General features: G+C 70.2%; 52 protein-coding genes (1 of these 52 only partly in view). 28 read left to right on the top strand and 24 right to left on the bottom strand.

The window, feature by feature from the left end; genetic code table 11:
- On the bottom strand, positions 1–223 hold the 5' portion of the coding sequence (locus AB0E14_RS17595) for a S8 family serine peptidase (protein WP_362418095.1). Its footprint begins 1,349 nt before the window's first position; 223 of the gene's 1,572 nt are visible here — the first part of the coding sequence; it begins with the start codon at positions 221–223; its stop codon lies beyond the left edge, outside the window.
- Positions 224–413: 190 nt separating this feature from the next.
- Between AB0E14_RS17595 and AB0E14_RS17590 the strand changes: the two genes are divergently transcribed.
- From AB0E14_RS17590 to AB0E14_RS17580, 3 genes are all read left to right on the top strand, one after another.
- On the top strand, positions 414–1,523 hold the full coding sequence (locus tag AB0E14_RS17590; RefSeq protein ID WP_362418092.1) for a pyridoxal-phosphate dependent enzyme: 1,110 nt from the start codon (positions 414–416) through the stop codon (positions 1,521–1,523).
- Positions 1,524–1,629: 106 nt separating this feature from the next.
- Entirely contained in the window at positions 1,630–1,776 is a 147-nt protein-coding gene (locus tag AB0E14_RS17585; protein ID WP_362418089.1) for a hypothetical protein, read from the top strand.
- 28 nt (positions 1,777–1,804) lie between these two features.
- Positions 1,805–2,188, top strand: coding sequence for a DUF4913 domain-containing protein (locus AB0E14_RS17580; protein WP_362418086.1), 384 nt, complete (start codon positions 1,805–1,807; stop codon positions 2,186–2,188).
- An 18-nt stretch (positions 2,189–2,206) separates the two neighbouring features.
- Here AB0E14_RS17580 and AB0E14_RS17575 read toward each other — a convergent pair whose 3' ends face one another.
- From AB0E14_RS17575 to AB0E14_RS17525, 11 genes are all read right to left on the bottom strand, one after another.
- Complete coding sequence (locus tag AB0E14_RS17575) at positions 2,207–3,280, bottom strand: zeta toxin family protein (protein WP_362418083.1); 1,074 nt, start codon at positions 3,278–3,280, stop codon at positions 2,207–2,209.
- A gap of 53 nt (positions 3,281–3,333) precedes the next feature.
- Positions 3,334–3,579, bottom strand: coding sequence for a hypothetical protein (locus tag AB0E14_RS17570; RefSeq protein WP_362418080.1), 246 nt, complete (start codon positions 3,577–3,579; stop codon positions 3,334–3,336).
- Between the two features lie 53 nt (positions 3,580–3,632).
- Positions 3,633–3,872 carry a hypothetical protein gene (locus tag AB0E14_RS17565; RefSeq protein ID WP_315891379.1) on the bottom strand — a complete coding sequence of 80 codons (240 nt, stop codon included), beginning with the start codon at positions 3,870–3,872 and terminating at the stop codon, positions 3,633–3,635.
- Positions 3,873–3,909: 37 nt separating this feature from the next.
- Positions 3,910–5,277 carry a WhiB family transcriptional regulator gene (locus tag AB0E14_RS17560; protein ID WP_362418077.1) on the bottom strand — a complete coding sequence of 456 codons (1,368 nt, stop codon included), beginning with the start codon at positions 5,275–5,277 and terminating at the stop codon, positions 3,910–3,912.
- Positions 5,278–5,392: 115 nt separating this feature from the next.
- On the bottom strand, positions 5,393–5,935 hold the full coding sequence (locus AB0E14_RS17555; RefSeq protein WP_362418074.1) for a hypothetical protein: 543 nt from the start codon (positions 5,933–5,935) through the stop codon (positions 5,393–5,395).
- Between the two features lie 95 nt (positions 5,936–6,030).
- Positions 6,031–8,301 (bottom strand): hypothetical protein, encoded by a 2,271-nt coding sequence (locus AB0E14_RS17550; RefSeq protein ID WP_362418071.1) that lies wholly within the window; start codon positions 8,299–8,301, stop codon positions 6,031–6,033.
- 62 nt (positions 8,302–8,363) lie between these two features.
- Positions 8,364–8,927, bottom strand: coding sequence for a hypothetical protein (locus AB0E14_RS17545; RefSeq protein ID WP_362418068.1), 564 nt, complete (start codon positions 8,925–8,927; stop codon positions 8,364–8,366).
- A gap of 39 nt (positions 8,928–8,966) precedes the next feature.
- Positions 8,967–11,978, bottom strand: coding sequence for an ATP-binding protein (locus tag AB0E14_RS17540; RefSeq protein ID WP_362418065.1), 3,012 nt, complete (start codon positions 11,976–11,978; stop codon positions 8,967–8,969).
- A 7-nt stretch (positions 11,979–11,985) separates the two neighbouring features.
- Positions 11,986–12,543, bottom strand: coding sequence for a hypothetical protein (locus AB0E14_RS17535; protein ID WP_362418062.1), 558 nt, complete (start codon positions 12,541–12,543; stop codon positions 11,986–11,988).
- Between the two features lie 73 nt (positions 12,544–12,616).
- Positions 12,617–12,880, bottom strand: a complete 264-nt coding sequence (locus AB0E14_RS17530) for a TrbC/VirB2 family protein (RefSeq protein WP_362010995.1) — start codon at positions 12,878–12,880, stop codon at positions 12,617–12,619.
- 114 nt (positions 12,881–12,994) lie between these two features.
- The gene (locus AB0E14_RS17525; RefSeq protein WP_362418059.1) at positions 12,995–14,719 is read right to left on the bottom strand and encodes a conjugal transfer protein; all 1,725 of its coding nucleotides are present in this window, start codon (positions 14,717–14,719) and stop codon (positions 12,995–12,997) included.
- Positions 14,720–15,008: 289 nt separating this feature from the next.
- Here AB0E14_RS17525 and AB0E14_RS17520 point away from each other — a divergent pair, with 289 nt between their 5' ends.
- From AB0E14_RS17520 to AB0E14_RS17505, 4 genes are all read left to right on the top strand, one after another.
- On the top strand, positions 15,009–15,524 hold the full coding sequence (locus AB0E14_RS17520; protein ID WP_362418056.1) for a hypothetical protein: 516 nt from the start codon (positions 15,009–15,011) through the stop codon (positions 15,522–15,524).
- Positions 15,525–15,985: 461 nt separating this feature from the next.
- Complete coding sequence (locus AB0E14_RS17515; RefSeq protein WP_362418053.1) at positions 15,986–16,666, top strand: hypothetical protein; 681 nt, start codon at positions 15,986–15,988, stop codon at positions 16,664–16,666.
- A 6-nt stretch (positions 16,667–16,672) separates the two neighbouring features.
- Entirely contained in the window at positions 16,673–18,790 is a 2,118-nt protein-coding gene (locus AB0E14_RS17510; RefSeq protein ID WP_362418050.1) for a peptidoglycan DD-metalloendopeptidase family protein, read from the top strand.
- Between the two features lie 14 nt (positions 18,791–18,804).
- Positions 18,805–20,541 (top strand): TraM recognition domain-containing protein, encoded by a 1,737-nt coding sequence (locus AB0E14_RS17505; RefSeq protein ID WP_362418046.1) that lies wholly within the window; start codon positions 18,805–18,807, stop codon positions 20,539–20,541.
- A gap of 56 nt (positions 20,542–20,597) precedes the next feature.
- Here the strand turns inward: AB0E14_RS17505 and AB0E14_RS17500 are convergent, their stop codons facing one another.
- The 3 genes from AB0E14_RS17500 to AB0E14_RS17490 form a co-directional block, all read right to left on the bottom strand.
- Positions 20,598–21,164, bottom strand: coding sequence for a hypothetical protein (locus tag AB0E14_RS17500; RefSeq protein WP_362418043.1), 567 nt, complete (start codon positions 21,162–21,164; stop codon positions 20,598–20,600).
- A gap of 9 nt (positions 21,165–21,173) precedes the next feature.
- Positions 21,174–21,725: a hypothetical protein gene (locus AB0E14_RS17495; RefSeq protein WP_362418040.1), complete on the bottom strand. Its 552-nt coding sequence runs from the start codon at positions 21,723–21,725 to the stop codon at positions 21,174–21,176.
- Between the two features lie 401 nt (positions 21,726–22,126).
- A complete protein-coding gene (locus AB0E14_RS17490) occupies positions 22,127–22,690 on the bottom strand; it encodes a hypothetical protein (RefSeq protein WP_362418037.1) in 564 nt (187 codons plus the stop codon).
- Between the two features lie 57 nt (positions 22,691–22,747).
- Between AB0E14_RS17490 and AB0E14_RS17485 the strand changes: the two genes are divergently transcribed.
- Complete coding sequence (locus tag AB0E14_RS17485) at positions 22,748–25,684, top strand: hypothetical protein (RefSeq protein ID WP_362418034.1); 2,937 nt, start codon at positions 22,748–22,750, stop codon at positions 25,682–25,684.
- Between the two features lie 15 nt (positions 25,685–25,699).
- Here AB0E14_RS17485 and AB0E14_RS17480 read toward each other — a convergent pair whose 3' ends face one another.
- Together AB0E14_RS17480 and pucD are read right to left on the bottom strand one after the other, a co-directional pair.
- Positions 25,700–27,433, bottom strand: coding sequence for an AAA family ATPase (locus AB0E14_RS17480; RefSeq protein WP_362418030.1), 1,734 nt, complete (start codon positions 27,431–27,433; stop codon positions 25,700–25,702).
- A gap of 108 nt (positions 27,434–27,541) precedes the next feature.
- Positions 27,542–29,935, bottom strand: a complete 2,394-nt coding sequence (pucD, locus tag AB0E14_RS17475; RefSeq protein ID WP_362418027.1) for a xanthine dehydrogenase subunit D — start codon at positions 29,933–29,935, stop codon at positions 27,542–27,544.
- 207 nt (positions 29,936–30,142) lie between these two features.
- On the opposite strand from pucD, the gene AB0E14_RS17470 reads away from it, so the two are divergent.
- From AB0E14_RS17470 to AB0E14_RS17440, 7 genes are all read left to right on the top strand, one after another.
- Positions 30,143–32,071 (top strand): PucR family transcriptional regulator ligand-binding domain-containing protein, encoded by a 1,929-nt coding sequence (locus tag AB0E14_RS17470; protein WP_362418024.1) that lies wholly within the window; start codon positions 30,143–30,145, stop codon positions 32,069–32,071.
- 74 nt (positions 32,072–32,145) lie between these two features.
- Positions 32,146–32,802: a hypothetical protein gene (locus tag AB0E14_RS17465; RefSeq protein ID WP_362418021.1), complete on the top strand. Its 657-nt coding sequence runs from the start codon at positions 32,146–32,148 to the stop codon at positions 32,800–32,802.
- Positions 32,799–33,380: a Uma2 family endonuclease gene (locus AB0E14_RS17460; RefSeq protein ID WP_362418018.1), complete on the top strand. Its 582-nt coding sequence runs from the start codon at positions 32,799–32,801 to the stop codon at positions 33,378–33,380. Before AB0E14_RS17465 ends, AB0E14_RS17460 begins: the two co-directional genes overlap by 4 nt.
- A gap of 408 nt (positions 33,381–33,788) precedes the next feature.
- Positions 33,789–34,580: a HEAT repeat domain-containing protein gene (locus AB0E14_RS17455; RefSeq protein ID WP_362418016.1), complete on the top strand. Its 792-nt coding sequence runs from the start codon at positions 33,789–33,791 to the stop codon at positions 34,578–34,580.
- Positions 34,581–34,710: 130 nt separating this feature from the next.
- Complete coding sequence (locus AB0E14_RS17450) at positions 34,711–35,151, top strand: DUF6000 family protein (RefSeq protein ID WP_362418200.1); 441 nt, start codon at positions 34,711–34,713, stop codon at positions 35,149–35,151.
- Positions 35,152–35,290: 139 nt separating this feature from the next.
- Positions 35,291–35,650, top strand: coding sequence for a hypothetical protein (locus AB0E14_RS17445; RefSeq protein WP_362418013.1), 360 nt, complete (start codon positions 35,291–35,293; stop codon positions 35,648–35,650).
- Entirely contained in the window at positions 35,647–36,825 is a 1,179-nt protein-coding gene (locus tag AB0E14_RS17440) for a caspase family protein (protein ID WP_362418010.1), read from the top strand. Before AB0E14_RS17445 ends, AB0E14_RS17440 begins: the two co-directional genes overlap by 4 nt.
- A gap of 443 nt (positions 36,826–37,268) precedes the next feature.
- Here AB0E14_RS17440 and ychF read toward each other — a convergent pair whose 3' ends face one another.
- On the bottom strand, positions 37,269–38,357 hold the full coding sequence (ychF, locus tag AB0E14_RS17435; protein ID WP_362418007.1) for a redox-regulated ATPase YchF: 1,089 nt from the start codon (positions 38,355–38,357) through the stop codon (positions 37,269–37,271).
- A gap of 400 nt (positions 38,358–38,757) precedes the next feature.
- Between ychF and AB0E14_RS17430 the strand changes: the two genes are divergently transcribed.
- Positions 38,758–39,285, top strand: coding sequence for a DUF6542 domain-containing protein (locus AB0E14_RS17430; protein WP_362418197.1), 528 nt, complete (start codon positions 38,758–38,760; stop codon positions 39,283–39,285).
- 86 nt (positions 39,286–39,371) lie between these two features.
- Here the strand turns inward: AB0E14_RS17430 and ppgK are convergent, their stop codons facing one another.
- Together ppgK and AB0E14_RS17420 are read right to left on the bottom strand one after the other, a co-directional pair.
- Entirely contained in the window at positions 39,372–40,115 is a 744-nt protein-coding gene (gene ppgK / locus AB0E14_RS17425) for a polyphosphate--glucose phosphotransferase (protein ID WP_362418004.1), read from the bottom strand.
- 55 nt (positions 40,116–40,170) lie between these two features.
- Entirely contained in the window at positions 40,171–41,175 is a 1,005-nt protein-coding gene (locus AB0E14_RS17420; RefSeq protein WP_362418001.1) for a 4-hydroxy-3-methylbut-2-enyl diphosphate reductase, read from the bottom strand.
- 139 nt (positions 41,176–41,314) lie between these two features.
- On the opposite strand from AB0E14_RS17420, the gene AB0E14_RS17415 reads away from it, so the two are divergent.
- The 4 genes from AB0E14_RS17415 (at position 41,315) to AB0E14_RS17400 (ending at position 45,195) form a co-directional block, all read left to right on the top strand.
- Positions 41,315–42,679: an APC family permease gene (locus tag AB0E14_RS17415; RefSeq protein ID WP_362417998.1), complete on the top strand. Its 1,365-nt coding sequence runs from the start codon at positions 41,315–41,317 to the stop codon at positions 42,677–42,679.
- Positions 42,680–42,776: 97 nt separating this feature from the next.
- Complete coding sequence (gene xseA, locus AB0E14_RS17410) at positions 42,777–43,997, top strand: exodeoxyribonuclease VII large subunit (RefSeq protein ID WP_362417995.1); 1,221 nt, start codon at positions 42,777–42,779, stop codon at positions 43,995–43,997.
- A gap of 10 nt (positions 43,998–44,007) precedes the next feature.
- Positions 44,008–44,253 carry an exodeoxyribonuclease VII small subunit gene (locus AB0E14_RS17405; protein WP_362417992.1) on the top strand — a complete coding sequence of 82 codons (246 nt, stop codon included), beginning with the start codon at positions 44,008–44,010 and terminating at the stop codon, positions 44,251–44,253.
- A 351-nt stretch (positions 44,254–44,604) separates the two neighbouring features.
- A complete protein-coding gene (locus AB0E14_RS17400; RefSeq protein ID WP_362417989.1) occupies positions 44,605–45,195 on the top strand; it encodes a malonic semialdehyde reductase in 591 nt (196 codons plus the stop codon).
- Between the two features lie 97 nt (positions 45,196–45,292).
- On the opposite strand, the gene AB0E14_RS17395 is transcribed toward AB0E14_RS17400, so the two are convergent.
- Positions 45,293–45,826 carry a DUF4245 domain-containing protein gene (locus AB0E14_RS17395; protein WP_362417986.1) on the bottom strand — a complete coding sequence of 178 codons (534 nt, stop codon included), beginning with the start codon at positions 45,824–45,826 and terminating at the stop codon, positions 45,293–45,295.
- A gap of 118 nt (positions 45,827–45,944) precedes the next feature.
- Between AB0E14_RS17395 and glpX the strand changes: the two genes are divergently transcribed.
- Entirely contained in the window at positions 45,945–46,976 is a 1,032-nt protein-coding gene (gene glpX, locus AB0E14_RS17390) for a class II fructose-bisphosphatase (protein ID WP_362417982.1), read from the top strand.
- Between the two features lie 134 nt (positions 46,977–47,110).
- Here glpX and AB0E14_RS17385 read toward each other — a convergent pair whose 3' ends face one another.
- Complete coding sequence (locus AB0E14_RS17385; RefSeq protein ID WP_362417979.1) at positions 47,111–47,482, bottom strand: WhiB family transcriptional regulator; 372 nt, start codon at positions 47,480–47,482, stop codon at positions 47,111–47,113.
- A gap of 134 nt (positions 47,483–47,616) precedes the next feature.
- Complete coding sequence (locus AB0E14_RS17380; RefSeq protein WP_362417976.1) at positions 47,617–48,330, bottom strand: DUF1707 domain-containing protein; 714 nt, start codon at positions 48,328–48,330, stop codon at positions 47,617–47,619.
- 101 nt (positions 48,331–48,431) lie between these two features.
- Here AB0E14_RS17380 and AB0E14_RS17375 point away from each other — a divergent pair, with 101 nt between their 5' ends.
- The 5 genes from AB0E14_RS17375 to AB0E14_RS17355 all read left to right on the top strand — a co-directional run bounded on the left by AB0E14_RS17375 (position 48,432) and on the right by AB0E14_RS17355 (position 52,845).
- Complete coding sequence (locus tag AB0E14_RS17375) at positions 48,432–48,797, top strand: DUF1304 domain-containing protein (RefSeq protein ID WP_362417973.1); 366 nt, start codon at positions 48,432–48,434, stop codon at positions 48,795–48,797.
- 92 nt (positions 48,798–48,889) lie between these two features.
- Positions 48,890–49,408 (top strand): TetR family transcriptional regulator, encoded by a 519-nt coding sequence (locus tag AB0E14_RS17370; protein WP_362418194.1) that lies wholly within the window; start codon positions 48,890–48,892, stop codon positions 49,406–49,408.
- Between the two features lie 270 nt (positions 49,409–49,678).
- Positions 49,679–51,349, top strand: a complete 1,671-nt coding sequence (locus tag AB0E14_RS17365; RefSeq protein ID WP_362417970.1) for a fumarate hydratase — start codon at positions 49,679–49,681, stop codon at positions 51,347–51,349.
- A gap of 172 nt (positions 51,350–51,521) precedes the next feature.
- Positions 51,522–52,163 (top strand): HAD family acid phosphatase, encoded by a 642-nt coding sequence (locus AB0E14_RS17360; protein ID WP_362417967.1) that lies wholly within the window; start codon positions 51,522–51,524, stop codon positions 52,161–52,163.
- 43 nt (positions 52,164–52,206) lie between these two features.
- Entirely contained in the window at positions 52,207–52,845 is a 639-nt protein-coding gene (locus AB0E14_RS17355) for a lipoprotein (protein ID WP_362417964.1), read from the top strand.
- 87 nt (positions 52,846–52,932) lie between these two features.
- Here AB0E14_RS17355 and AB0E14_RS17350 read toward each other — a convergent pair whose 3' ends face one another.
- Positions 52,933–54,459: a ricin-type beta-trefoil lectin domain protein gene (locus AB0E14_RS17350; RefSeq protein WP_362417961.1), complete on the bottom strand. Its 1,527-nt coding sequence runs from the start codon at positions 54,457–54,459 to the stop codon at positions 52,933–52,935.
- A gap of 105 nt (positions 54,460–54,564) precedes the next feature.
- Here AB0E14_RS17350 and AB0E14_RS17345 point away from each other — a divergent pair, with 105 nt between their 5' ends.
- Positions 54,565–55,968 (top strand): class II fumarate hydratase, encoded by a 1,404-nt coding sequence (locus AB0E14_RS17345; protein WP_362417958.1) that lies wholly within the window; start codon positions 54,565–54,567, stop codon positions 55,966–55,968.
- A 44-nt stretch (positions 55,969–56,012) separates the two neighbouring features.
- Positions 56,013–56,678 carry a DUF402 domain-containing protein gene (locus tag AB0E14_RS17340; RefSeq protein WP_362417955.1) on the top strand — a complete coding sequence of 222 codons (666 nt, stop codon included), beginning with the start codon at positions 56,013–56,015 and terminating at the stop codon, positions 56,676–56,678.
- Positions 56,679–57,120 lie beyond the last annotated feature (442 nt).

Genomic DNA, 57,120 nt, shown 5'->3' with positions numbered 1-57,120 from the left:
CGACCGCCCGGCCCTTGGAGGTCTCCGCCGGGGCGGAGTCCTTCAGGGTGACGATGTAGCTGTCCGCGATCGTCCCGGGGGCCCCGGCGTTCTGGATGACGCCTTCGGGGGCGGCCTCGGCCGCGGTGGCCGGGAAGGTGGCGGCGGTGCCGAGAGCCAGAGCGGCGACGGCTATGGCGCTGGCCGCGGCGAGTCTGCGCCGCGAATCACGCATCACTGACATGTGAGGGATCCTCCTCATAGGTGGTGCGTTGCTGTGGGGGTATGACAGGCGCATGACAAGACGACGTGAGATGTCCACGCCGTTTCGTACATCCGGCTGCCGAGCGAAAGATTGACGGATCCATAGGAATCACACAAGAGTCCCGAGCGCCCCGTAACACGTGTGCCACACACCTGCCATGCTCGCGCTCATGGCCGCCTACGTATGTCCACGATGCCGGGTCAACTCCCCCGCAGACGCCCTCACCTGGTGCTGTCCGCGATGCCGTGGCCCGTGGGATCTCGATTTCACGAGCGCCCCGGTTTCCCTCACGTCCCTTGCGTCACGCGTGAATTCACTGTGGCGTTACAAGGAAGCACTGCCACTGGCGACGGAATCGCCGCGCATGTCGCTGGGGGAAGGCCGCACTCCGCTCGTCCCCCTGACGGAGGGCGTCTCGGCCAAACTGGACTTCCTCATGCCGACGCTGTCCTTCAAGGACCGGGGCGCGGTCATGCTGGCCGAACTGGCCCGCCGGCTCGAACCGCGCCGGGTCCTCGCCGACAGCAGCGGCAACGCGGGCACGGCCATCGCCGCGTACTGCGCGCGGGCGGGCCTCGACTGCGAGGTGTACGTACCGGACGCCACGTCCGCGAAGAAGCTGGAACAGATCCGGGCCCAAGGAGCCCGCCTGACCCTCGTCCCCGGCGACCGGGAGGCCACGGCGCGGGCGGCCCGCGAGGCCGCCGACGAGCCGGGCGTCTTCTACGCCTCGCACGCATACAACCCGCACTTCCTGCACGGTACGAAGACGTACGTGTACGAGCTCTGGGAGGACCTCGGCGGCCGCCTCCCGGACACCCTCGTCGTCCCGGTCGGCAACGGCACGCTCCTGCTGGGCGCGGCCCTGGCGATCGAGGAACTCCACGGCCACGGCCTCATCGACACCCGCCCGACCCTGGTCGCCGTACAGGCGGCCGCGGTCGCGCCCCTGGCCCACGCCTTCGAGGCGGGCGCGGAGGACCTCCTGGAGCCTGAGCCGGCCCGCCCGACCCTCGCGGAGGGCATCGCCATCCCGAACCCACCCCGAGCGGCCCAGATCCTCCACGCGGTCCGCGCGACGGGCGGCACGTTCCTGACCGTCACGGAGGACCAACTCCACACCGCCCAACTGGACCTGGCCCGCCGCGGCCTGTTCGTCGAGTCCACGGGCGTCGCCTGCTGGGCAGCGGTCCGCGCGACCCCGACGCGTCCGGGCCTGACGGTGGTGCCCCTGTGCGGGGCGGGGGCGAAGACGGGGGTGGGCCGTCCGATGGCCTGAGCCCGGTCCTGGCCCGCCTTGTCCTCGCGCTTGTCCTCTCGCATGTCCTCGTCCGGGCGTGCCCTGCCCGAACAGGTACGGTCGATCCACCACGTACGAAGTGGAAGTGCAGGCGGCCGACGCCTTCGTGCCTGGTGCGACGATCCCGAAGGTCCTCGGCGTCCCGGACCGCCGCACCCCGACAGCCAGTACGCACGGCACGTTCAACCCGACACTCGAAGTCGCTCCCAAGTCCACCGACATGGAGCGGTGACCGACCACCTCCCCAGGAAGGGCAGCCCATGAGCACAAGCCCCGAGGACGGGCAGCAGACCACCGAGGAAGTGGAGTTCTACTTCCCGGACGTCTTCGCCTTCGTCACCGAGTACATCGCCCCGACGATCCGTCGCCGAGTGAACGGCTCCTCCGCCACCTGGTGCCCCCGCTGGTGGGAACACCCCGAGGCCGGGGCACGGCTCTCCGCGCTCTGGCTGGCCTGGGAGCATCTGCGCCACGACCCGGCCCTGGGCATGTCGACGTGGTGGCTGCACCACGCCGATCCGCACCTGCGGGTGCTCATGGACACGGACATGGGCCCGTTCGCGGCCTGCTCACCCAAGGTCGGCGGGCACACCGCCTACCCCTTCGAGCCGCTCCCCCTGGAGAAGTACGACCCGCAGGGATAGCGTCGTGCCGGCTTCGGGTCAGAGGCCGAAGCCGGGGCCACGCCGGGGCGCCGGTCCTGGTGGTGGCGGGGTGGTCGGGGTCGAGACATCGCGCGGGGGCGGTACGCGGGTCGGGCCGATGGTCACGCCGGGCATGAACTGGGCTCCCCTGGCGACCCGCACCGTGGTATCGCCCTGCTCGAAGGACCGGCCCGTGGTCGGCGCGGCGACCTCGGCTGCGGGCTTCGGCGCGAAGTCGCCGCGGTCGGTGGTGATCAGCCCGGTGGCCAACCCCTGCTCGGCGAGCTTCTCGGCGTTCTCCCGGCCGACCGAGTAGCCCCGGCCCGTGCCGCTGGCCTCGTAGAGGCTCTTGATGAACCCCTCGGGCGCCATGCGGCCGCCGTACCAGTCGTCCCCGGCGTCGAACTCCTTGCGACCGGTCAGCCAGCGGTCGGCGTTCTGCTCCAGGCACTGCTCCTCGGGGACCTCGACGGACAGCACCACACGCTGGTCGTAGCCCTCCCTCTGCAGGTCCGTGAGCAGGTTCGAGGTCCAGTCGAAGGCCCGCAGGGACTGGTCGTAGAGCAGGTTGTAGCCCTCGCCACGGGCCCACCGCTCGATCAGGTCCTGGACATGGCCCGACTCCCTGTGGACCAGAGAAGCCTTCTCCGACGGAGACAGCGGGCGGCCGTCGGACAGTCGGTCGAGCCCGGCGGGAAGCTCCGGTGCGCCTCCCAGTTCGAACAGTGCCACCTTGAAGTCATCCGGATCGAGCACGACGTAGTCGTCGAGGCTCATGCCGTGCACGCGCCGCAATTCGTCACCCAGCGCCGAATCCTGCGCCTCCCACCCCGACATGTTGCGCCGTGCCCTGCCCTTGCCCGACCCGGGCGCACCGCCCGTGAAGAGCACGGCGTGGCCGTTCCTCGGCTTCCCCTGGCACTGCTCCTTGAACCGCTCCATCAGCGCGACGTGCAGACCCTTGCGCTCGGGGGTCCAGACTCCCGCGTCCATGTGGCGGTTCTTGGTGTCGTACGCGCCTGCCACCGCGAGGTCCCCACCGGGGCCCATCCGCCCTTGCAGTTCCTCGTAGAACTGTGCGTTCTCCCCCACCAAGCGCACGTCGCTCCCTTTCCGCCTTCTGCCCGAGACCGGAGTTCCTACGGTCAGAACCCACGTCGCTTGAGGATCGGCCGGATCACCTCGATGTCCGCATCGGTCAGCCGACCGAGCCCCCAGGCCTGGTTGACGACAGCGAGCGTGTTGTCCTGGTGCGTCGGTGCGGTGTGGGCCGGGTCGAACCACTCCTCCTCGAAGTCCCAGGCGGCGATGGTCGCCAGGGCCTCGTCACGGGGAATCTCGCCCGCCGCATAGCGGTCGATGTAGTCACGCAGCGAAGGTTTGTCGGTCATGGCTGCCGCTCTCTGTTCCTGGTCGGTGCGGAAACAGCTCGTGATCGGGCTGCTCAGTCCAATGCTTCCGTCGTCCCGTCCGGGTGGATGAGGAGACGGATCGCGCCGCCGTAGCGGTCGTCGGTGATGGAGGCCGGGGCCGGGGCGCCGAACTGCTGGGCTCGCTGCTGGAGGATCGAGATGACGACCTCCTGGATGTCGCCGTACGGCGGCGCGGTGACGGGAACTCCGTCGATCAGGCCCGCGTTGGGAGAGAAGATGCGGACTTCGGCCGCCGGGGGCGTGGGCTGCACGACAGGGGTCCTTTCATGAGTGTGCTCAGCGGTGCGCTCAGGAGTGCGCGGCGAGGGGGTGTTCGGGGTCCATGGTGTACGTACCCCGGGACACGCGCCGCAGCCGCCCTGATTTGACCATGGCGGACAGGACGTTGCTGATCGACTTCGCCGACTCCTGGAAGACCTCGGGGGGCAGCGCGAGCAGGACGTCGCGGGCGGTGAACGGACCGGGGAACGACGCGACGGCGCGGTCCACGGCCTGGCGCAGGCTCGTGGTCGCCGGGAAGGGACGGACCACCGCGTCGGAGGTGTGCACGGCGCGCAGGCGTGGCCGGGCGGCGGGGGTGGTCGTGACGGAGGCAGCGGCGGCGGCCACCGCACCCTCGTACGCCTCGATGCGCGCGCCGAGTTCACGCAGGGCGACCCGGAGATCGGCCAGATTCGCGCTCGTGCGCGTACCCGCACTCGTACCCGCAACTGCGCTCGTGCTCGTACCACCGACCGTGTCCACCGCGCCCTGACCGGTGTCGAGGACCGACATGACCGCCTCGATGCGGACGATCGACTCCGACACCCGTCGCAGCAGGGGCTCGAAGAGGTCCTGGCGCAGGGCGGCTATGGGGTCGCTCGTCGCCAGGGAGACGCTGACCGAGCCGACGAGCCCGGTGTCCGCCGGCAGGCGGGGCGCGTCGTCGCCGCATTCGGCGCGCCAGGCCTCCAGGCAGCGCCGCACGCGGCGGCACGCCTCCGCCAGCTCGGGCGTCAGTCCGGCGGACGGGGCGTGCGCCAGCATCCCGGCGAGTTGCTCGGTGGCCTCGACGGCGGGAAGGGCGGCGTGCAGCAGGGGCGTGAGGACGGCCTTCTGCACGGCGAGAACGGGATCGTCGAGAGCGAAGGTGATCCGTTCGTCTGCCGGATCCGCCATGGATACCTCTGCTACGTGGTGGGTCTTCTGGGGTGGGATCAGGGACCGGGAGCCCGGCCGGGCGGGCCTGCGCACGGGCTGGTGACCGCGCGGTGCGAAAGCGTCGAGTACGGCGGCGAGTTCGGCTGCCCGGTGGCGCAGGTCGACGGGCGCGGTCAGGTCACCGTGCGGCGTACCGATGCCGAGCTGCCTGCGGATGAGCCGCCGGTCCTGCTCGGTGGTCCCGGCGAAGTACCCGCCCGGATCGGGGCGGAGTACGACGTCGCGCAGGCACTCCTGACGGAGCGGGCAGGAGGCGCAGAGCTGCCGTGCCGCGTGCGCGAGCGCCTGGACGCGTCGGCCCTGCAGGGGCAGCTCGGCGGCGGCGACGGGCGGGTTCTCCAGAAGAGGGTGGCGGAAAATGTCCGGTCGGCGCCGGCAGGGCAGGGATGCGGATGCGGTGCCGGCCCCGCTGGATATGGGTGGTGAGGGAAGGGTCCTGCGAGCGGTTGTGACCATGAAAGTGCCCCCCGTGGCAATTTTTGATACCTGGGGACTCTAGAGCAGTGCAAATGGCGACCGCAAAGCTGTTCCAAACTGTAACCGAGTTGCACCACAACTTCTTGACGTGGCATCAGGCACGCTTGCTCTCGGCCTCGGTGTCCGGCGCGGCCCGCCGCAGCACGCGCCGTACGAACCGCCCCGCGGCGGCGCCCCCGCCGCCCCTGAGCATGAGCACGGCCACGATCCCGGCGAACCCGAGTGGCACGGCGGCCGCGGGCAGGACCGTGCCCACCCCGGCCGCCACCAGCAGCACGACATCGGCCATCACGACGGTGATGCCACGCCGCCCGGGATGCTCCTTCACGATCCAGGCCCCGAGCAGCGCCATCCCGGCGAGCGCCCAGTGCCCGAACACGGCCTGCCCGCTCAGCAGCCCGGACGCCGTTCCCCTCGCGATGTCCCCCACGGCCGCCAGGTACCCGGCGAACGCCGCGGTCACGACCGTCGACCCGAGCGCCAGCAGCAACTGACCGCGCCTGCGGAGCAGGAACAGGAGCAGCCCGAGCGCGAGCAGCCCGCAGATGGTGATGAACGAACTCGCGCTGGACGAGGCCAGGATGAAGAGCGTGTACGCCCCCGCGAGTCCGAGGACGACGCGGGGCAGCAGCTTCACTGCCCACGCGTCACTCTTGTCCTGCCGGAGAAACCGCTTCAGATGATCGGCGACAGTCGCGGATCGGGATCGGGATCGTGACATGAGCGGAACTCCTACTCGGGCATCCGGTTGCTTCTACGCTGCTCCGGCGGCAGCTGGGGCGGCTGCGTCTGAGCGGGCGGCTGCACCACGGGCTGCTGCGGCGGCTGGGTCCGGGGCCGCTGCTGCGGCACGGGCTGCTGCGCAGCCTGAGGCGCGGGCTGCTGCGGCGCGGGCGCCGGTGCCGGTTGCGGCGTGGCCGGCTGCGGCGGAGTGGTACCGCTCTGGCTCACGCGGCCGCGACGGGAGGTCTTCTCCGTGCCCCCGGAATCGTCGCCGCCGTTCTGCCCGTTCACGACCTTCTGGTACGAGTCCTCTTGGATCGTCGCCGCCTTGTGGGCGTTCTTCCGCTGCTGGCGCTTGGAGTTGTTCGCCGCGATCCAGCCACCCTTCTGGAGGCGGCCCTGGTTCCACTTGCTGTCCGCACCGCGGGCGATGGCCCCCGCCCCCTTCGAGGCCGCCTTCCCCGCGACCCGACCCGAGGCCTTGGTGGCACCGACGCCCATGCGGCCGGCCGCTCCCAGCACGGGCACGGCCTTCCCCGCGACGGCCCCAGGCATGTCGCCCACACCGAGATCTGCCGCGCCGGCGATCTGCGGGCTGAAGTTCCCCGCGATGAGCTTCTTCAGCATCATCACCACGGCGACGGTGACCAGGAGGAGCATGAGGAGCTGCATGCCCAGCGGAATCCGGGCGGGCAGGATCATCTGGTACAGCACGAGCAGGATGGTCAGGATGACGCCGAAGCCCGCCCGCAGCACGAAACTGTGGATGAACGTCTGCAGCCAGCCCTTGAGCAACTTCTGCTGAGACGGGTGGATGCCGAGCGTGGCCACCAGCGGCAGCAGGATGATCAGGATCAGTGTCACGGCGTGCCAGAGCAAGGTGAGGGCGCTGAGCACGATGACCATGATGCCGACGATGAGTCCGGCCACCAACGAATAGAAGGCGAGGCCCACCCGTCCGCCGGCGTTGTGGCCCGCCCACTCATTGAAGGCGACCGGGTACACCTCCTGGTCGGGAACGGAGTTGGACCGACCCGGGTAGCCTCTCCCCTCACCGCCGGCGATGTCCTTGCGGATGGGCACCCACTGCGCGGTCTCCTTGTCGATGTCCTGCGGCTTCTTCCCGTCAGCCGGATACCGATCGAAGTTGGTCGTCGACTGGGACACGGCTTGCTTGACCCGAAGGTCCACGCACCGTGCCCCCTTGCCGAACTCGCAGTCACCGGCGCCCGGCACCACGCAGGCACCGTTGTCGATCTTGCCGCCGCTGTCCTTCCGGAATATGCAGTTCGTGCCGCCCTCGCCGAACTGCCCCAGAGCCCAGGGCCGGAAGACCAGGGTGTCGTACATGGCGCAGCTCGACGCGCGAAGCCCACGGTTTCGGTTGTTGCCACCTTCCATGTCGCAGGGCGGCTGCGGCTTTCCGGACACACCCGCCAGGGCGACCTCGGCCACCGCCGCGTTGAACTCGGCGATGCCTGCGTCGGCTGTTTCGATGACCTTGTGGTAGTTGCTGTTCTGACCGCCGCCGGCGAGGAGGGCGATGACGGCGATGGTCGTCAGCGAGGCCCACGCGACACCGGACCAGACCTCGCGCATCTGCTGCTGACGCCACCTCGTGAACACCCAGAGGCCGGTCAGCGCGATCATGACGGGCACAGCCGGAGTGAGGACGTGGTCCTTCAATGTCGTCACGGCATTGTCGCGGCCGGTGTACAGGCCCCGGAGAGGGCTCGGGTTGGAGGCGAGCTCCTTGATGGAGATCGCCGTACGCGAGAGGATCTTCGTCCCGTTGAAGACCATGTTGGCCACGCCGTTGTTGACGAAGTCCATCACCGAGCAGCTGTCGGCGCCCGTACCGGAAGGACCGTTGTTGCGCGAGGCGTCACCCCGCCCCTTGAACGTCCCCGTCCAGTTCAGCCCCCGCATGCCGTTGATCTCGTAGAACGTGTACTCGGCGGGGCCGCCGGGCATGTCGACGGCGCCGGTGATCAGCCCCCGGGTGTCGTTGACGTCCTCACCCTTCTGACCCGTGTCCTCCCACTGGTTGACCGCGGGGATGATGGACTCGCCGTTCGCGCCCGGGTTGTCATGGCTGTACATGTCGTCGCCGGTGACCTTGCAGCTGAGATTCAGGTCGATGGCTTGCGCCGTGTTCGGGACGGACAACGTCAGCGCGACCAGCGCGAGAACCAGGAACAGGCCTGCTCTGACGATCCGCCCGGCACCGCGCACCAGGTTGCCCGGCGAACGGGGAACTGTACGGGTTCCGCGTGACATGGCCCTAGGGCGCACGGGTATCGATTTCCTTCCGGGGTCCGGGGTGCCGGGACGGGGCGTGACTACGCCTTGTGGTTCGTGGTGAAGCAGCCCTTGACCAGACCCTCGTGGGTCTCGAAGCCGCTGGGCACGCTGTCACGGATGCTCTGGTCGCAGGACAGGACGAGCAGACCGTTCTGCACCAGGCTCTGGTCCGTGGAGTCACTCTCGGCGGCGACGGCGAAGTTCTGGCCGATCGTGAAGGTGTCGCTGGTGTTGGCCAGCGACGTCTGGAACTTGGCCATGTCACCGATGAGGAGCAGGGTGACGGGACTGCCGCCGCCGTCATGGCAGGCTGCGCGCTCCTTGATGCCCCAGGCGGGGTCCTTGGCCTCGCTCGCCATGTAGGTCATTCCCTCGCGGCTCGAGCTGAGTTCGTTGCACTCGATGCCGCGCTCCACGAGGGCCTTCTGCACGTCGGCCATCGTGTTCGCCTGGGGAAGCTTGCTCAGCGGACCTTCCGCGCCCGCCGAGCTGCCGCTGCCGCCGCCACTCCCGCCGCCGCTCTCGTCGCTCCCGCACCCCGTCAGCGTCACGAGAGCGGCCAGCGCGACCGCGCCGGTGGCAAGAGTCCTGGTCAGGCGCATGGGTTTCTCCTTGGTCGGTTCGGGGTGGGCCGGGGCGGGTCAGACCGCGGCCGCGGTTTCCTGCGGGGACGTGGGTGTCGGGTCCAGGTCGTTGGTCTCCTGGAGGAACGTCCAGTCCCAGACGCTCAGCGGAGGGTTCACGCCCTGGCGCGACGGGCGGGTCGTGCCGTTCGTGTCCGTGGCCGCGAGGATCTCCCTGAAGACCAGGTCCACCGCCACCGTCCCGACCCGCTTGTCCGCGTCCCGCTGGAGGCAGACACCCGTGCGGAGTTCCTGCAGGGCGGAGACGACCTTCGCGTCCGTCTCCGGGCGGCCGAGCAGCGGCGCCACCAGCGAGGCCTCCTGTGCGGACTTCTGCTTGAACGCGAACACCGTGTGGATCTGGTTCGCGCCGCCGCTGCGCGCCTCGGAGTCCTCGATCTGGACCAGGTCGATCGCCTGCTGGGTGATCAGTACCGTCACCGCCAGGTACGAACGGCCCTGCTTCAGCGCCCGCCGCATCAGGTCACGGCCGCTCTCCGTCGCCGTGACGACGTACGCCTCGTCGACGAACAGCGCCTTCGGGCGCAGGCCGATCTCGCCCGTCACCGGGTTCTTCTCGTAGCCGACGTCGAGCATCTGGCTGCCGAGCTCGACGACCGCCATCAGCGCGGTCGCCGCGAGCCGCTCGGCCGGGTTCCAGTTGCGCGGGTCGGAGGCCGCCGGCGACTGGAAGCCGCGGAGCGTGATCACCGTACGGCGCTTGCGCATCGCCGACAGGGTCTGCGGCTTCTCCGCGAACGCCAGTCGCGCGTACGGCAGCGTCCGCAGCTCCGTGAGCAGCATCTGCGCGAGCTTCAGGTCCTTCGCCGCCTCGCGGTCGTTCGTCGCGAGGGCGTGCTCGTACGCCCGTACCACCTCGTCGACGACACTCCACAGCGTCGGCCTCGGCACCTGCTGCTCCGCGTCGCGGGCGCTCAGGCCCTGCTCGGTCGCCTGCCGGATCGCCGAGTTGTACCAGCCGACGACCGTCGCCATGGCCTCGATGACGGGGAGGCGTACGCGCTGGTAGTCCTCGTCGCCGAGGAAGCCCCGCAGCATCGACTCGGCGAGCAGTCGGCCCGACGGGACGTCGCGCGCGATCACCCACGGGTCCAGCACGCCCGCCTGGCCCTTGAGGAGGTCGACGACCTCCGTCTCGGCCCAGAACTCCGGGTTCACCGGCTGGAACCGGCTCTCCGGCGTGCCGAGCACACCGCGCTCCGCGTCCGCCGCGAACTCCGGGTCGTTCACCTGGGCGCCGTAGCCCAGGTAGTAGCAGAGCTGCGCGAAGTCGGTCTTCGGGTCGATGACCAGGCAGCGGACGCCCGCCTCCGACTCCTCGTAGAACTTCTGCAGCGCCAGCGAGGACTTTCCACCACCGGACGCGCCGACGATGGCGAGGCCACCGCCGTCGTTACGGGCGGGGCCGACGTGGAGGGAGTAGTGGACGGGCATCTTGCCGGCCCAGCCGACCAGGTTGCCCACCCAGCCGAGCTTCTTCCCCGACCGATGCTCCGGGTTGTCGCCCAGCTCGGTGCCGGCCGTCGGCAGCCCGGCGCCGAGCTGCTCCACCTCCTGCAGCCGCAGGTACGGCGCGATCGGCAGCTTCGGCGCGTTGCCCGGCAGCTGCGACTGGAGCAGCCGCCACTGCTGACGCGTCGGACGCAGCAGCGTCACCTTCAGGTCCTGCTTGAACTGCATCTCCAGGATGCGGCGGCGCCGCTCCAGCTCCGCCGGGTCGGCCGCGGAGATCGTGAAGCGGATCTGCGCCTCCATCCCCGGCATCTTGTGCTCCTCGATGTCGTCGACGAGGTGCTGCGCGCGGGTGACCTGGTTGGCGAGCTTGGTGTCCGGCGAACGGCCCGAGTTGGCCATGTCGTTCATCTCGTCGACGAGGTTGCCGCTGATCTTTCCGGCGCGGTCCTTGAACCTCATGTACGGGATGAGGGTGAAGCGCATGTCGATCTCGACGGGGAACTCGACGTTCTGGGCCGCGTACCGCGCCCACGCCGTCGACTGCCGGAACCGCGTCTCCGTCGGCCAGTTGGCGGCGACCAGCGTCGTCGTGTAGCTGGTGTGCTGCTCGCCGGTGACCTCGTCGTACTGGTGCAGCACGATGTGCGTCTTGCGGTTCTCGCCGGAGAAGTCGACCACCAGGTCGAACTGGTCCGGACCCCAGGAGCGCGAACCGAGCACCGGCTCGGGCGGCACCGGAAGGTCGCCGTGGAGCGGCTTGCGGATCAGCCAGACCAGCTCCTCGCGGGCCAGCGGCGTACCGCCGAGGCTCTCCAGGCTCTCGTGCACCTCGCGCGCGACCTGCGTCCACTGGGCCAGCAGCGCCGGCGACAGGTACTCGCCGTGCACACCGGTGGCGGCGGCCGTCGCCTTGTCGGCGGCGCCGGTCAGGGCCCGGGTCAGGGCCAGGTCCTCGACCGGGTCGTCGCCGCCGGGCAGCACACCGCTGCCGTCACCGGAGCCGCGCTTCAGCGAACCCAGCTTGACCAGCAGGATGTTCCGCTCGCGCATCGCCCCGATGCGCTCCTGGTACTCCGCCTTGCGGAAGTTGTACGCCTTGTAGTTCTCGGTCGGGTCCCAGGCGACGGCGTTGAGTTCCTCGGCCCAGCCCATGGCGGTGATCGGCCGGTAGACCTTGCGGTAGTGGCACTCGACGTTCCGGTCACCGCGCGCGAGGTTGAGCAGCGCGCGGGCCGGGGCCTCTGCCATGGCCTGCAGCTCGGTGGCGTTGAGGTACTCGTCGATCGAGGTGGGCAGGACGATGCCGGTCCACACCGAGTCGCCGTGCACGAAGATCATGTCGTCGGCGTAACGGTACGGCAGCCGCATCTCCTCGCGCCGGGCCTGCGCCCGGTCGCCCTGCGACTTTCCGCGGTTGCCGGAGCCGCCCTGGTTCCCGGACTTTCCGTTGCCCTGACCGCCGTTGGCGCCCTTGGTCTTGGAGGAGGAGGCGGCCATGATCATGGCGATCACGAAGAAGGCGACCGCCCCGCCCAGAAGGATCATCATGAACATGGAGGAGTCATCCTGCGGTCTCGGAGGAGGAGGGTGCGGCGGAACGGGCTGACGCGCCGGGAGCCGGAATCGGAGGTTCGGTACCCCCGTACGACGAACCGTGGCGCGCGGCCTCGCCGAGCGCCTGCTCGTAACTCTGCTGCCAGCGACTCGAACCCGGCTGCCACAGGATCACCTGCCAGTGCAGCTCCTGCGGCTCACGGTCGGCGGCCAGGCCCTGCAGCCGCTTCGGCTGCCACCAGTAGTCGGCCCAGACCACCAGCTGCTGGCTGAGGGTGAGGGCGGAGGGGAGCGGCCGGCCCCAGATGAAGTAGACGCCGAAGGGCGGACCGAAGTAGAGCACCGACGTCAGCATCGACATGCCCAGGAAGGGCACGAAAGCCGAGAGGGAGAACAGGGCGATCATCCACACCACCCCGAAGCCGAACGCCGCGCCCAGCGCGGGCAGCAGCAGGCCGGGGAGCGGGATGTTGCCCCAGTTCCAGATGCGCTTGGGCCGGTTGAGCAGATCCGTGTGGTCGTACGCGACCATCGGCTCCGGCTCTCCGGACACTTCCTGCGCCATCGGTCAATCCCCCTCTCTCTCGACGGCCGGTGCTCCTCCGAGGGCCGGGACCCCGCGGTCCCGGCCGGGTGACTCAGTTGCCTTCGCCGCCGACCTGCTTGCCGAGGTCGATCAGCACACCGGCGAGACCGGTCGCGCCACCGATGATCAGGGCGGCAATTGCGATCATGCCGAAGCCCTGGAAGGCCTCACGCATGCCGTCGCCGCGCTTCATGGACATCAGCATGCGGATACCGAGGATGAGCAGGGCGATCACGGCGACCATCGTTCCGATGGTCGTGAGGATCTCCTGGATCTCGCCGAACATGCCCTCCAGCGAGGTCGCTGCCAGGTACATGATGTGTCCTTTCGGGTCTGGGGATCGTGAGTGAAGAGCGGAAAGCGATGAGAAGGGATCGGGGAAAGGCGCGCCGGCGCCGAGAGGACGGACCGTCCGGCGAGCGGTGCCCCGTCAGGGCTTGGGCGGCTTGGGCTGGCCGGTGGCCGGCTTCGTGGCCGGCGGCTTGGCCGCGCCGGTCGCGGGAGGCGGAGTGGCGGTACCGCCGGCCGGCGGGGTCTGCTGTCCGGGCGAAGGCGTGGCGCTCGGAGCCTCGGGATCGGCATCCCCCTGTCCGCCCGCCGGGTCGAGAAGGGCGCCGCGGATGTCCTTGATGAACCAGCCCTGCGCCGTGTTCACGACCGTCAGTCGGTAGGAGCGCTTGACCTGCGGGGTGGTCACCTGGCCAGGCGCGTCCTCCGCACCGGCCCCGCCCCAGACGACCGTCACCCGCACCGGCACGGACTGCCCGTACTTGTAGGTGACGGCACCGCTGTCGCCCGTACCGGCCGGGGCCAGCGCCACGACCTCCTGGACCAGGGGGGCCGCCAGCGCTCCGGCAAGCCCGGACGTCGCGGCGACGCTGGCGTCGGGCGACGTGAAGCGGGACATCGCGGTCGTGTCGGAGGAGCCCCAGGCGGTGAAGTAGCCGGGCAGCACCTGCGCCTTGAGCTGGTCGGAGAGCTTGCTGTCCACGACCTCGGAGTCGCGGTCGATCTCCGGCGCGGTGCCCCGGCCGGGGAGCGGCATCTCACCGACGTCACCGACGACTCGCAGCCCCGAGCCGGACGCCGGATTCGCGACGTACACGGGTACGGAGACGGCGGTGACGCGGCCCGTCGACAGCGTGACCTGGACGCCGAGGTACCGGCCGTTCTTCCCGTACTCGGGCAGGTCCTCGATGGTGCCGTCCCAGACGGCACTCGTGACGCTCTGCGTGCCCTGGCCGTTCCAGCCGCAGTCGCGGTCCACGCCGGAGGTCGCGTAGCGGGCGAGCTCGTCCCGCCGCTGCTCGGCGGCCTTGGCGTCGTACGTCAGGCAGAGCGTCGCGTACTTCTCGGCGAAGGTCGCTGCGGCGCGGGTCGGGAAGTCGGTGAGCCGGTACTTCTGGAGGTCCTTCTTGTTGAGCGCTGCCGTCGGCGCGGAGGAGGACTTCCCGATGGCCAGGCCGACGACCCCGCACGAACCGAGCGCGAAGGCACAGGCGGTGAAGAGCAGGGTGGCGCGGAGGGCGACGTGCGTGCCACGGCCCGTGGCCGGCAGGCGCCCACCGGGGCGCGGGACGACGAAGGAGGCACCGGCCGAGGTGCTCGCGGCGGCACCTGCCGGGGTAGGCGCGGTGGAGGCGCCGACCGGCGTGGCGGTGCCCGCAGGGACGCCGACGGGCGTTGCGGCGGGTGCCGGAGCGCCACCGCGCTTGCGGCTCTCCCGCTCGGCCTTCTTCGCCTCGTAGGCGGCCTTCCGCTCGGCCCGCGCCTGCTCGCGGCGGTCCTTCTTGCTCGGTGCGGCAGGGCCCGGGGCCGGGTTCTGACGCGGGGGCAGGGTCGGAACGGCGGCCTCGCCCGGCGGCACGGCGGCCTGCGGGGCGCGCCGCGTCCAGGCGGCGGCCACCTGGGCACGCGCGGCGTCGGAGGCCATCGGCGGCTGGGGCTGCGGCTGCTGCTGGGCGGGGGCGGGGTAGCCGTAGGGCGCGGGGGCCTGCTGCGGCACCTGCTGGGCTTGCTGAGGCTGCTGGGGGGCAGGCTGCTGCTGATGCGGCTGCTGCTGTCCGGCAGCCGTGCTCGGCGGCCCGAACTGCCCAGGCTGTGCGGGCGGTTGAGTCCCGCCAGTACCGCCGGCAGGGCTGTTGTGGTCCGTCATCGGCTCGATCTCCCCCCGCGTCTGATCCCGGCCGCCGATCGGGCGCGGCGGGCCCTGGTGAGGCCAGGTGCGGAGGGCAGTGTGGCAAACGGAGGCAGCAGGGACGCCTCGAATTCCCCAGCGAGGAAACCGAGGAGCGGGAGCGAGGAAAGTCGAGGAAAGCGGATGTGGCCGTGATACCCCTCCGGGACTCGAGAACGCCCCCTCCCCCGGGCGGGCTCGGCACAATGCGGGTGCCCACGCGCCGCAGGGCGCGCCGAAGCGTCCCCGACCTTCCCAAGGACGAGAGTTGAGCGACCAGACCGCAGGACCTGAGTACGCCGCATCTGCCGCCCCTCCGGCAGTGGCGCTGCCCCAGCAGCCCGCAGCGGAGGCCGCTTCGGCCGAGCAGCCGGTGCCCGCGGCGGTTCCGGCGGCACCGAGGTACGACGCCAAGCACGCCTGGATCGACGGTTACGAGCCCGGCAACCCCTGGCAGTCGAGCCTCGTCCTCCAGACGGAGTTCGGCACGGTCGCGTACCCCCTCACGCCGAACACGATGCCCGAACTCCTGGAAGGCCTGGTGATCGTGGCCCAGGAGCAACAGGGCATCACGGGCGACCTGACCGCGGAGGAACCGGACGACGACGGCGAGGACCAGGCCGCATCGCTCTCCGACTCCACCGGCCGCCACGACGGTCGCGCCGCCCGCCTGACAGGCTGGGCGGTCGTCCACGACCTCTGGGAACGTGAGGACTCTAGGGCCCGGTACATCATGGGCGGAGTGGTGGCGGTACTGCTGATTCTCGGGATCTTCCTGGCCTGAGTCCGTGGTGGGCGGACGAGCCGAAGACGCCGTCGACTTCCCTGAATCCCCGCATCGTTCGTACCGGCCCGGTCGTGCGGCGCGGCTCGAGTGCCGCCGGCCGTACCGGTTCGCTTCCGGGTGTCGGTCGGTGCCAGGGAAGGACGCCCTCACGTCGTGTTCCTGGAGGCTCGCGGCTGACGGTGCCAGTCCCCGCCGCCCTGAGATCGGCGGGCCTCCGTTCCACGGATCGACTGTCCGGCGACGCGAACCGGGCCCCGCGCACCTGAGCCATCGGGAGGCGTCCCCACCTCGCCCGTGAGGATCCGTCACCGTCGCCTCCACGAATTCCCCACACGCCGGCACTTTCCCTCCTTTCCTCACCCCGTCCCCCGATTTCCCCGGCGGGGAAAACATGCCGTCCCCGCCCCGTCTCTCCCCCTACCGTGGCTCGGCAACCTGACTGAGGGAGGCCCGGGACGGTGGAGTCACCCGCCGACAACAAGCGAACTGCGGCACTCGCCCTGGCGGTACTGGGGCTCCTGATGGTCGGCGCCCTCGTGGTGCTGACCCTCTTCAACGGAGCCGAGGACACCTCCGGCGAGAAGTCCGAGGGCTCGTCCGCGCCCTCCGCGCCCGCTGAGGGGAGTTCCGGGTCCGGATCCTCCGACAACAAGGGCGGTGCGTCCGACGCGGGCGCCGTCAAGCCGATCCTCGCGCCGGCCGAGGCCGCCGCCGCGCACAAGGTGATGTCCGACTACATGGTCGGTCTCAACACCTACGCGCACACCGACAAGAACGCCTCCTGGGCGGCGCCGCTCCTCGTGTTGACCACCGAGGACCGGCAGTTGCGGCAGGACACCGCGCTCCCCACCGGCAAGGCCTGGGACACCTGTGTGGCCGCCAAATGCGCCTCACGCGGGAAGGCGACCGTTCTCCGGGACGCGATGGTCGCCGACGACCTCGTCAACGGCAGTGGCATCACGCTCTCCAGCCTGGTCGAAGTGACCGCGACCCGAAGCGAGGACGGCCGCAACACCGGTACGGAGACCAACTCCTGGCTCGTGACCGTCCAGGGCACTCGCGGTGGATCGTGGCTGGTGTCCAACGTGTCGATCTACGGCCTCGGCAACGTCGGCGCGTCCGACCAGGCAGGAGGGTAAGCGCCGATGGTGGCTCCTGCCGTTCTCGCGGCCGCCGCCAAGGCGGCGAAGGTCGCCAAGGCGGCGAAGGCCGCCAAGGACGTCGCCCAGACCGCACGCGGAGGCGGCGGAGGGGGACAAGGCGGCCCCGATGGCCAGAAGAAGGGCAACCTCAAACTCTGGCTGCTTCTGGGCGCGGGCGGTCTGCTGCCGATCGGCGGCATCGGCTTCGTCATCCTCATCATGATCGCCGGCCTTGTGGGTGGCATCGGCGGCGGTACGGCGGCGGCAGCCTGCGGCGACTACGGCGAGAACGCCGAGGCCGGCAACACCGGTGACGCGGCCGCCACCTCCCCCATCGTGCCCGCGGGGAAGATGTACCTGCCGAGCGCGACCGCCCGGAACGAGATACCCCCGAAGATGATCCTCGCCGCCATGCGCGCGGCCGCCCGCTACGACGGGCTCGACTGGACGCTCATCGCGGGGCAGATGTACCAGGAGACCAAGTACGGGCAGGACCCGTCGGCGGCGCCCGGCGGCAAGAACAGCGCCGGGTACATGGGCATCCTCCAGTTCGGCACGCCCGCGTGGACCGACTACGGCGCCGACGGCAACGGCGACGGCAAGAAGGACCTCTACAACATCGACGACGCGGCCTTCGCCGCCGCCAACTTCCTGCACGCGATGAAGGCGGAGACCAACGCCTGGAACGCGCTGATGCGGTACTCGGGCTCCCGCCCCAGCAACACCATCTACATGCGCGTCGTGCTGACCCAGGCCGCCCGCTACCGCGGCAACCTGACCGGCGAGAAGGACCTCATCACCGACTGGTACGCGCACCTGAAGCGCACCGTCGAGAAGAACCCGAACTTCCCCACGCTCGGTCAGCAGTCGGACATCCCGGAGCCGGTCGGCAACAACGCCGACCCGACGACCGCACTGAGCATCGCGTCCTCGCCGCCCCGCTCCTGGTCCACGCCGCCCCTGGACGGGGACGGCTCCACGACCACGCAGGCCATGGCACTCGCGCCCCAGGGCGGCATCACCGAGGCCCTGCCCATGTCCCTCGCGGCCTTCCCCGCGGCCCCCGCCCCCGACCCGGACGCGACCGCGAGCGGCAAGGACTGGCAGTGGCCGCTGAAGCAGGGCACGTACCAGATCGGCTCCAAGTACAAGCAGCGCGGCGGCATGTGGAGCCTCGGCTACCACACCGGCCTCGACCTGATCGCTCCCGTCGGCACCGCCATCTACGCGCCGGCCGACGGCAAGATCGTCAAGGCCGGATCCGGCGGCGCGTACGGCAACGAGACGCACATCGAGCACGCGAACGGCGTCATCACGCAGTACGCGCACCAGTCCACGCGGAACGTCAAGGTCGGCGACCAGGTCAAGCGCGGCGACCAGATCGGCGCCGTCGGCATGACCGGCAACACCAGCGGACCGCACCTGCACTGGGAGGTCCGCGTCCCCGGCGTCGACAACCCGTTCGTCGGCGGCCAGGACAACGGCCCCGGCATGGTCGACCCCGAGGACTGGCTGAACGGCAAGATCACCGCCAACCCCGACTACGGCACCGCGCCCGGCGGCGGCGACGGCCGTGATGCCGAGTACGCCAACTGCGCCGAGGGCGGCGGCGGCACCCCGGTCGCCCCCGACGGCGCCGGAATCACGGGCGTCCTGCCCGACTCCGACGACCCGGTGGTCCGGGCGGCGCTCGGCTGGGCGCAGCGCGGCATCGGCCGGCCGTACGTGTGGGGCGCGCCGCGCCTCCAGGGCGACAACCCGACGTCGTTCGACTGCTCCAGCTTCACGCAGTGGGCGTACTACCAGGCCAGCGGCGGCAAGATCAACATCGGGGCGGTGACGTACGACCAGGAGGACAAGCTCGCGGCGTACAAGGTCGATCTCGACAAGGCACAGCCCGGCGACGTGATCTTCTGGCGTCCCGGCCCCAGGGGCCCGGAGCATGTCGGGCTCGTCTGGGACCCGAAGGGCAAGAAGATCCTGCACGCGCCGCGCGCCGGCAAGAACGTCGAGTTCAGCACCTGGGACGTGCAGGGCCAGATCTACGGCGTCTACCGGGTCCCGATCCCGGCCGGCACCAACCCGGCCGAGGCCGGCGGCAACGGCGACGAGCATGCGTAAGAAAGGTCCAAGACATGTCCGCTGAGCAGAAGAAGAGACCACGTGCGGAGGACGACTGGACGTACGAGATCGTCGGTCTCGTCGCCGTCGTCCTGGTGGTGCTCTGCGGCGCTTGGGGCGCCGCGTACCTCGGCGCGTCCTTCGACGACGCGCCTTCCCCGGCCGGCAACCCCTTCTCGTTCGCGGTGGAGCTCGCGAAGGGCGACTACGCCTGGCCGGGCAGCGCGGCGAGCGCGGTGGCGGCGGGCGAGGCGGTCCTGCTCCTCGTCCTCGTCCTCTGGGCGTACCGCCTGCGCCAGCGCTCGAAGCGCAAGCCCGGGGTCGACTCGGCAGCCCAGCACCTGGCGAAGGGCGAGCAGCTCGGCAAGCTGACGATGAAGGGCGCGGCGGCGACCGCGGAGCGGCTCGGCGTGATGAGCCGGGTCCCGGGCGTGTTCATCGGCCGCTCCGTCAAGGGCAAGCAGCCGCTGTTCGGCTCCTTCGAGGACATGCACGTCGACATCTGGGGCCCGCGTACCGGTAAGACCACGCGGCGCGCCATCCCGGCGATCCTCGACGGCCCCGGCGCGGTGCTCGTGACGTCCAACAAGCGGGACATCGTCGACGCCACGCGCGGTCCGCGCCAGGCGGTCGGCCCGGTCTGGGTGTTCGACCCGCAGCAGGTGGCAACGGAGCCGCCGGCGTGGTGGTGGAACCCGCTCTCGTACGTCACCGATGTCGCCAAGGCCCGTAAGCTGGCCGACCACTTCGCGTCCGGCTCGCGCGACCCGAACGCCTCCACGGACGCCTACTTCGACCCGGCCGGTCAGGACCTCCTGGCCAACCTGCTCCTCTCGGCGGCCACCGCGAACGCCCCGATCACCCAGGTCTACACCTGGCTGGCCAACCCCAAGGACGACACCCCGGAGCGCATCCTGCGCGGCGCCGGTCACACCATGCCGGCGGACGCGCTGAACGGTGTCCTCACGGCGCCCGACAAGCAGCGCAGCGGTATCTACGGTGTGGCCCAGCAGATGGCGTCGTGCCTGATCAACCCCGAGATCAACAAGTGGGTCACGCCTCTCGACCAGGAGGACACCCGCCCGCAGTTCAACCCCCACGAGTTCGTGCGCAGCCAGGGCACCCTCTACTCCCTGTCCCGCGAGGGCACGGACTCGGCGGGCCCGCTGGTGACGGCCCTGACGGTGGCGACGGTCGAGGCGGCCGAGGAGTACGCCACCACCCAGCGCGGCGGTCGCCTCCCGCAGCCCCTGGTCGGCGTCCTCGACGAGGCGGCGAACGTCTGCCGCTGGCGGGCCCTGCCCGACCTGTACTCGCACTACGGCTCGCGCGGCATCATCCTCATGACGATCCTCCAGTCCTGGGCGCAGGGCGTCGAGGTGTGGGGCGACCGCGGCATGGAGAAGCTGTGGTCGGCCGCGAACATCCGCGTCTACGGCGGCGGTGTCTCCGACACCCGCTTCCTCGGCGACCTCTCGGACCTGGCGGGCGAGTACGAGCACCGCGACTACTCCACGACCCGGGAGTCGGAGCACGGCCACTGGTCGGGCAACCGCACGGTCAACGAGTCCGTCCGCCGCGAACGCGTCCTCCACGTCTCGGACCTGGGCTCCATGCCCCCCGGCCGAGCCCTGGTCCTGGCCTCCGGCACGAAGCCGGTCCTGGTCGAGACGATCCCCTGGTGGGAGGGCCCCTACGCCCAGTCGGTCCAGGCCTCCTTGGCCACGTACGACCCGGGCGCGAAGCGCTGAGGGTGGATTGATGCCGGTGCAGGGCGGCGGGGCCCATGGCCTCGCCGCCCTGGCTGCTATTCGGGGGCGTGCGGAGGGCGGCCGGCCTTGTCGATGTTGGCGAGGACGACGCGGGCGTACTCCACATTCATCTCGAGGATGTCGCGATCGTAGTTCCCCGGATCAGCCTGATATCGAGCCTTGCCGACTTCGGAGGTGAAGGCAGCTGCCGGAATGGAATCCCCGCCCGGTGGAAGGAACTTCAGCATCTCCTCATAGGCCGCCACGGTATAGGCCACCGCGTCGCGCAATTTGTAGTGCTCGGACTTGGGAGAGTTGAGGAGCTGAACCCCGGCCGACTCGGCGATGCGGCCCGCCACTTTCTCGAACTCACCCGGGTCGATGATCTGCGAGGGCTGCGCCCCACCGAAAGCGGGCGGCGGCGGAGGAATCTCCTCGGCCATCCGGAAGTCGAAACGACGAACCGTCCCACACTGCCGGCAGGCGCCCTCGTACACAGCCACGATGTCGTCGCCGTGCTGCTCCAGCCGGTGCTGCCGGTCGAAGTAGCCGGAACCACACTCCGCACAACGGTGCAGATCCATGTACAGGTGCGCTTCGAACGATGATCGAGCTGTCAACATGGGAACACCCTACGGAGAGCTGACGTGGTCGATGTCGGCCAGGACCGCGCGGGCGTTCTTCAGGTAGATGTCGATCAGCCGACGGCTGAACTTCCCCGGGTCCTGCCTGTATCGGTCCAACCCTGCCTCCGAGGTGAAGGCGCCGACCGGGACCTCATCCTGACCGGGCGGAATGAACTTCAGAACTTCCTCGTACGCCGCGATGCAATAGACCATGGAATCGCGCAGCTTGTGATGCTCGGACTCAGGAGTATTGAGGAGCCGAAGTCCTGTGGACTCGGAGATCCGAAACGCAACGTCGAGGAATTCCCCTGGGTCGAGGATCTGCGAGGGTTCGGAACCGCCGAACGCGGGCGGAGGTGGCGGAATCTCCTCAGCCATGCGGAATTCGAAGCGTCGAAGGGCTCCACACTGCCGACACGGGCCCTCGTACACGGCCACGAAGTCGTCGCCGTGCTGCTCCAGCCGGTGCTGACGATCGAAGTCGCCGGAACCACACTCCGCACAAGAGTGCAGATCCATGTACAGATGCGCCTCGAATGGTGATCGAGCTGACAACATGGCAATATTCTAGGGGTTGTTCGATGATCCTGGCGTGCCGAGCAGGGGGACACGGGTCGATCGATCCACGGATGCCAGCGGACAGCGGCGGGCACATCGGGCACCCTGGCGGCAGCGGCCCGAAGAGAGTTGCGTGATGTGGCGTCGGGAGTTCCGGTGATCGTTTCGGGACGCGCGGCCGGGCCTGGACAGAAGAGCGAACCCCCGCGGGAGTACGTGGCCCTCCAGGACTCCCAACACAAAGTCCTGGCCCACTGGCCGGTTCGGTCATCGCCTTGAACTGTCGAGTCGGGACCAAGGCCGCATCGGCAAACTGAACCGGGCTGCCAATCGTGCTGCCGCGCATCATCTGTCCGATCAGGAGCGAGCAGCAGCTCGCTCCGAGCTCTCCGCCCTGGCAGCTATTGGGGTGCGTGCGGAGGGCGGCCAGCCTTGTCGATGTTGGAGAGGACGACGCGGGCAACCTCGACATTCTCCTCAAGAATATCGCGATCGAAATTCCCAGGATCGCTCCGGTAGCGGGCCTTCCCCACTTCGGAGGTGAAGGCGCTGGCAGGAATCGAGTCCTCGCCCGGAGGCAGGAACTTCAGCATCTCCTCATAGGCCGCCACGGTATAGGCCACCGCGTCGCGCAGCTTGTAGTGTTCGGACTTGGGTGAGTTGAGCAGCTGGACCCCAGCCGACTCAGAGATTCTGCCAGCGACCTCCGCGAACTCCCCCGGGTCAATGATCTGCGAGGGCTGAGCCCCGCCGAACGCAGGCGGTGGCGGAGGGATCTCCTCAGCCATCCTGAACTCGAAACGACGGGTAGTCCCACACTGCCGGCAGGCGCCCTCGTACACAGCCACGATGTCATCGCCGTGCTGCTCCAGTCGGTGCTGACGATCGAAGTCGCCGGAACCACAAGCACAGGGGTGCAGATCCATGTACAGATGTGCTTCGAACGATGAGCGTGCTGTCAACATGGCATGATTCTAAGGGCTGTTCGATGAGCGCGTGCAAGGACTACGGGGGAGCATCACATGGACAGGTCTGCCGATCCTCGCCTTCTGACGAATGTACTGGCGGCGGAGGCCGACGGAACCGAGGCGGAACAGCTACATGCACGGCAGGCGGCGCTTGTCGCGGCGGCCAAGGCTGAGATGGAGAGTATCGCATCGGTGGTGTTGGGAGAGCGGTTCCGTTCCCTCGGACCCGCCCTGACAGAGGACGACACCCCTCGCGAGTATCTCGCGCTACAGGCGACGCAGGGAAAGGCTGCGGCACTCTGGTTGGATGCCGTTCCGATGCCGACTGGCACAATCGCCACCACGGCGACGAACACGACGTCAAAGCAGTACATCGTGCAGATTTCCGACCGTCTGCCGCCCGAACTCCTGAGGCGAGTACTGGCCCACGAGGTCGGCGAACTCATGGCTGTACACGAGCGGTCCAGCCAAGGGTTGGCACCCGTCCGCGAAAACCTCCTGGAACAGGGAACGGACGTCTCCCAACGACAGGAGCTGTCGAGCGCGGACCACGGGCGGATCGGCGAGTTGAACTGGCTTGCCAACCGCGCCAGCGCCCCGGAGATGTCAGAGCAGCAACAGGCTGCGGCTCGGGCCGAGCTTTCGGCTCTGCTGGACCACTGCGGACTTCGACCGGTCGCTCCCGCTTCTGAGATCGAACAGCGTACGGCCGAGGTGGAATCCGCAGTCTCTCGGCGATACGCATCGCGGGAATTCCTCTCATCCGACGCGAAGCGTATGGTTCGTGAGCTCGCCCGCCCCATCGAGCAACTCGACCCCGCCGACTCCTCTGCCCTCCAATCCTCACGCGAGGCGGCCGTCCTCGCGCAGCGGCAGGTCGAGGCGTTCATCGGGCAGCGCGACATCACCATGCCCATGCCGGGCTACGACCAGAACGGCGTGCCGCTCCCCCGTGAGCAGGTGGAGCCGGCTTCGGTGCAGTGGGCGGCCTTCCGCGGTGAGATGGCTGAGCTGGCCGCGCAGACGGTGGAGAACCAGAACACGGCGGGCGAGATCCCGCTGCGCAGGGTGACGATCGGCGGAGGTGCGAGCCTGTCCGGGCGCGACCGTGAGGCCCTGCTGATCGACGCCGTGGGCCGCTGGCACCGGGACCCCGGCGCCGGGATCGTGCAGTCGGCGGACCAGGACCGGGACCTGGCGCAGTGGATGGGCGTCGATCCGTACCAGGCGGTCGAGAAACCTGGCGACCGTATCTCCATCGACGCGGTACGGCTCTGGGAGGACCAGCTGGCCACCCAGGGCGATGTCGTGAACGGTCGCGCCCGCCTGAAGCTCGACGAGAACGGCACGCTGCTCGCCGAGGCGCAGGCCTTCAACAGGGACGGCAGCGAGCGTGGCGGGGCGCCTCTGTTGGTGCGGGTCGACGGTACACCCAACGTCGCGACTGGCCTGACCCCCGAAGTGGTCCCCGGAATCGCGCGCGACAGCGGCGAATTCGGGCCCGGCGTGGAGAGCCGCAGCGAGGCCGTACGGCTGATCAGCGAGCGCCTCCAGGAACTCGAAGGGCAGAATGTCGCCGGAGCGAGCGAGCTTCGAGGCCAGCTCACCGATGCCGAGCGGACCGGAGCCAACGCCGCGACGGTCCTCGCCGCTGTCAAAACCTCCAACCTTCGGGGGGCCCTGTTCGACGGGCTGGGGGATGGGCCCGTCAAGCGGCGCTTGGAAGGCTGCTTCACGACCCTGGATGCCACCGAGAAGTGGGAGACGGCGAGGGAGGCGGCCCCTGGTCGGGCGCTGCTGGGCGACGAGGTCGCCGACAACCGCTTCAACCCGGCGGACGCCGAGCACTGGATCGTCGCCGGATCCGGCGGCACGGGGGTTGCCAACGCGGAGATCATCCTGCGGGAGAACCCCAACGCGAAGGTGACCATCATCGGCTCCGACCCGCCACCCGCACTCTTGCACCAGGTGCAATTCCCCGAGATGCGCGAGGAGTTCAAAGACCGTCTGAACTTCGTCAACGCGCGCGTGGGCGCCATAGAAACCTTCCAGGGCGAGGATGGCAAGACCTCGTTCAGGCTGAAATACCCGGGCGCGAAGAAGGGCGATCCGGAAAGGGTGCTCGAAGGCGACGGCTATGTCGCCAGCCTCGGCCGCACCAACCCCCTTCCCCCCGCCCTGCAGACCTTGGCGAACCAGGTGCGGGACAACGGCGGGCGGGTCTCCGGCGACCTGATGTTCGACCAGGACGACCAGTACATCGGCTACGGGTTGACCTTCCGTACCGAGGACGGCAAGGAACATCGGGTCGACGTCGACGGAGCCGCTTCCTGGCAGCTTCCGCGCGAGGTGTTCGCCCCCGAGTCGGGTATCCAGCAGCGGCTGAACGAGATGGGCGGCCGCGCCCTGCCCGCCGAGACCGGCAACGCCGCGCCCGGCTTCTCCCCCATCGCCCGGCAGAGCGCGCTCCGGGCACGGGCCGTGGCCGCGGAGCAGGCCGGGGACGAGAACGCGGTGCAGCGGATACAGGAGATCCCGCTCCGGTGGCGGCCGCCGGAGCTCTCGGCGCCGGCCACGGGCGCGGACGGGCCCTCGAACTCCCCGCGCGGCCCGGCGACGCCGACCCAGCAGCAGGAAGCGACCACGGAGCAGGGGGTGACGCCCCAGCAGCCCCAGCAGCCCCAGCGTCAGGGGACCGCGCAGGAAGGAGCCGCGACCCCGCCGCAGGCCACGCCCACCGCCGCCATCCCGCAACAGAGGCCGCCCACGCCCCCCGCACCCACGCAAGCCCCTGCCCCCGCACCCGCACCCGCACCCACGCAAGCCCCGGCCCCCGCACCCGCCCCCCAGGCCCCCCGCCCCGGGCAGCAGTTCCTGCCAGGGGTGCAGGTGACCGGCAGGCGGAGTGCCACCGCGCCCGCGCAGCCGCAGCAGGCGCCGCCGGACCAGCAGCGGCCCGGGCCCACCCGAGGCCCCGGGATGGGTGATTGAGCGCAGCCAACAATGTCAGGGGGCCGGCGGGAGGCTCTCGGTGAGTTCGCGGTACGCGGTCGTGATGTCGGCCATCAGGAGCGTCGTGACCTCCTCGGGCGACGGGGTTCCCGCGCTGCCGTGGAGGTCGTAGACGCGCAGGTCCCGGGCGACGGACGCCTTGCGGGCGAGTTCGCGCGCGAAGCGGCCGTTGCCGAGGGGGTCGACGAGGTCCCCGTCGACAGCGAGGTGGCACGACGTACGGAGGGCGGTCTCCGCGTCCTGGGTGAGTATGTCTCCCTGGCCGGCGACGAAGGACTTCGCGATCAGGACCAACTCCTCGGCGGAGTACGACGGGAAATCGACCCGGGTGCTGAAACGGGAGGCCAGGCCCGGGTTGCTGGAGAGCAGGTCGTTCATCTCGTCCGGGTACCCCGCGAGGACCACGATGAGCCGGTGTCGGTCGTCCTCCGCCCGCTTCAGGAGCACCTGCATCGCCTCCTTGCCGAAGGCGTCACCGCCCGTGTAGCCGGTGTTGGACAGGGCGTACGCCTCGTCGATGAAGAGGACCCCGTCCAGGGCCCTGTCGATGACGCCGGACGTCTTGAGCGCCGTCTCCCCGAGGTGCTGCCCCACGAGGTCGACACGCTGGGCCTCGACCACGTGGCCGCGGTCCAGCAGGCCCAGGCCGGCGAAGATCTTGCCGACGACGCGGGCGACCGTCGTCTTGCCCGTCCCGGGCGGCCCTGCGAAGACCAGGTGCAACGGCGCGGGCGAGGCGGCGAGACCCTGGCCTCTGCGGACCACGGCCATCCTCAGCTGCGCCGACAACGCCCGCACCTGGCGCTTCACGGGCGCGAGGCCGATCATCGCCTCCAGCTCGGCCATCGCCTCGTCCAGCAGAGCGGCCCGCTCCTCGTCGCTGAGGCCGCCGCCTCCGGAGGCGCCGTCGGCGGAGGGTGAGCGCCGCGCCGCCTGCGCGGGGCCGGCGCCCTCGGCCGGTACCCGCTCGCCCCGCGGAACCGCCGCGTTCGCCCGCTCGGCCACATCGGCCAGGCCGGGGCTGTACCGGAACGCCGTCTGGAACTGCTTCAGGGCTTCCTCCGCCCGCCCCAGCTCCTCGTACGCCCGCCCTCGCAGGTAGGCCAGCTCGCCGAGGAAGGCGGCGTCGTTCCCCAGCGCCCGAGGCAGCGGGTTCAGGACGTTGAGCGCCTCGTGGCAGACGCCCTGGGCGATGAGCCCGGCCGCGACGTAGAGCTGCGACTCGTCGCGCAGTTGCGCGTCACGGATGCCCTCGGCGGACGGCAGGAGGAGCGACCAGCGCTTGGCCAGCAGCGCGTACCGCGCGCAGACGAAGCGGGTCTCGTCGCAGTCGAGCACGGCGTGGGAGAGCATGTGCCCGGCCGCGTCGAGCTGACCGTCGTCCAGGTGCTTCGTGGCCCTCGCGAGCCACAGGTCGCGGGACGTCTCCAGGCGGAAGGTCACGTAACGCCCGATCCGGAACCGGGACAGCAGCCTGCGCTGAAGTTTCGTACGCAGGGCCCCGAAGGCGCGGGCGTTGTCGTGCATCGCCTCCAGGGCCTGGCCCTGGCTGTGGCCGGTGGCGTGGAGGCCCAGCCAGGCGTCGGCGGCCAGGGGGTTGTAGTCGATGGCGGTGCTGAATGCGTCGGCGGCGGCGGGCCAGTTGCGCATCCTCAACTGCGTGACGCCTTCGAGCCAGGCCTGCTCGCACTTCCTCATCGCCCGCCACGACACGTGCGTCTCCGTCACGAAGGTCCCCCCGCTGTCATCGGATGCCTACAGACAGCATCATCGACGACAGCGGGGGCGGGAAGCGCAGAGCCCCCGATCGGAGTCCGCGTCGGAGCCCCCTGTGTCTCAGAGCCCCAGCAGGTGCTCCGGCCTGACCGGCGTCTTGGTGAGTTCCAGGCCCGTCGCGTTCCGGATCGCGGCCACGACCGCCGGGGTGGACGACAGGGTCGGCGCCTCGCCGATGCCGCGGACTCCGTACGGGGCGTTGGGGTCGGCCAGTTCGAGGTACTCGACCGGGATCGTCGGCGTGTCGAGGATCGTCGGGAGCAGGTAGTCCGTGAACGAAGGGTTGCGCACCTTCGCGGTCTTCGGGTCCACGATGATCTCCTCCATCACCGCGACGCCCAGGCCCTGGACCGTACCGCCCTGGATCTGCCCGATCACCGACAGCGGGTTGAGCGCCTTGCCGACGTCCTGGGCGCAGGCGAGTTCGACGACCTTGACCAGGCCGAGTTCGGTGTCGACCTCGACCACGGCGCGGTGCGCGGCGAACGAGTACTGGACATGTCCGTCGCCCTGCCCGGTGACCAGATCGAAGGGCTGGGTGGGGCGGTGCCGCCACTCCGCCTCGATCTCCACGACCTCGTCCTCCAGGACGTCCGCGAGGGTGGCCAGGACCTCGCCGCGGTCGGTGACGACCTTGCCGCCCTCGAGGAGCAGTCCGTCCGCGGCCGCCCACTGCGGCACGTACGCGCCGAACTTGCGCCGGCCGATCTCGATCACCCGCTCGCGTACGAGCCCGCAGGAGTTCTTGACGGACCCACCGGTCATGTACGTCTGCCGGGCCGCCGAGGTCGAACCGGCCGATCCCACCTGGGTGTCGGCGGGGTGGATGGTGACCCGCTGCACGCCGAGCTCCGTACGGGCGATCTGGGCGTGGATGGTGACACCGCCCTGCCCGACCTCCGCCATGGCCGTGTGGACCATGGCGACGGGCTCGCCGTTGATGACCTCCAGGCGTACCTTCGCGGTCGAGTAGTCGTCGAAGCCCTCGGAGAAGCCGACGTTCTTCACGCCGACCGCGTAGCCGACCCCACGGACGATGCCCTCTCCGTGGGTGGTGTTCGAGAGTCCGCCCGGCAGCGCGCGGACATCTGCCTCGCCGTCGGCGACCTCCCACTGGTGACCGGGCGGCAGCGGGCGGTCCTTGACCATGCGCAGCAGCTCGGCGACCGGAGCCGGGGAGTCCACGACCTGGCCGGTCGGCATGATCGTGCCCTGCTCCATGGCGTTGATCTGCCGCAGCTCCACCGGGTCCATGCCGAGCTTGGCGGCGAGCTTGTCCATCTGCGCCTCGTACGCGAAGCACGCCTGGACCGCGCCGAAGCCGCGCATCGCGCCGCACGGCGGGTTGTTGGTGTAGAGGCCGACCGCCTCGATCTCGACGTCGTCGATCACGTACGGGCCGGCGGAGAGGGAGGCAGCGTTGCCGACGACCGACGCCGTGGAGGACGCGTACGCGCCGCCGTCGAGGACGATCCTGCACCTCATGTGCGTGAGCTTGCCGTCCTTGGTGGCGCCGTGCTCGTACCAGAGCTTCGCGGGGTGGCGGTGGACGTGGCCGAAGAAGGACTCGTAGCGGTTGTAGACCATCTTGACCGGCTTGCCCGTGCGTAGGGCGAGCACGGAGGCGAGGATCTGCATCGAGATGTCCTCGCGGCCGCCGAACGCGCCGCCGACGCCCGCCATCGTCATTCGGACCTTCTCCTCGGGCAGCCCGAGGACGGGAGCGATCTGCTTGAGGTCGGAGTGCAGCCACTGCGTGGCCACGTAGAGGTCGATACCGCCGTCCTCGGACGGCACGGCGAGACCGGACTCCGGGCCGAGGAAGGCCTGGTCCTGCATGCCGAAGACGTACTCGCCCTCGACGATGACGTCGGCGCGCTTGCGGGCCTCGTCCGCGTCGCCGCGGATGATCGGCTGGCGGTGCACGATGTTCGGGTGCGGGACGTGGCCGGCGTGGTGGTCGTCGCGGTTCTCGTGGACGAGCGGCGCGTCGGGGGCGAGGGCGGACGCCTCGTCGGTGACGACCGGCAGTTCCCTGTACTCGATCCTGATCTTCGCGGCGGCACGGCGCGCGGTCTCCGGGTGGTCGGCGGCCACCAGGGCGACCGGCTCACCGTGATGGCGTACCTTCCCGTGGGCGAGGACCGGGGTGTCGTTGAACTCCATGCCGTAGTACTTCATCGGGGCGGGCAGGTCGTCGTACGTGAGGACGGCGTACACGCCCGACATCGCCAGCGCCTCGGCGGTGTCGATGGACACGATCTCGGCGTGCGCGACGGTCGAGCGGAGCGTCTGCCCCCAGAGCATGTCCTCGTGCCACATGTCCGAGGAGTACGCGAACTCACCGGTCACCTTCAGGGTGCCGTCGGGACGGAGCGTGGACTCGCCGATGCCGCCCTTGGTCCGGGAACCCTGGGTGACGTCGGTGGGAGCACCGGTAGGGACACCAGCCATGATCAGACCGCCTCTTCTTGATGTCTCGCTGTTCGTGCGCGCTGTTCCTGGCGGAGACGCGACCCCCGTGCGCGGCGCGCTGCGCAGAAGTAGACAGCGGTGCGGCGGGGCGGAGGCAGTCACCGATCGCTCAGAAGAGCCCGCGCGGCCAACTGTGGACAACAGTGTGATCACCCCGCTGCACGCCGCTGAACTGCACTGATTCCCATGCGTCTGACGGCGGACCGTGCGAAGCTGGTGATCATGCACCTACGGCTACGCGAACTCCTGGACGTCGACGAACTGGGGCTTGGCCTGGTCGTGGGAGGCGGCGGTGGGGGCGGGGACGGGGCCGAGGGCGAGGCCGGTGACGAGGGCGAGCGGGACGTCGACACCGACACCGATACCGACACCGACACCGACATTGACACCGACAGCGGGCTGCTCGACCGCGCCGTGACGGCTGTCCCGACCATCGACCTGGCCGACCCCGGCCGATTCCTCAGCGGCGGCGAACTGGTCCTCACCGGACTCGCCTGGTGGCACGAGGACGGAGACGCGGACGGGTACGTAAGGGTCCTGGTCGGGGCGGGCGTGGCGGCGCTGGCCGCCGGGGAGGTCGAGCACGGGCGCGTCCCGGACGACCTGGTCCGCGCCTGCCGGCGGTACGGCCTCCCGCTCTTCGCCGTGCGGCCGGAAACCTCGTTCGCCACGATCACCGAGTACGTCCTGCGCCGCCTGCGCCGCCTCCGGGGCCAGGACTTCGACGGCCTCGCCGCCCTGGTCGAACGCCACCGGCAGCTCCTGGCCGACGAGGACGCCCCGGGCTCGGGCCTCGAACTCCTGCGTCACGGCCTCGGCGTCGACCTGCGCGTCCTGTCCGCGACAGGCCGCCAGATCGCGGGGGTCCAGCCCCCGCTGCGCGGCAGGACGGCGGCGGCTCTGGCGGCGCGCTACCTGGCGGCACGCCGAGCGCGGGAGGAGGCTCCGTACCGGTTCACGGTGGGGAACGGCCACTACCTGCTCTCGCCGGTACGTTTCGCCACCGACGCAAGCCCGGCCTCGGAACTGGGCGACTGGCTGCTGGTCACGGCAGCGGACCCGGCCCCCGGACCGCGTCCCGCCCCGGCACCGGAACCGACGGCGGACACGACACCCCGACCGAAGGCGGACACGGCACAGGCACCCCGACCGACGGCGGACACGTCCCCCGAACCGACTCCGGCCACGGCCCCCGGGCCGACCCGCGGCGCCGCCACAGCACAGCGGCCGACGGCGGACGCCGAACTCCTCCGCCGAGCAGTCGAGTTGGTCACCGACGCGCGAGCGGCGCACGAGCGGTCGAAGGCGGCGCTCCACGACCTGGCCGTCCGGCTCCTGGACCTGATGCGCCGCCGGATCCCCCCGGAGGAGATCCCGGTCCGGCTGCGCAGCACCGCGCAGGGCGTGGTCAGCCAGGTCGACACGTGGCCGCGCTGCCAGTTCGTGGTGGCCGAGGGCACGTGGCACGAAGGCCGGCCCATCCCGGCCGAGGCACTCCGCGTGCTCCTGGAGGAGGCCCTGCTCCAACCGAACGGCCCGGTCGTGGTCACCCCACAGGACATCGCCTCCGCCACCGAGTCCGATCAGGCGGTCCTGCTCGCCCTGGTCCCCACGGACTCCCTGGACCTGCCGGCCCTCCAGCGCCGACTCGCCACGGCGCTGTCCCGCTGGCTGGGCCCGACGGACAGCGTCTCGATCGGAGCCGGCACCCCGGTGGCGGAGCCCGGCAACGCCCAACGCACCCTGGACGAGGCCCGTACGGCGCTACGAGTCGCCCAGGACGGCCCGGAACGCGTGACCGTGCACGGCCCCGACGACCTCACCGAGCACGTCCTCTCACTCCTCCCCCTCATCCCGCCCGCGACCCGCCAGGCCTTCGCCTCCCGCCTCCTGACCCCCCTCCGCGAGCACGACCGCCGCCACCGCACCGACCTCCTGACCACCCTGGAGACCTTCCTGGCCTGCGACGCCTCCTGGACCACGTGCGCGGCCCGACTTCACCTCCACGTGAACTCCCTGCGCCACCGCATCACCCGCATCGAAGAGATCACGGGCCGCGACCTGACCCGCCTGGAAACCAAACTGGACTTCCTGGCGGCGCTGAAGTCGTTCTGACGGTGGGCCGGGCGCTCGGCCTATCAGTGGGCGGGGCGCTCCGGACTGTCAGTGGGGCCTGCTTCCCTTTCCCCATGAGCACCGTGCGCGAGACCGCCGCCCTTCTGCCGGCCCCCGACCGACTCCGCGCCCATCTGCGCGCACTGGCGGTCCTGGACTCGACCATCGCAGGCGATCCGCGGTTCTGCACCTACACCTTCGACGCCGACTGGGGACCGGACGTGGAGGCGGGCCTGATGGACAACGGCTCGGGCGACGACTTCTCCGTCCTCTTCACTCCGGCCGGCGTCCTCATACGCGGCTTCGACCACGAGTCGGAGATGAGCCCGTACGGGACGGACGACGGGCAGGTCTGGCCCGGTGTCGTCGACGACGTACCCGAGGCGCTGCGCCCGCTCCTGGACGAGCCCGCGTTCTTCGACGAGGAGATCGACGCCCCTGCCGTCACGGCCTGCCTGTGGCGGGAGACCGGCGACACCGCATGGCGCACCGGGGCAGCGATCCCCTTCCCAGCCGGCCGCGAGGATCCGGACGGCTCCGGCTACCTCTTCCACCTCCTGACCGACCGCTCACCGGAGGCCGCCCAAGCCCACTTCGAGGACTACTACGAGCGCTCCATCCCCTTGGAAGCCATCCGCCACGTACTCGCCGGGCACCCCCTCACCCCCGCGATCGCCGGCGCCCTCAATCCGGCCGCCGAGGTGACCGCAGCCGCTACGGTGAAGCCATGACCGCACTGCCCGACTGGATGCGCCCGCCGCGCGCGGAAGGCTGGTTCGCGGAGGACCTCGACCGCCTCCCCGAGGCACCCCGCCACACCGAGTTGATCGACGGAGCCCTCGTCTTCATGATGTCGCCCCAGAGGTGGTGGCACGGCCACCTCGTCACCATGCTCACGGTCGCGCTCATGGAGCAGGTGCCTGCCGACACCAGAGTCGGCCGTGAGATGACCATCAAGCTCGACCCACGCAACCGCCCCGAGCCGGACCTGCTGGTGACGACAGCCGACTTCGACGGGGACCGTACCTGGTTCGCGCCGGAGGACGTGAAGCTCGTCGTCGAGGTCGTCGCCCCCGAGTCCGCCCATCGCGATCGCACCGTCAAGCTCCGCAAGTACGCGGAGGCCGGCATCCCGCACTACTGGTGCATCGAGGACGAGGACGGAGCACCCGTCGTGCACGTCTACGAACTCGACGAACCCACCGGCGCCTACGCCCCCGCCGGCATCTTCCGGGGCACCCTCCAGCGGCCGGTGCCCTTCGACATCAGCCTGGACCTCGACAAGCTCACACCGCCCCGAAGCAGCTGAAAAGCCGGCAGCACCTCAGCACGGGAAGGCAGAAGGGGTCGGACTCGTTGGAGTCCGACCCCTTCTGACCTGCGCTTTCAACGAGACCACAAGCTAGCGTGAAGCAACGGGGCGACTACACGTTGAAGCGGAATACCTGAAGCCTGATCCTGACCTGCGACCGAGCCCCATCTAAGGATCTGACCTGGGATTTCCCGGTTGGCATGCATTGGCTCCCGACGGCCGTTCACGGGTGTGCTGCGGATTGGCTGCGGACTGGCCGGGAGCTCCGAGGCCCCGAAATCCCTGGCACACCGGCTGGGCCTGCATGGAGACTGCGCAGGTGAGTGACTCCTATCCCTGCCCCGTGGCCCGACGACCACTCGGTGCTCTGCTGGTGGCTCCCAATTTCTGGCGGCGCGATCACCCATGACCACTCACATCGAGAGACTCATCCACCAGCTCGACGACTCGACCGGCCCGTCGTACGACGCCCGCGCAGAACTGATCTACATCGGCTCCGACGCCATCCCCGCCATCATCGACGGACTGCCCTCTCTCGACCGCTTCGGGCAGCTGACCGCCATCGAGGTCTTCGAAGAGGTAGCGGACCCACGCTGCGGCCCCGCCCTGACCGCCCTCCTGCACAGCGACGACTCCACCGTCCGAGAATGGGCGGCGATGGCCCTGGCGAGCCTGAAGATCGACGGCGTGGTCGAGCCCGTGCGCCGCGCCTATCGCGCCTGCCTGGAACGAGCGACGCCACCGGACTGGAGCGAGCCGGAAGGCATCCGCTGGGCCCTGACCAAACTCGACGCCCGCACCCCCGTCGTCCCGCCGCTCACCGCACGCCTGCAAGCCGCCACTGCGGACGACGCCCCTGGCTGGCCCACGGCCCACCTCACCGAGATCATCAACGACCTCGCCGACCACGCCCAGGTGATCCTCTACTCCCAGTTCTGGCAGGTGAACGCCGGCCGCACGTACGGCGTCTCCGGCCCGGTCCTGGACTGGGAGCTCGTCTGGACCGCGCCCTGGGAGCACCTGGTCGAAGAGTCCCGCACCTTGGTCCCTACTGGAAGCCTCCGAAGCCCCGCCGGCGACAACATCTTCGTCGCCCCACCTGGATCGACCGGACCGACCTGCACCCGGAGAGGTGACCGATGCTGTCCCAGCACCCCGCCGAAATTGGCTACGGCCACGTGGTCGAGAGCTACGTGACGAGGATGTACGGGGGCCTCCCGCGCTATCTCGTACTAAACGGCGGGCGGTTCCTGGGCCCCCGGTGGTGGCACACCACCCGCTTCACCCGACACCTACTGAATGACGCCGCCGCGTCACCGACGAGGAACTGGAAGCTCTCCTCGGGTACGAATGGCGCTCGCGCCTCACCGCCGCCTGGCTGATCGGTGTCGACCGCCGCGAACGCTTCCGGGCTCGCATCGGCGACCTGCTCCTGGCCAGCGAGGTCTGCTACTCCGGCAGCGCCTACTGCTTCACCCTGGCCCACTTCGGCACCCACGCCGACGCCGAGATCCTCACCGCCTACCTCGACCACTACCTCCCCCGCACCGACCTCCACTACGACCAGCCCGCCGCCCTGGGCGCCCTCCTCCGCCTCGACGCCCTCCTCGGTACCCGCCACGCCGACCGATTCACGGAGCCCGACGGCCTCTGGGACGAGTGGGTCAAGGGCGTGGGACGCCTCGGCTACCCCAGCCACATCCCCGCCGAACAGCGCCGCTGGGCGGACCTCCAATGCGAGTTCGCCAACGGCTGGCGACGCCTGTAGGCAGCGGTGCAATCACCTTCCCCAGCCCCCTAGTTCTCACCAGGCATGGGCGTGAACAAGCCAAACGCACACCAGAAAGCCGGTACTGCCTGACGATGGAAATGCGGAAGACCGCCGACACGCGGAGACAGGGGGAACCATGCACATCGACGTGCGGGTAGGGGCCGAGGCAGACGAGCTGCGTTCACTACACCAGTGGCTGGGGGCAGACAGAGAGATCCGCAGATCCTCCTCCTTGACACTCCAGGAGCAGCCTCCCAAGCCCGGGCAGATGGGCGGTTTGCTAGACGTCATCCAACTGGTGACTGACAACGGATGGAGCGCTGCATCCTTCGTGGTGGCGCTGGCCGCCTGGAAGCGAACCAGGCCCCAGGATCCGCGGATCGAGATCAGGCGGGGTGACACCGTGATCGTTCTTACCCACGGCGGCGATGCCGAGATCGAACGTGTCATTCGTGCCCTTGAGAACTCGACAGACGATGAGGCACCTGAGACATGAGCGTGCTGCCCGACCCCGGCGCGACCCGAGCAGTGCTGATCGGCACCAGCCACTACGACCACCTGGAGTCGCTGCCGGCTGTGTCCAATAACCTGACCGCTCTGGCCCAGGCACTGACCGGACCCACCGCTTGGACCCTGCCGCAGGAGCATTGCACGATCCTCTCCAACCCCACGACCGCAGAGATGACCATGGCCGCAGTGCGGGCCGCAGCCGAGCAAGCGCGCGACACCGTGCTGGTCTACTTCGCCGGTCATGGGCTGGTCGACCCCGAAGGGGACCTCTATCTGGCCATGCCTCAGTCCAGGCAACAACACGTGGAGACCGGACTCCCCTATCGGTGGATACGGCAGGCTCTCCTGAACGGCCGGGCCGATCGATGTGTCATCGTCCTCGACTGCTGCTACAGCGGTCTGGCCCTCGGGACGATGGGTGGACCATCAGACCTGGCCGATCAGGCGGCCGTGGAGGGGACATTCCTGCTGGCCGCTGCAGCAGAAACACGCCAAGCACTCGCCCCGCCGGACGAGACTTTCACCGCGTTCACCGGCGAGCTCCTCGAAGCGCTTCGGACGGGCATCCCCCATGGGCCTGAGCTGATCGACTTTGGAGCGCTGTACCGGCACTTGCGCATCAGGCTGGCGGCTAAGGGGCGCCCCGACCCACAGGCGAGAGACAGAAACACCGGAGCCCGACTCGCTCTCGGACGCAATCCGGCCTGTCTACCGACAACCGCGACCACCCCGTCTGCTGACGGAGAGCCAGCCACAGGGCGCTCCTGGCCGAGTCCCTCGGGAATTCGCACGGTCAGGGGTTTCTTCAAGTCGTTGGCCGATGTTCGTGTGACGAGCGGGCTCACCCATCAGTTGGTGAGCCAACGTTCCGGTGGACGCATCTCACCCGGTACCGTCAGCCGGCTCTTGAACCGCGAGAGCCTTCCCAAGACCTGGCACACCACAGCGGCGTATCTGTCCGCCTGTGGCGTGCCGGATCAGCAGGTCGCTGAGTGGCATACCGTCTGGACGCGGTTGCTGACGGATACGGCGACCGACGCCGCGCCGCGCACCGCCCCACAACCGCTCCGGCACCAGAAACCGACCCCGTTGCAGCGGTTGACCGGAAGAGTGTCTCGGCGAAACGGTCGCAGCCGAGATCATCGTTCAGGGAGTAGCTGAGGCAGTCGGAGGCGACTGCTGCGGAGCTGGCACAGGGGCCTCGCTGTCATCACCGAAGACCGTGTTCCAGGCCGCAATAGCCAGCAACGCCGCCACAATCACCAGGCCTGTCGCAGGCTTCTTCACCTGCTTGGCAGCCGACGGCCGCACCCAGTGTCCTGCCCGGTAGTAGGACTTGTCGCTCTTCTGCGCCACCGCGCTTCCCCCCGACAACGCTGCCTTCCGTTCCTTCGACAGTTTCGCAGCGTCCGTACTGGAAAGGGGGCAAACGGCTGCGTCCGGCTGATTCTGGTCCCTGCGGAACCGCTCATTCGTCTGCGCGTCGGCACCACACACTCGGCGCCGCCAAGACCAGCACCGGAGCCCGTCGACAAGGCGTACGGGGACCGCAAAGGCCGCCCGACCCGCTCCGTCGCAGGTCAGACGGCCTTTCGCCGGACGTATTAGACGTTGAAGCGGAACTCCACCACGTCGCCGTCCTGCATGACGTACTCCTTGCCCTCCATGCGGGCCTTGCCGGCCGCGCGGGCCTCGGCCACCGAGCCGGTTTCGACGAGGTCGGCGAAGGAGATGACCTCGGCCTTGATGAAGCCCTTCTGGAAGTCCGTGTGGATCACGCCGGCCGCCTCCGGGGCCGTGGCGCCCTTCTTGATCGTCCAGGCGCGGGATTCCTTCGGGCCGGCCGTCAGGTAGGTCTGGAGGCCGAGGGTGTCGAAGCCGACGCGGGCGAGGGTCGCAAGGCCCGGCTCCTCCGCGCCGACGGACTGGAGGAGCTCCATGGCGTCCTCCTCGTCCAGTTCGGAGAGGTCCTGCTCCAGCTTGGCGTTGAGGAAGATCGCCTCCGCCGGGGCCACGAGCGCGCGCTGCTCGTTCTTGAACGCGTCGTCCGTCAGCTCGTCCTCGTCCACGTTGAAGACATAGAGGAACGGCTTCGTCGTGAGCAGGTGCAGGTCGTGGAGGAGCTCCGCCTTGTCCGAGCCCTGCACGATGCCCTGCGAGAAGAGCGTGTCGCCACGCTCCAGGATCTCCTTCGCCGCCTCGACCGCCGCGACCTTCGGGGCCACGTCCTTCTTGATCCGGGCCTCCTTCGCCAGGCGCGGGAGGACCTTCTCGATCGTCTGGAGGTCCGCGAGGATCAGCTCGGTGTTGATCGTCTCGATGTCGTCCTTCGGCGAGACCTTGCCGTCGACGTGCACGACGTTCTCGTCCTCGAAGGCACGAATGACCTGGCAGATCGCGTCCGACTCACGGATGTTCGCCAGGAACTTGTTGCCCAGGCCCTCACCCTCGCTCGCGCCGCGGACGATGCCCGCGATGTCCACGAAGTCGACCGTCGCCGGGAGGACGCGCTGCGAGCTGAAGATCTCCGCCAGCTTCGTCAGGCGGGCGTCCGGAACGCCCACCACGCCGACGTTCGGCTCGATCGTGGCGAACGGGTAGTTGGCCGCCAGAACGTCGTTCTTGGTCAGGGCGTTGAACAGGGTCGACTTGCCGACATTCGGCAGACCGACGATTCCGATCGTGAGCGACACGGTGGCGACCTTCTGGAGTACGGATACGGTGCGGCGGGTGGGGCGATCCCCCAGTTTACGGGGGGTTCGATCCGGCCCGCGACGCCGACCTTCGGCCGTTCTCGACGGCAACGTCACCCAAAGGGCGTGTCCTGGGCCGCTCCCCCACCCCCTCCCGACCTACGTTGGTGTAGTGGAGCAGCAAAGGACAAGTCAGCCTCAAGGCCGCCGGCGGCCGCAAAACCCCCTCACGCCGCCCGGCGCGCTCGTCGAGGGCGCCGCCGTCTATCGCGTCGCCGCGCGCCCCGGCCGCGGCCGAGTCGAGCGGGCGACGCCCTCCGGGCAGCCACCCGTTCCCGTCACCGTTCCCGTACGACGACCCGCGGCGCCTGTCGCGCCCTTCGTCCTCGCCCTCCGCCGGTTGCCCAACCCCCGGCTGACCGGCCTCGGCGCCGGGCTCTTCGCCTCCGCCACCATGCTGGTCCTGGGCTTCCTCGACCTGCTGCTCCTCGACGGCTCGCCCCTCGTCTACGGGCTGCTGTTCCTGCCGGTCAGCGCCCTGACCGCCCTCTGGGTGCGCACCGCCGACCTCGTGACGGCCCCGATCAGCGTGCCGATCGCCTTCGCCGTCGGCGTCGTGCCCATCGCCGGCGGCTCCGGCGGCTTCGGCGGGCAGGCCATGGCCGTCGTCACCGCCCTCGCCGTCCACGCCGGATGGCTCTACGGCGGCACCCTCGTCGCCGGACTCATCACCAGCGTCCGCAAGGTGCGCGACATGGGGCGCCGCCAGCGCGCCGCCGCCACCCGGGCGGTCAGGAACGGGTCCGGCGGGCACGGTGGGGTCAGTGGTGCCGGTGCGCACAGTGGGGGCGGTGGTCGTTCCGGTGCGGTGGCCAAGAGTGCCTCGCCGCACGGCGCGCCCCAGGCCGTCCGGCGGCCCGCACCGTAACGGGCCCCGCACGGTAACGGGCCCCGCACCCTAACGGGCCTCCGCACCGTGGCGGCCCCCGCACCCTAACGGGCCGCCACCGCGCCCTACCCCCGCGCCGCCGCCATCGCCGCGCCCACGATCCCCGCGTTGTTCTGCAGCTCCGCCGGCACGATCTCCGCCCTGATGTCCTCGATCAGCGGCAGGAACTTGTCCGCCTTCCGGCTCACTCCCCCGCCGATGATGAACAGCTCGGGCGAGAACAGCATCTCCACGTGCGCCAGGTACTTCTGCAGCCGCCGCGTCGCCCAGTGCTCCCAACTGAGGTCCTCGTCCTCCTTGGCCTTCGTCGACGCCCGCTTCTCCGCGTCGTGGCCCTTCAGCTCCAGGTGGCCCAGCTCCGTGTTCGGGACGAGCCTGCCGTCCACGAAGAGCGCCGAGCCGATGCCCGTACCGAGCGTCAGCAGGATCACCGTGCCCTCGCGGCCCCGGCCCGCGCCGAAGGTCACCTCGGCGATCCCGGCCGCGTCCGCGTCGTTCAGGACCGTCACCGGCAGGCCGCCGAGCCGGTCGCTCAGCAGCTTGCCCGCGTCGACGCCGATCCAGCCCTTGTCGACGTTGGCCGCCGTACGGATCGTCGAGCCGGTGACCACGCCGGGGAAGGTCACGCCCACCGGGCCCGTCCAGCCGAAGTTCTCCACGACCTCGACGACGCATCCCGCCACACCGTCGGGTGTGGCGGGATGCGGGGTCAGTACCTTGTGGCGGGGTTCGGCCAGCTCGCCGCGGTCCAGGTCCACGGGAGCGCCCTTGATGCCCGAACCGCCGATGTCCACTCCGAAGACGTTCATGAACCCACGGTAAGGGCTCGAGCGCGGAGTGACTCCTCGGAGAGCGGCGGAGCCGCTACTCCTTGATCAGCTCAGCCGCCTCGGCACGCAGGTCCTTGTTGCGCAGCTCCTTCGGCAGCGAGAAGGTCAGCGACTCGTCGGCCGTCTTGACGATCTCGACGTCCACGTAACCCCGCTCGGAGAGCCACTCGAGGACCTCCTGCACCAGGACGTCCGGTACGGACGCGCCCGACGACAGGCCCACCGAGGTGACGCCCTCCAGCCAGGCCTCGTCGATCTCGCTCGCGAAGTCCACCAGGTACGCGGCCGGTACGCCGGCCTGCTTGGCGACCTCGACCATACGGATCGAGTTCGAGGAGTTCTTCGAGCCGACGACGATCACGAGCTCGGCCTCACCGGCCAGCTCCTTGATGGCCAGCTGCCGGTTCTGCGTGGCGTAGCAGATGTCGTCGGACGGCGGGGAGATGAGGTTCGGGAACTTCTCCTTCAGCGCGTCCACCGTCTCCATCGTCTCGTCGACGGAGAGCGTGGTCTGCGACAGCCAGACGACCCGGTCCGGGTCGCGGACCTCGACCTTGGCGACGTCCTCGGGGCCGTCCACCAGCTGAATGTGGTCGGGGGCCTCGCCGGAGGTGCCGATGACCTCCTCGTGGCCCTCGTGGCCGATCAGGAGGATGTCGAAGTCCTCCTTGGCGAACCGGACCGCCTCCTTGTGCACCTTGGTGACCAGCGGACAGGTCGCGTCGATGGTCTTGAGGCGACCCTCCCGGGCCTCCTCGTGCACGGTCGGGGCCACGCCGTGCGCCGAGAACATCACGATGTTGCCCGGCGGGACCTCGGTCGCCTGGTCGACGAAGATCGCGCCCTTCCGCTCCAGGGTCTGGACGACGTACTTGTTGTGCACGATCTCGTGGCGCACGTAGATCGGCGCGCCGTACTGCTCCAGGGCCTTCTCCACGGCGATCACGGCACGGTCCACACCCGCGCAGTAGCCGCGGGGAGCGGCGAGGAGGACACGCTTCGGGCGGTTGGTCGCGGGCGTCGCAGTCATGCGTCCCATCGTACGGCCGCGGAAGAGGGCCTCCCGTTTCGGTACGGCCGCGTCGATACGGCTGCCTCGATGCGGCCCCTCCGTACGACCCCTCCGTACGGCCGCGTCGGTACGGGACGTGATCCGTACCGTGGCCGAGACTTGGCCCATGGCCGAGGAAGCGCAGGCAGAGTCTGAGTCACAGGTCGCGGCGCACACCGGACTGCGACGGACCCTGGGGTTCCGCGACCTTGTCGTCTACGGGCTCCTCTTCATCGCGCCCATGGCCCCCGTGGGGGTCTACGGGACCCTGGACGCGAAGTCGCACGGCGCGGTGGCACTGGTGTACGTGGTGGCCACGGTCGCGATGGCGTTCACGGCCTTCAGTTACGCGCAGATGGTGCGGGTCGCCCCGTTCGCGGGCTCCGTCTTCACCTACGCCCGGAAGGGGCTCGGCGAGGGGCCGGGGTTCATCGCCGGGTGGATGGCGATGCTCGACTACCTCCTGATCCCGGCCGTCGCGTACCTCTTCGCGGGCATCGCGATGGAGGCGCTGGTCCCGGAGGTGGACCAGTGGGTGTGGACGGCGATCGCGGTGGTCGTCACGACCCTGCTCAACCTCTGGGGCGTGCGGGCCGCCGCGCGCGTGGGCTTCGCGGTGCTCGCGATGGAGATCGTGGTGCTGCTGGTCTTCGTCGTGTCGGCGATCGTCGTCCTCGCCCGGGACGGGGCGCGGCGCGACTGGTGGTCGCCGCTGACCGGTGACGGGACCTTCTCCACGGCGGCCGTGGTGGGCGCGGTGTCGGTGGCCGTGCTGTCGTACCTTGGCTTCGACGCCATCGCCTCCTTCGCGGAGGAGGTCACCGGGGGCTCGGAGAAGGTGGCGCGGGCCCTGCTGTTCTGCCTGGTGCTCGCGGGTGCGCTCTTCGTGGCCCAGACGTACCTCGTCGCGCTCCTCGAACCGCTGTCGTCGGCCGAGCTCGCGGCCGACCCGGGGAAGCAGGGGTCCGCCTTCTACGACGCCGTGGACGTGTCGGTGGGGACCTGGCTGCACGACCTGGTGGCGGTCTCGAAGGCGATCGGGGCCGCGTTCGCCGCGCTCGCGGGGCAGGCGGCGGCCGGCCGGCTGCTCTTCGCCATGGGGCGCGAACGACGGCTGCCCCGGCTGCTGGCCCGCACGGACTCGGGGGTGCCCCGGGTGGCGCTGCTGATCGCGGCGACGGTGACGATGGTGGCGGCCGTGTGGGCGGCCCAGCGGGACGACGGCCTCGACCACCTGGTCTCGGTGGTCGACGTCGGCGCGCTGACGGCCTTCGTGCTGCTGCACGCGAGCGTGGTGGGGTGGTTCGCGGTACGCCGGATGGAGGGGCCGCCGCACTGGCTGCGCCATGTGGTGATGCCGGTGGTCGGCGCGATCATCCTGATCGCGGTGATCGTCGAGGCGTCGGCGGCGGCGCAGGTGGTGGGCGTGATCTGGCTGGCGGTGGGGCTCGTGGTGCTGGGGGTACAGGGGACGTCACGGCGGAGCGCCTGACCGGACAGCGGTCGCGCGAGGCGGAGCGCCTGACCGGACCGGTGGTCCGCGACCACCACCGGCCCCGCCTGTCGGTGCGGTTCACTACGCTCTGCGCATGGGTCTCACTACGTCCGCCGAAGCGCCGCTGCCCGTCGGAGAGGTCTCCCGGCTCATCGGGGGGTGGATCGACCGGCTCGGTGCCATCTGGGTCGAGGGTCAGATCACGCAGCTGTCGCGGCGGCCCGGCGCCGGGGTCGTGTTCCTGACGCTGCGGGATCCCTCGCACGACATCTCCATCGGCGTCACCTGCTACCGCCAGGTCTTCGACGCCGTCGCCGACATCGTCTCCGAGGGCGCCCGTGTCGTCGTGCACGCCAAGCCCGAGTGGTACGCGCCGCGCGGCCAGCTGTCGCTGCGGGCCGTGGAGATCAAGCCGGTCGGCATCGGGGAGCTGCTGGCCCGGCTGGAGCAGCTCAAGCGGAGCCTCGGCGCCGAGGGGCTCTTCGCGCCCGACCGCAAGAAGCCGTTGCCCTTCCTGCCCCAGCTCGTCGGTCTCGTCTGCGGCCGCGCCTCCGCCGCCGAGCGGGACGTGCTGGAGAACGCGCGGCGCCGCTGGCCGGCCGTCCGCTTCGAGGTGCGGAACGTGGCCGTGCAGGGCGTGAAGGCCGTGCCCCAGGTCGTCCAGGCCGTGAAGGAGCTGGACGCGCACGAGGATGTCGACGTGATCATCGTGGCCCGGGGTGGCGGCAGCGTCGAGGACCTGCTGCCGTTCTCGGACGAGCAGCTGATCCGGGCGGTCGCCCAGTGCCGTACGCCGGTGGTCTCCGCGATCGGCCACGAACCGGACTCGCCGCTGCTCGACCTCGTCGCCGACCTGCGCGCCTCCACGCCGACCGACGCCGCGAAGAAGGTCGTACCGGACGTCGGCGAGGAGCTGGACCGGGTGCAGGCGCTGCGCGACCGGGCCCTGCGGACGGTGCGGGGACTGCTCGACCGGGAGGAACGCGGGCTCGCGCACGCACTCGCCCGGCCGGTCATGGAGCATCCGCAGCGGATGGTGGAGCAGCGCGAGGACGAGCTGGACGCGCTCCTCGCCCGCAGTCGCCGGACGCTCGGGCATCTGCTCGACCGGGCCGACTCGGAGCTGTCGCACACCCGGGCCCGGGTCCGGGCGCTGTCGCCGGCCGCCACGATGGAGCGCGGGTACGCGGTGCTCCAGCGGGCGGACGGCTCGGTCGTGCGGTCTCCGGAGGAGGTCGCGGTGGACGAGGAGCTGCGGGCGCGGGTCCTCGCGGGGGAGTTCACGGTGCGGCGCGTTGTCGGACCCGGCGCATAGGGTGGATCGCATGGCAGCCACCACGGAAGAGGCGCTCGGATACGAGCAGGCACGCGACGAGTTGATCGAGGTCGTTCGGCGTCTGGAGACGGGCGGGACGACCCTGGAGGAGTCGCTCGCACTCTGGGAGCGTGGGGAGGAATTGGCCAAGGTCTGCCGGCGTTGGCTGGAGGGCGCGCGAGCCCGCCTCGACGCCGCGACGTCCTCCTCCGCGGAGGGCCCCGACGGCGAGGAGACCGCCGCCGAGGACGACTAGGACGACACCGGGACGACACCAGGACGCCCCCGGGCGTCCCTGCTCGCCCGTGGTCATCCCTGGACGCCCCTGCTCGTCCCTGGGTCGCCCCTGCTCGTCCCTGGGTCGTCCCTGGGTCGTCCCTGGGTCGTCCCTGGGTCGTCCATGGTCGCCCCCAGGCGCCCCTGGGCGTCCCCAGGCGTCCTTGCGCGTCCCCTCCTCAGGCCTCCCCTGTACCGGCGGGCATCGGGTCCCGTACGATGATCCTGTGAACCGGATCACTATCCACTTGGATTAGTTGAAACTTCACCAAACACCGTCGTACGGTGAGGGCATCGCTTGAAACCCCCTGCAGTCCGGAAGGTTCGCAGCATGTCCCTCGCTCTTGACCCCACCGCCCAGGACCTCCTCTTCCGTGAGGCCCGCACCGCCAACACCTTCACCGACGAGCCGGTGACCGACGAGCAGGTCCAGGCGATCTACGACCTGGTCAAGTACGGGCCGACCGCCTTCAACCAGACCCCGCTGCGCATCACGCTGGTCCGCTCCCCCGAGGCCCGCGAGCGCCTGGTGAAGCACATGGCCGAGGGCAACCAGGCGAAGACCGCCTCCGCCCCGCTGGTCGCGATACTCTCCGCCGACAACGAGTTCCACGAGGAGCTCCCGAGCCTGCTGCCGCACTTCCCGCAGGCCAAGGACATGTTCTTCGCCGAGCGCCCGGCCCGTGAGGGTTCGGCCCTGCTCAACGCCGCCCTCCAGGCCGCGTACTTCATCGTCGGCGTCCGCGCCGCCGGCCTGGCCGCCGGCCCGATGACCGGTCTCGACTTCGCCGGCCTCCAGAAGGAGTTCCTGGACGACGACCACACCCCGCTGATGGTCGTCAACATCGGCAAGCCGGGCGAGGACGCCTGGTTCCCGCGCTCCCCGCGCCTCGCGTACGAGGACGTCGTCACCACCGTCTGAGCCGCGCCCCACGCACGCACGGGAAAGCCCCCGGACTCCTCCTGGAGTCCGGGGGCTTTCCCCTGCCCGCATTCTCGATGTGCGCTCTCTGCGCCTTCTACGCCTTCTTCGACTGCAGCGCGCCCGCCATCTCGGCCAGCCGCTCGAACGAGGCCGTCCCCGTCACGACCGTCGTCGCGCCGCCGTCCGTGCGCACCAGGGCGTCGTACTTCTCGCCCTCCCAGCGCTGCCAGACCTGACCCGCGACCGTCTGGGTCTTCCCGGTGTCCTTGGCCTGCTGAGTGACCTTGGGCACGAACTTCTCCGGCTCCGCCGTCGACTGGTGGAGCGCCACGTACTGGGTGTCTGGGTCGAGGAAGCCTAGCTGCCAGGCGTCGCTCTGCTCGCGCTTGTACGAGACGACGGTCGCCTTCCAGCCCTCCCCGAGACCCTCGGGGGCCAGCACCGGATAGGGCGCCACCCGCTGTGCCGTCACCAGCTCGACCCGGTAGTCCTTGGCCTTCACCGGATCGGCGTTCTCGTCGTGCGGGATGAAGAGATACATCACGCCCGCGGCGACCAAGATCACCCCGAGCGACTGGAACATCCCGCGTACCGTCTGCCTGCCTCGCATACCTGCCACGCCCACCATGGTCGCATCATGGTGTTGTGCTCATACGTGGGCCCCTCTGCTCAATTTGTCGACGTACCGATAGAGTCGCAGCACCCTCTTATATTCCGGCCGTCGCCGTACAGAAAGGTGCGCTCCGATGACCGAGCATTCCCTGCCGTCCGAGCTCGAAGTCTCCCCCGAGGCCCCCGATCGCAACCTCGCCCTCGAGCTGGTCCGTGTCACCGAGGCAGCCGCCATGGCCGCCGGCCGCTGGGTGGGCCGCGGCGACAAGATCGGCGCGGACGGTGCAGCGGTGAACGCGATGCGGACGCTGATCTCCACCGTCTCGATGAACGGCGTCGTCGTCATCGGCGAGGGCGAGAAGGACGAAGCGCCCATGCTCTTCAACGGGGAGCGGGTCGGCGACGGCACCGGCGCCGAGGTGGACATCGCGGTCGACCCGATCGACGGCACCACGCTGAACGCCAAGGGCATGCCCAACGCGATCGCCGTGCTCGCCGCCGCCGACCGCGGCACCATGTTCGACCCGTCCGCGGTCTTCTACATGGACAAGCTGGTCACCGGCCCCGAGGCCGCCGACTTCGTCGACATCAACGCGCCCGTCTCGGTCAACATCCGCCGGGTCGCCAAGGCCAAGAACATGTCCCCCGAGGACGTCACGGTCGTCATCCTGGACCGCCCCCGCCACGAGGGCATCGTCAAGGAGATCCGCGAGACCGGCGCCCGGATCAAGTTCATCACCGACGGCGACGTCGCCGGTTCGATCATGGCCGTCCGCGAGGGCACGGGCGTGGACCTGCTCCTCGGCATCGGCGGCACGCCCGAGGGCATCATCTCGGCCTGCGCCATAAAGTGCCTCGGCGGTGTCATCCAGGGCAAGCTGTGGCCGAAGGACGACGCCGAGCGCCAGAAGGCGATCGACGCGGGCCACGACCTGGACCGGGTCCTCTCCACGAACGACCTGGTCAGCGGCGAGAACGTGTTCTTCGTCGCGACCGGCATCACGGACGGCGAGCTGCTGCGCGGTGTCCGCTACCGCTCGGAGACCGCCACCACGTCGTCGCTGGTGATGCGCTCGAAGTCCGGCACGATCCGGCAGATCGACTCCGAGCACCGGCTGTCGAAGCTGCGCGCCTACAGCAAGATCGACTTCGACCGGGCGAAGTAGACGTCACGGCGGAAACGCCGTCCCCGGACGGAGCTGCGGAGCAGCCGTCGTACGGAACGGAGAAGGGGCGCCCCCCTGTGCGGTGGGGGCGCCCCTTCTCCGTACGGCCGACGTCGCAACCGCCGCTCGGGCGGTCAGCCGGCCGCGGCGATCCGCTCCGCGGCCGCGGCCTTCTTGAGTTCCACCTCGCGGCGGCGGCGCCGGGCGAGCACGACGCGGCGCTCGGCCGCGGTGAGCCCGCCCCACACGCCGTACGGCTCGGGCTGAAGCAGCGCGTGCTCCCGGCAGTCGACCATCACGGGACAGCGGGCGCAGACCCGCTTGGCGGCCTCCTCGCGCGCGAGCCGCGAGGCGGTCGGCTCCTTGGAGGGGGCGAAGAACAGTCCGGCTTCGTCCCGGCGGCACACCGCCTCCGTGTGCCAGGGGCCGGCCTCGTCCTCCCGGGCGGGGGCACGCTGAGGCGGAACGGCGGCGACCTGGAGGGGCTGATGCGGCAGTGGCAGCACGGTCTACTCCTGACGACGGCTTCGCGAGCGAGAGACGATGCAGCAGCCCTACCCGCTGTGCGCGCGCCTATGCACTGGGTGCCGCCGAGTTCCGGAGTGCGGACTCGCAGGGGCGGAATCCGGTCACTCCGGCATCAGTGGCCGAGGTGCTTGCGCAGCTTGTCCTGGACCACGTTCTGCAGGTCGGTGATCCACTTGCCGCGCTTGGGCCTGGCCTCGACGTTGCCGAAGACCGAGTAGCCGTTGATCACGACGACGGGGGCCTGCGGGTCGGCGGCCTCCAGTGTCACGACCTCGAAGTTGCCGAAGATCCCCGTGCCGTTGCCGCGCAGGCTGATGTTCTCCGGGACGCGGACCTCCACGTTGCCGAAGATCGAGGTGGCGTTGATGGTGGTCAGCCGCTGGGCGAAGAGCGCCTCGGTCAGGTCGATCTCGATGTTGCCGAAGAGCGCGAAGGCGTTCGTCCTGCGGCCCACCCGCCAGCGGCCCTTGCGGGTGGAGCTGGAGAAGACGGCGATCATGCTGTCGGCCGGGGCCGCGTCGTCGTCGGGGCCGTACGCGTAGGCCGGCTCGGACTCCGGGCGGGGACCGCGCCCGGCGGGCAGGTCCCTGACGATCGGCTCCAGCTCGCCCACGGTCTTGGCGCGATAGACCGCGTCGATCCGCTCGGAGTGCTCCTCGGCATCGATCCGCCCCTCGGCCATCGCGTCCCTGAGGATGTCCGCGATCCGGTCCCGGTCGGCGTCAGAGGCCCGCAGCGAGTCCCCCGGAGCCGCGGCGGGAACGGCCGGAGCGGGGGCCGGCTCGGCGGGAGCGACCGGCTTCTGAGGCTGCTTTTCGAGGTCCACGACGCCAGCCTAGCGAAACGCGATAGATCGCGACTAGGGGGCACGACCGACGGGCGTGACTCCAGGCCAGTCACAGACACCTGTCCATGTATTCTGGACAGGTGTCCACAACTCTTGCGAACGTCGCCGTCGCCCTCGTCGCCGCCCTGCACGTCTACATCCTGATCCTGGAGATGTTCCTCTGGGAGCGCCGCCCCGGGCGCGAACTCTCCGGCTTCGACGCCGACTTGGCGCGCCGGACCGCGCCTCTCGCCGCCAACCAGGGGCTGTACAACGGCTTCCTTGCCGCCGGTCTGGTCTGGGGACTGATCGCCGCCGATCCGACCGGGTACCGGGTCCAGGTCTTCTTCCTCTCCTGCGTCGTGATCGCGGGGGTCTACGGCGGGCTCACCGCCAACCGCCGGATCCTGCCCGCCCAGGCCCTTCCCGGGGCCGTCGCCCTTGCCGCCGTACTGTGGGCGGGGTGACCAGCCCGACCAGCCCGGACCCGCGCACGACCGCGTCGCGCACGACCGACCCCCGCGCCACCGACCCCCGCGCCGCCCGCACCCGCGCCAGGCTGCGCGCCGCGCTCCTGGAGGAGTGCGCCGAGCGCCCCCTCGACGAGGTCGGTGTCGCCGCGCTCGTCCGCCGGGCCGGGATCGGCCGGGCCACGTTCTACCTGCACTACGCCGACCTCCAGGCCCTCGCCGTGGACGCCTGCGCCGATGTCGTACGGGACGCGGTCGAGGCCCTGCACGCCTGGCGGGGCACACCCGATCCGGCCGCCCCGCCCCCCGCCCTGCCCGCCTTCTTCGCCCAGGTCGCCCCGCACGCGCCGCTCTACCGCGGCCTCCTGCGCCCCGGCGGAGGCGGTCCGCTCGGCGAGCTGCTCCACCGCGAGCTGCGCGCGTACAGCGCCCGCGAGCGCGAGCTGGCCGGGGCGCCCGAGCCGGGCCTCGTCGCCTCCGCGGTGGCGGCCGCCTTCGCCGGGCTGCTCGCGGACTGGCTGCACGGCCTGATCGAGGCCACCCCGGAGCAGATCGCGGGCCGCACATGGCGGCTCCTGATCGCCCTGCACCGCACACCGCTGGCCTGACATCCCGCGCCGCACACCGCTGGCCTGAACCGGCCCCTCCGCCGAGCACCTCCGGCCCGAACCGCCCCTCCGCCGAGCACCTCCGCTCGAACCGACCCCTCCGCCGAGCACCTCAGGCCCGAACCGGCCGCTCCACTCCACTTCGGCGCGATCCAGCCCCCTAGTGAGCCTTACCTCACAGGATCGGCGCCCCGCCCCCGTTCTACGCTGGAGGAGGCGCCGCCAATGGAGGTGGCGCCGCCGTCTGCCGAGTGAGGAATGGCTGCCGTCATGCCAGAGTTTTCGTACTCCGATCTGCTCCCCCTGGGAGAGGACACCACGCCCTACCGCCTGGTGACCGCCGAAGGTGTCTCCACCTTCGAGGCCGACGGCCGTACGTTCCTCAAGGTCGAGCCGGAGGCGCTGCGCACCCTCGCCGCCGAGGCGATCAAGGACATCCAGCACTTCCTGCGCCCGGCCCACCTGGCCCAGCTGCGCCGGATCATCGACGACCCGGAGGCGTCGAGCAACGACAAGTTCGTCGCGCTCGACCTGCTCAAGAACGCGAACATCGCCGCCGCGGGCGTCCTGCCGATGTGCCAGGACACCGGCACCGCGATCGTCATGGGCAAGCGCGGCCAGAACGTGCTGACCCCGGGCCGCGACGAGGAGGCCCTGTCGAAGGGCATCTACGACGCGTACACCCAGCTCAACCTGCGGTACTCGCAGATGGCCCCGGTCACCATGTGGGAGGAGAAGAACACCGGCTCGAACCTGCCCGCGCAGATCGAGCTGTACGCGACGGACGGCGGCGCGTACAAGTTCCTCTTCATGGCCAAGGGCGGCGGCTCCGCCAACAAGTCCTTCCTCTACCAGGAGACGAAGGCCGTGCTCAACGAGGCGAGCATGATGAAGTTCCTGGAGGAGAAGATCCGCTCGCTCGGCACGGCCGCCTGCCCGCCATACCACCTGGCGATCGTCGTCGGCGGCACCTCCGCCGAGTTCGCGCTGAAGACCGCGAAGTACGCCTCCGCGCACTACCTGGACGAGCTGCCCACCGAGGGCTCGGCCGAGACCGGCCACGGCTTCCGCGACAAGGAGCTGGAGGAGAAGGTCTTCGAGCTGACGCAGAAGATCGGCATCGGCGCGCAGTTCGGCGGCAAGTACTTCTGCCACGACGTGCGTGTCGTCCGGCTGCCGCGCCACGGCGCCTCGCTGCCCGTCGCGATCGCCGTGTCCTGCTCGGCCGACCGCCAGGCCGTCGCGAAGATCACCGCCGAGGGCGTCTTCCTGGAGCAGCTGGAGACCGACCCGGCGCGGTTCCTGCCGGAGACCGAGGACTCCCACCTGGAGGAGTCGGGCGACGTCGTGAAGATCGACCTGAACCAGCCGATGGACGACATCCTCGCCGAGCTGACGAAGTACCCGGTGAAGACCCGGCTCTCGCTCACCGGCCCGCTGGTCGTGGCCCGCGACATCGCGCACGCCAAGATCAAGGAGCGCCTGGACGCGGGCGAGGAGATGCCGCAGTACCTGAAGGACCACCCGGTGTACTACGCCGGCCCGGCGAAGACCCCCGAGGGCTACGCCTCCGGCTCCTTCGGCCCGACGACGGCCGGCCGGATGGACTCCTACGTCGAGCAGTTCCAGGCGGCGGGCGGCTCCAAGGTCATGCTGGCCAAGGGCAACCGCTCGAAGCAGGTCACGGACGCGTGCGGCAGCCACGGCGGCTTCTACCTGGGCTCGATCGGCGGCCCGGCGGCGCGCCTCGCGCAGGACTGCATCAAGAAGGTCGAGGTCGTCGAGTACGAGGAGCTCGGCATGGAGGCGGTCTGGAAGATCGAGGTCGAGGACTTCCCGGCGTTCATCGTCGTGGACGACAAGGGCAACGACTTCTTCCAGAACCCGGCCCCCGAGCCGACGTTCACGCACATCCCCGTGCGCGGGCCCGGCCTCGGCTGACCTGCCGGCCCGGCCTTCCGCTTCGACGCCCCTCGGTCCCTCCGGACCGAGGGGCGTTGTCGATCTCCGCTCAGAAACTCGCTACCAACCGGTAGCTTTCCCGACGCCTACTGGTCAGTATTGGCCGCGAGCATGTCAACCACTGAGCCGGTCGACCACTCGGGAGCCCCCCATGCCCTCCACCCCCCTCGTCAGGCGCGCCGCCGCCGGAACCACGGCCACCCTCGCCCTGACCACGCTGCTCGTCGTCGTGCCCGCGCCCGCCGCCTCCGCGGCCGACCCGGACACCCACTCGACGTCGGCCGCCGCCTTCGACGACGTCGACTACACGACCTGGCGGCGTGACGTCGCGGCCGTCGTCGCGCAGGCGCGCCCGTACATCGAGGAGCGCTCCGAGAACGCCGGCCGCGAGAAGCAGGCGATCGTCCTCGACATCGACAACTCCTCGCTGGAGACGGACTTCCACCCCTTCTGGGAGCTGCCGACGCCGGCCATCGCCGATGTGCGCGACCTCGTCGAGGACGCGCACGAGCGTGGTGTCGCGGTCTTCTTCGTCACCGCCCGGCCCGGCATCATCTACTCGCTCACGCACTGGAACCTGAAGCAGGCCGGCTACCCGGTCGACGGTCTCTACGTGCGCTCCCTGCCCGACCTGTTCCACGAGGTCAGCGCGTACAAGACGGAGAAGCGCGCGGAGATCGAGGCCAAGGGCTACACGATCATCGCGAACATCGGCAACAACACCACCGACATCGTCGGCGGTCACGCCGAGCGCGCCTTCAAGCTGCCGGACTACGGCGGCAAGCTCTCCTGACCGGACGCCGGGAGGGCGACGGCCCCCGGATAGTCTCGCGCGCATGAGACATCCGATACCGGTACGGACACGGGTCCTCGTCCCGGCGATCGCCGCCCTCGCGGCCGCCGGGACGCTGACCGGCTGCCTGAGCACCGAGCCGAAGCCCGACCATGCCCTGCCGGCCCCGACGTCCCCCACCGCCGCCACCGAGGCGGCCGCCGGGTCCCTCGGGGCGCCCGGGAGCGCCTGCGCGCTGCCGGTCTCCTTCGGCCTGGCGGCCGACTGGAAGCCGCAGGCCGTGAAGGCCGGCGACGACGAGGTGTTCGCCGCCCTCGGCAAGCAGGGGCCCGCCACCATGGTCTGCGAGGTCGACGCGAAGCCGGCCGGCAACATCGGCTATCTGCGGGTGTGGACGGCCGGCGACTCCCCGGCCCGTACCGCCCTCGAAGGGTTCGTGAAGGCGGCGGAGGGCACCTCGAAGGTCACGTACAAGGAGACGAGGGCCGGCGCGCTGCCGGCCGTCGAGGTGACCTACACGGTCTACAACAAGCTGATGGAGGAGTCGAAGGAGGAGCGGGCCTTCGCCGTCGCCGCCCCGAAGGGGACGGTGATCGTCCATCTCGGCGGCCTCGACTCCCAGGAGCACCGCGAGATGCTCCCGGCGCTCGAACTGGCCCGCACCACGCTGAAGCCCCTCTAGGCGCCTGGATCAAGACTCCGCGACGCATGACCGTGGCCCCCGTCCCGCACCGGACGGGGGCCACGGGTTCATGGCGGGCCCTGGCGGCTAGGCGAACTTCTGGTTCGCCGAGCCGTCGCAGTTCTGCAGCCGCAGCGGCTGCTTCGCCGCCGCCTGCGTCAGGCAGAGCCCGGTGGCGGCCGCCGGCCGGATCGTGGCCCCGTCGCGGACGAACTTCTGGTTCGCGGCGCCCGAGCAGTTCCAGACGATGAGTGCCTCGCCCGCGCGGTAGCGGGCGCCGGGGACGTCCAGGCAGCGGTCCTGGGTCAGTTCGGTGTGGACGGTCTGCCGCGCGGCGTCGTACCACCAGCCCTGGTTGCGCCCGCCGTGGCAGTCCCAGCCGAGGACGGCGGTGCCGTTGGCGCTGGAGGAGGCGTTCACGTCCACGCAGTTGCCGGTGGCCTCGTTCTTCAGCGGCCGGTAGACGTCGTCCCAGGCGTACGGGAAGAGGGTCGGTGTCCCGCTGGAGTTGACGTCCGCGCAACTGGCCTCACGCAGGCCCGAGTTGTAGATCTGGGTGAGGCAGGACGCGAAGGCGCGGTGGCCGCTCGCGTTCGGGTGGAAGGACTGCCGGACCGAGTTCTCGTCCGGGGTGCCGGGCTTGGAGAGGTCGATGTACAGGCCCCGGGCCCAGGTGTCCTCCATGCAGACCTCGTGGCCGTGGAAGAGCCGGGAGTTGTCCAGGTAGACCGCCCCGGTGTTCGCGGCGGCCCTGCGCATGCCGCGCTCGAAGGCGGGGACGGCGGTGTTGCGGCCCCACACGGTGTCGGAGTCGTAGCCGAGGCCGCCGCAGATGAGCTTGCCGGGGAAGTTCGGGTTGTCCTTGAAGTCGGGGCCGATGGGGCTCGGGTAGCCCATGACGACGAGCTTGTAGTCGCCGTCGGCGTATCCGGCGTCGCGCATCACGGACTTCAGGTCGCGGACGGTCTGCTCGACCTTGGGGACCAGGCCGTCGACGCGGGCCTGCCAGCCGGCGGCGTACTTCGGCTCGCAGGGGCCCTGCAGGGTCAGGTACCGGGTGACGCAGTCGGTCATGACCGGGCCGAACTGGAGGTCGTCGTTGGCCCCGGCGACGAGCAGGACCATCTTGATGCGCGTGTTGCGGGCCTTGATGGCCAGGTTGTCGCTCTGGACCAGCTCGTCGGCGTACTGCTTCGAGCCACCGATCCGGATGTTGCCGGTGTAGCCGCCGGAACAGGACACGTTGAACGTGAGGTCGGCGGCGATCCCGGTGCGGTGGATGGCCGCGTCGGGCGAGCGGTGGCACCAGTTCGTCGGGCCGTTGGTGGGCGGCTCGTAGGTGCCGACGCCCTCGCCGGAGATCTCGCTGTCGCCGAGCGAGATCAGGCCGCTCTTGCGCTGCGCGAGCGGGCGCTCCTCCGGGCTGCCGTAGATCTTCGTGGCCTCGGCGGCCCGGATCGCTTCGAGCTCGGGCGGGAGCGGTACCGCCGCGACGGTACGGGGGGTGACCTCGGCCGCGCCGGCGGGGGCGACGGCCGTCATGGTCCCGAAGGCCGCGGCGGCCGCGGCCGTGGCCGCGATCGCCCAACGGAGTCTGTACCTGGTGCGCCTCATTGCGCCTCCTGGAAGTGGGGTTACCCACGGTTTTTACTGGCCGGTAAGCGCAATGGGAATAGCCAGAACAAGACAAGTGCTCACCTTTGTATGGAGGTTGATGTCATGAGCGACGACACGAGCGAGTACCGGATCGAGCACGACTCGATGGGCGAGGTGCGGGTTCCGGCCCACGCCAAGTGGCGGGCCCAGACCCAGCGGGCCCTGGAGAACTTCCCCGTCTCGGGGCAGCGCCTGGAGAGCGCGCACATCGCGGCCCTGGCCCGGATCAAGGCGGCCGCCGCCAAGGTCAACGCCTCGCTCGGGGTGATCGACCAGGACCTGGCGGACGCCATCGTGTCCGCCGCCGCCGAGGTCGCGGCCGGCGACTGGGACGCCCACTTCCCGGTCGACGTCTTCCAGACCGGCTCCGGCACCTCCTCGAACATGAACACCAACGAGGTCATCGCCACGCTCGCCGGCGAGCGGCTCCCCGCGGGCCGCGAGGTCCATCCCAACGACCATGTGAACGCCTCGCAGTCGTCCAACGACGTCTTCCCCTCCTCCATCCACATCGCCGCCACGGCCGCCGTGACCGAGGACCTCATCCCGGCGCTCGACCATCTGGCCGCCTCCCTGGAGCGGAAATCGGCCGAATTCGCGGACGTCGTGAAGTCGGGCCGTACGCACCTCATGGACGCCACGCCCGTCACCCTCGGCCAGGAGTTCGGCGGCTACGCGGCCCAGGTCAGGTACGGAATCGAACGGCTGCGGGCCAGCCTCCCCCGGCTCGCCGAACTCCCCCTCGGCGGCACCGCGGTGGGCACCGGCATCAACACGCCGCCCGGTTTCTCCGCCGCCGTCATCGCCGAACTCGTCGCGGCGACCGGACTGCCGCTCACCGAGGCCCGCGACCACTTCGAGGCGCAGGGCGCCCGGGACGGCCTGGTCGAGACGTCCGGCCAGCTCAGGACCATCGCGGTCGGCCTCACGAAGATCTCCAACGACCTGCGCTGGATGGCCAGCGGCCCGCGCACGGGACTCGCCGAGATCAACCTCCCCGACCTCCAGCCCGGTTCGTCGATCATGCCCGGCAAGGTGAATCCGGTCATTCCCGAGGCCGTCCTCATGGTCGCCGCGCAGGTGACCGGAAACGACACCACGGTCGCGGTGGCGGGCGCGGCCGGAAACTTCGAGCTCAACGTGATGCTCCCGGTCATGGCCAAGAACCTGCTGGAATCCGTACGACTCCTGGCCAACGCGGCGCGTCTGCTCGCCGACCGCACGGTCGACGGGATCACCGCGAACGTCGAACGGGCCCGCGAGTACGCCGAGTCCTCGCCGTCCGTCGTCACCCCGCTGAACAGGTACATCGGCTACGAGGAGGCGGCCAAGGTCGCCAAGCGCTCGCTGGCCGAACGCAAGACGATCCGGCAGGTCGTCCTGGAGGGCGGGTACGTCGAACAGGGCGCGCTGACGGTCGAGCAGTTGGACGAGGCGCTCGACGTGCTGCGCATGACTCATCCGTGACCCGGATCGCAGCGGCCGGTGAGGCTCCCCCCTAATATCTGCGCATGACAGGATCGGGTGGTTCACAGCACTGGGCGCCGGGGGATCACATCCTCTGGCGCTACCGCGACAACGGCTCGGGCGACGTGCACATCTGCCGGCCGGTGACCGTCGTGCGCGACACCCCCGAGCTGCTCGCCGTCTGGATGGCGCCGGGCACCGAGTGCGTCAAACCGGTGCTCGCCGACGGCAGGCCCGTGCACCAGGAGCCGCTCGCCACCCGCTACACCGCCCCGCGCACCACGGCCCGCGCCCGCTGGGCGGGCGAGGGCGTCCTGAAGCTGGCCCGGCCCGGCGAGCCCTGGTCGGTCTGGCTGTTCTGGGAGCGCGGCTGGGAGTTCCGCAGCTGGTACGTCAACCTGGAGGAGCCGCGCACCCGGTGGTCCGGCGGCATCGACTCCGAGGACCATTTCCTCGACATCTCCGTCAACCCCGACCGCAGCTGGCTGTGGCGGGACGAGGACGAGTTCGCGCAGGCCCAGCGCGACGGTCTGATGGACGCGGCGCAGGCCGCGCGCGTACGGGCGGCGGGCGACGCGGCCGTCGCGACCCTCCGGGCCTGGGGCGCCCCCTTCCGTGACGGCTGGGAGAACTGGCGGCCCGATCCGGCATGGACCGTGCCCGAGCTGCCCGCCGACTGGGATCGCACTCCGGCGCACACGGCTCCGTGAGACCCTTGATGCGCCCCCGGGGTGCAAACGTAGGATCGTCCTCCGCAAGGCGGTGATCCACCGGACGAGGCGTCAACCACAGAGCACAGCGCAGGACCTGACCGTAAGTCATTCTGAGGGGGAGAGCAGTGCCGGACGTCTGCCCGGGTGTGCCGACCCCTGTCGTAGCCGCTGCTCGCGGGGCATTCACATCCACCGCGCGCCAGGGGTTTAGTCCCCGTGAAGGCGCGGCATCGGCGAGAAGAGCGAGTGCATCGCACCACCGGCCCGGACGGACGGAACCCCACGCGTGACGGAGCATCCCACCTCCCACGAAGGCCGGCAGCCGCTGGCTGCCCGGCCGCATGAGCGCACCCGCCCCCGGCAGCAGGCGGCCGAGGCGCCGGTACCGGCCCAGCCCGGCGCGCCCGACGGCGGTGGCCGTCCCGCGCCCGGGCAGGCC

Origin of the sequence: Streptomyces sp. NPDC047981 (assembly GCF_040653315.1) — a bacterium.
Taxonomy (GTDB): Bacteria; Actinomycetota; Actinomycetes; order Streptomycetales; family Streptomycetaceae; genus Streptomyces.
The sequence above is the reverse complement of the archived record's forward strand: the minus strand, read 5'-3'. Positions and strand labels throughout refer to the sequence as shown.

What these genes read in the sequence shown, in the direction of transcription:
- AB0E14_RS17590 (WP_362418092.1), top strand. Translation starts at nt 414, where the DNA reads ATGGCCGCCTACGTATGTCCACGATGCCGGGTCAACTCCCCCGCAGAC.
- AB0E14_RS17580 (WP_362418086.1), top strand. Translation starts at nt 1,805, where the DNA reads ATGAGCACAAGCCCCGAGGACGGGCAGCAGACCACCGAGGAAGTGGAG.
- AB0E14_RS17570 (WP_362418080.1), bottom strand. Translation starts at nt 3,579, where the DNA reads ATGACCGACAAACCTTCGCTGCGTGACTACATCGACCGCTATGCGGCG.
- AB0E14_RS17560 (WP_362418077.1), bottom strand. Translation starts at nt 5,277, where the DNA reads ATGGTCACAACCGCTCGCAGGACCCTTCCCTCACCACCCATATCCAGC.
- AB0E14_RS17550 (WP_362418071.1), bottom strand. Translation starts at nt 8,301, where the DNA reads ATGTCACGCGGAACCCGTACAGTTCCCCGTTCGCCGGGCAACCTGGTG.
- AB0E14_RS17545 (WP_362418068.1), bottom strand. Translation starts at nt 8,927, where the DNA reads ATGCGCCTGACCAGGACTCTTGCCACCGGCGCGGTCGCGCTGGCCGCT.
- AB0E14_RS17540 (WP_362418065.1), bottom strand. Translation starts at nt 11,978, where the DNA reads ATGTTCATGATGATCCTTCTGGGCGGGGCGGTCGCCTTCTTCGTGATC.
- AB0E14_RS17535 (WP_362418062.1), bottom strand. Translation starts at nt 12,543, where the DNA reads ATGGCGCAGGAAGTGTCCGGAGAGCCGGAGCCGATGGTCGCGTACGAC.
- AB0E14_RS17530 (WP_362010995.1), bottom strand. Translation starts at nt 12,880, where the DNA reads ATGTACCTGGCAGCGACCTCGCTGGAGGGCATGTTCGGCGAGATCCAG.
- AB0E14_RS17525 (WP_362418059.1), bottom strand. Translation starts at nt 14,719, where the DNA reads ATGACGGACCACAACAGCCCTGCCGGCGGTACTGGCGGGACTCAACCG.
- AB0E14_RS17510 (WP_362418050.1), top strand. Translation starts at nt 16,673, where the DNA reads ATGGTGGCTCCTGCCGTTCTCGCGGCCGCCGCCAAGGCGGCGAAGGTC.
- AB0E14_RS17505 (WP_362418046.1), top strand. Translation starts at nt 18,805, where the DNA reads ATGTCCGCTGAGCAGAAGAAGAGACCACGTGCGGAGGACGACTGGACG.
- AB0E14_RS17500 (WP_362418043.1), bottom strand. Translation starts at nt 21,164, where the DNA reads ATGTTGACAGCTCGATCATCGTTCGAAGCGCACCTGTACATGGATCTG.
- AB0E14_RS17495 (WP_362418040.1), bottom strand. Translation starts at nt 21,725, where the DNA reads ATGTTGTCAGCTCGATCACCATTCGAGGCGCATCTGTACATGGATCTG.
- AB0E14_RS17490 (WP_362418037.1), bottom strand. Translation starts at nt 22,690, where the DNA reads ATGTTGACAGCACGCTCATCGTTCGAAGCACATCTGTACATGGATCTG.
- AB0E14_RS17485 (WP_362418034.1), top strand. Translation starts at nt 22,748, where the DNA reads ATGGACAGGTCTGCCGATCCTCGCCTTCTGACGAATGTACTGGCGGCG.
- pucD (WP_362418027.1), bottom strand. Translation starts at nt 29,935, where the DNA reads ATGGCTGGTGTCCCTACCGGTGCTCCCACCGACGTCACCCAGGGTTCC.
- AB0E14_RS17470 (WP_362418024.1), top strand. Translation starts at nt 30,143, where the DNA reads ATGCGTCTGACGGCGGACCGTGCGAAGCTGGTGATCATGCACCTACGG.
- AB0E14_RS17465 (WP_362418021.1), top strand. Translation starts at nt 32,146, where the DNA reads ATGAGCACCGTGCGCGAGACCGCCGCCCTTCTGCCGGCCCCCGACCGA.
- AB0E14_RS17460 (WP_362418018.1), top strand. Translation starts at nt 32,799, where the DNA reads ATGACCGCACTGCCCGACTGGATGCGCCCGCCGCGCGCGGAAGGCTGG.
- AB0E14_RS17455 (WP_362418016.1), top strand. Translation starts at nt 33,789, where the DNA reads ATGACCACTCACATCGAGAGACTCATCCACCAGCTCGACGACTCGACC.
- AB0E14_RS17445 (WP_362418013.1), top strand. Translation starts at nt 35,291, where the DNA reads ATGCACATCGACGTGCGGGTAGGGGCCGAGGCAGACGAGCTGCGTTCA.
- AB0E14_RS17440 (WP_362418010.1), top strand. Translation starts at nt 35,647, where the DNA reads ATGAGCGTGCTGCCCGACCCCGGCGCGACCCGAGCAGTGCTGATCGGC.
- ppgK (WP_362418004.1), bottom strand. Translation starts at nt 40,115, where the DNA reads ATGAACGTCTTCGGAGTGGACATCGGCGGTTCGGGCATCAAGGGCGCT.
- AB0E14_RS17420 (WP_362418001.1), bottom strand. Translation starts at nt 41,175, where the DNA reads ATGGGACGCATGACTGCGACGCCCGCGACCAACCGCCCGAAGCGTGTC.
- AB0E14_RS17415 (WP_362417998.1), top strand. Translation starts at nt 41,315, where the DNA reads ATGGCCGAGGAAGCGCAGGCAGAGTCTGAGTCACAGGTCGCGGCGCAC.
- xseA (WP_362417995.1), top strand. Translation starts at nt 42,777, where the DNA reads ATGGGTCTCACTACGTCCGCCGAAGCGCCGCTGCCCGTCGGAGAGGTC.
- AB0E14_RS17405 (WP_362417992.1), top strand. Translation starts at nt 44,008, where the DNA reads ATGGCAGCCACCACGGAAGAGGCGCTCGGATACGAGCAGGCACGCGAC.
- AB0E14_RS17400 (WP_362417989.1), top strand. Translation starts at nt 44,605, where the DNA reads ATGTCCCTCGCTCTTGACCCCACCGCCCAGGACCTCCTCTTCCGTGAG.
- AB0E14_RS17395 (WP_362417986.1), bottom strand. Translation starts at nt 45,826, where the DNA reads ATGGTGGGCGTGGCAGGTATGCGAGGCAGGCAGACGGTACGCGGGATG.
- glpX (WP_362417982.1), top strand. Translation starts at nt 45,945, where the DNA reads ATGACCGAGCATTCCCTGCCGTCCGAGCTCGAAGTCTCCCCCGAGGCC.
- AB0E14_RS17365 (WP_362417970.1), top strand. Translation starts at nt 49,679, where the DNA reads ATGCCAGAGTTTTCGTACTCCGATCTGCTCCCCCTGGGAGAGGACACC.
- AB0E14_RS17360 (WP_362417967.1), top strand. Translation starts at nt 51,522, where the DNA reads ATGCCCTCCACCCCCCTCGTCAGGCGCGCCGCCGCCGGAACCACGGCC.
- AB0E14_RS17355 (WP_362417964.1), top strand. Translation starts at nt 52,207, where the DNA reads ATGAGACATCCGATACCGGTACGGACACGGGTCCTCGTCCCGGCGATC.
- AB0E14_RS17350 (WP_362417961.1), bottom strand. Translation starts at nt 54,459, where the DNA reads ATGAGGCGCACCAGGTACAGACTCCGTTGGGCGATCGCGGCCACGGCC.
- AB0E14_RS17345 (WP_362417958.1), top strand. Translation starts at nt 54,565, where the DNA reads ATGAGCGACGACACGAGCGAGTACCGGATCGAGCACGACTCGATGGGC.
- AB0E14_RS17340 (WP_362417955.1), top strand. Translation starts at nt 56,013, where the DNA reads ATGACAGGATCGGGTGGTTCACAGCACTGGGCGCCGGGGGATCACATC.